The following is a 46247-nucleotide window of genomic DNA, read 5'->3' on the forward strand; positions in this document are numbered from 1 at the left end:
CTCTGGCGGCCGGTGCCGGGTCGCTTCAAGGACTTCATCGCCTCCCCGAAGAACAACCTCTACCGGTCCCTGCACACCAGCGTCTGCGGTCCGCAGAACCGGACCGTCGAGGTGCTGATCCGCACCGAGGAGATGCACCACTCCGCGGAATACGGCGTGGCCGCCCACTACCGCTTCCCCCGCGCCACGGGCCGGGCCGAGGAGCGGACGGACGAGCTTGCCTGGCTGCGCCGGGTGCTCGACTGGGAGCAGGAGACGGTCGATCCCACCCAGTTCATGGAGTCCCTGCGCTGCGACCTGGCCGAGGCGCAGATCCAGGTGGTCGCCGACGGCCGGCAGGTGGTGCTGCCGGCCGGGGCCACCCCGGTCGACCTGGCCTACGAGCTGGGCACCGAGCGGGGCGACCACTGCCTCGCCGCGCGGATCAACGGCCGGCTGGCCCCGCTCTCCTCCGAACTGGAGGAGGGCGACGTGGTGGAGATCTTCACCGAGAGCGACGCGGAGAGCGGCTTCGAGGTCGACGTGGCGCCGCGCGGGCCGCGCCGGGAGTGGCTGGGCTTCGTCAAGTCCCCGCACGCGCAGATGCAGATCAACCGCTGGTTCGCCAAGCACACCGAGCCGGGCATCTCGATCGCCGACAAGGTCCGCCTCGGCCGGGCCACCATCGGTCTGGCGCTGCGCAAGCACGACCGGGGCCTGGCCAGCGACCTCCCGCTGCTGCGGCTCTCCGAGGAACTGGGCTACCCCGACCTGGAGACCCTGCTGGTGGCGGTCTTCGACCGCACCGTGGAGCCCGACACGGTGGTCCGGCAGCTGATCGATCTGGTCGACCACCGGCAGTAGCCGAGCGCCGCTCATCCGCCGGGGTCGCCCGGCCACTAGCCTTACCGGCATGATCCCCCGCGCGCGTGCCACCGGACGGGCCCTCGGCTACCAGATCTTCTACCGGCTCCCGGTCCCGCTGCGGCGCCGGCTGGTCCGGCTCGCCGTGCCGAAGTACATCGTCGGCGCGGTCACCCTGGTCCGGGACTCCGAGGCCGGCGGGGCGGGGCGGATCCTGCTGCTGCGCCAGCCACCGGGCCACAGTTGGACCCTCCCGGCCGGGCTGCTGCAACGCGGCGAGGCGCCGGTGGTCGGCGCGGCCCGCGAGCTGCACGAGGAGTCCGGCATCCGGCTGGCCCCCGAGCGGCTGCGCCCGGCCGTGCCGAACGCCGTGGTGCACGCCAAGGGCTGGGTGGACGTCGTCTTCGAGACGGAGGTGCCGGCCTCCAGCACCGAGTTGACGGTGGACGGCGCCGAGGTCTTCGAGGCCGCCTGGCACCCGCTGGACAACCTGCCCCGGCTGAGCCGGGCCACCGCCAACCTGCTCCGGTACTACGGGATCGGCCCGCGCGCGGGCGAGGCCCCGCCGGCGGCGCCACCGGCCGCGTGACCGGCCCCGGCGTGCCCGCCGCCGGGCCCGGCTGGCGGGCCGCCGTCGACGTCTGCGCGGTCGTGCTCGCCGCGGGTGAGGGAACCCGGCTGCGCCCGCTCACCGCGCACCTGCCCAAGGCGCTCTGCCCGGTCGGCAACGTGCCGCTGCTCGACCGGGCACTGGACCGGCTGGCCGGGCTGGGCCTCACCGGGCCGGACCGGGTCGCGGTGAACGCCTGCTACCTGGGCGGGCAGGTCGTGGCCCACGTGGGCGGCCGGGCGCACCTGTCGGTCGAGCCGGGCGACCCCCTCGGCACCGCGGGCGGGCTGGGCAACCTGCGGGACTGGATCGCCGGGCGGGGGGTGCTGGTCGGCAACGCCGACGCGTACCTGGCCGACCCGGCCGACCCGCCGGGGCCGGACGTGGCGGCGCTGCTGGACGGCTGGGACGGGCGGAGCGTACGCCTGCTCGGCCAGCCGGCCGACGACCCGGCGGCCCCCGGCACCTTCGGCGGCCACCGGTTCGTGGGGTTCTCGCTGCTGCCGTGGCGGCTGGTCCGGGCGCTGCCGCCGACCTTCGGCGACCTGGTCCGGGCGGTCTGGCGGCCGGCGGAGGCGGCCGGCGCGCTCACCGTGGTCCCCTACCGGGGCACCTTCTACGACACCGGCACCCCGGCCGACTACCTGGCGGCCAACCTGCACGCGGCCGGCCCCGGCGGCCTGGTCGACCCGTCCGCGACGGTCGGCGGGCGGGTGACCCGCTCGGTGGTCGGGGCGGGCGCGGTGGTGCACGGCGTGGTGGACCGCTCGGTCGTGTGGCCCGGGGCGACGGTCGCCGCGGGGGAACACCTGAGTGTGGCGATCCGGGCGGGTGCCGACCTGACCGTCCCGGCGGCCCGGTGACCCGCCCAGCCCTTAGCATGGGCCTCGACGTCGACGAACGGAGAATTGTCCCGTGATCACCGCGATCGTGCTGATCGACTGCGCCACCGACTCCATTCCCGAGGTGGCCGAGACGCTGGCCAACCTGCCCGGCGTCAGCGAGGTCTACTCGGTGGCCGGGCACGTCGACCTGATCGCCATGGTCCGGGTCCGCGAGTTCGAGCAGATCGCCCAGGTCATCGCCGGCCGCATCTCCAAGGTGCCGGGCGTGCTCAACACCGAGTCCCACATCGCGTTCCGCGCCTACTCCCAGCACGACCTGGAGGAGGCGTTCGCGATCGGGCTGGCCAACGCCGACTGACCCGCGCGCCGGTGGCCGGCCCGCCCCCGTGGGGCGGACCGGCCACCGTGGGTCGGACGCGTCAGCTCTGGCCGGGCGCCGGGGTCTCCGTGGTGCCCGGAGCGGGCTCCTCGGTGCCGGTGCCGCCCGGAGCCGGCGACTCGGTGCCGCCCGGAGCCGGCGACGTGGTGCCGCCCGGGCTGGGCGTGCCGCTGGCGCTGGTCTGCGGGACCGGGACGCCCAGGGTCTGGGCGAGGGCCACCAGTTCGTCGTAGTGCGCCTGGAGGATCGGCAGGGCGTCCTGGGCGAGCTGGACCACCGACTGCTCGGAACCCTGCGAGATCTCGGTCTGGGTGGCCTGGATGGCCTGGACGTGGCCGGCCAACTGGGCGGTCACCCACGCCTTGTCGAACTCGGCGCCGTTGAGGTTGTTCAGCCGGTCGAGGACCTTCTGCTGGTCGGCGGTCGGGTCGGCCGGCAGCTGGACGTTGAGCTGCTGGGCGGTGGACTGCACCGTCTGGTCCAGCTGGGTGTGGTCCGTCACGAACATCTTGCCCAGGTCCTTGACCTGCTGGTTCTGGCCCTTCTGCTGCGCCAGGTTACCCGCGGTGATCTCGAACAGGTTCACCTGGTGCACCGCCTGCAGGTACTGCGTGTCCTGCGTCGACGGTTGCGCCGCGGCCTGGGCCGCGGCGGCCGGTGCCAGTCCCACGAGCACCAGCGCGGCCAGCAGGCCCAGGCGTTTGATTCCCAACATGCTTTCCCCCCCTTGAGACGTTGGACCGCACGGATACCCGGCTGACCGGGGTTATTCCTGCGATTCCACCCGTCCGTGTCGGGGGGTGGCGGGACACCGGGACGGGGCCGACCGGCGTCCCGCGGCGGGAAGGGGACGGCGGGGCCGGAAACGGCCGTGGCGCCCGCCGGTGATCCGGCGGGCGCCACGGTCAGTCGTACCCGGGTGGGTCAGCGGCGGCTCTCGCCGCTGCCGATCTCCTCCCGCTCCGGTCGGGCCTCGACCGGCGGGTGTCCCGGCGAGACCGGCGCCTCGGCCGGCTTCTCGATCGGGTAGAAGAAGCCCCGGATGGCCGGGCCGAGGGCGCCGAGCCGGTTCATCTTCTTCGGGACCACCCAGCCGACGTAGTCCAGCGCCGGGCCGTGCCCGTCGTGCCCGTCGGTCGGCGTGAGCGGCTGGTGGACCTCCATGAACCGGCCGTCGGGCAGCCGCCTGATGATGCCGGTCTCCACGCCGTGGGCCAGCACCTCCCGGTCGTGCTGCTGGAGACCCAGGCAGAGCCGGTAGGTGAGGTAGTAGGCGAGCGGAGGAACCACCAGCAGGCCGATCCGGCCGGCCCAGGTCATCGCGTTCAAGCTGATGTGGAACTTGTCGGCGATGACGTCGTTGGCGCCGGACAGCGTCAGGACCAGGAAGAAGCCCACCGCCATGGCGCCGGCCGCGGTCCGGGCCGGAGTGTCCCGGGGCCGCTGGAGCAGGTTGTGGTGCTTGCGGTCCTTGAGGTGCCGGGCCTCCAGGAACGGATAGAACAGCGAGATCATCACGAGGATGCCCGGCAGCACCACCGTCGGCCAGAACAGCGGCGGGATGACGTAGCCCTCACCGATGGGGATGCTGATCGCCCACGCCGGCATGAGACGGGTCGAGCCGTCGAGGAACATGACGTACCAGTCGGGCTGGCTGGCGGCCGAGACCACCCACGCCTCGTACGGGCCGAAGTACCAGATCGGGTTGATCTGGAAGAGGCCACCCATCAGCGCGATCACGCCGAAGACGACCATGAAGAAGCCGCCCTGCTTGAGCGCGTAGCGCGGGAACATCCGCTCGCCGACCACGTTCTCGTTGGTCCGGCCGGGGCCGGGCCACTGGGTGTGCTTCTGCTTGAAGACCAGGCCCAGGTGGACGCTGATCAGCGCCACCAGCAGGCCCGGGATGAGCAGCACGTGGGCGATGAAGAAGCGGCTGATGATGATGGTGCCCGGGAACTCCCCGCCGAAGACCGACGAGGTGACCCAGGAGCCGATCACCGGGATCGACAGCATGATCGCGGAGGCGATCCGCAGGCCGGTGCCGGAGAGGCCGTCGTCCGGCAGCGAGTAGCCGGTGAAGCCGGCCAGGAAGCCGACCCAGAACAGCAGCGAACCGATGATCCAGTTCGTCTCACGCGGCTTGCGGAACGCGCCGGTGAAGAAGACCCGGAGCATGTGCACCACGATCGCGGCCATGAACAGCAGCGCCGCCCAGTGGTGCATCTGCCGCATGATCAGGCCGCCCCGGACCTCGAACGACAGGTCCAGGCTGGAGGCGTACGCGGCCGACATGGGGGTGCCCCGCAGCGGGGCGTAGCTGCCGTCGTAGACCACCTCGGTCATCGCCGGCTCGTAGAAGAAGGTCAGGAAGACACCGGTCAGCAGCAGGACGACGAACGAGAACAGCGCGATCTCGCCCAGCAGGAAGGACCAGTGGTCGGGGAAGACCTTGTTCAGCAGCTTGCGGAGCGGGGTGGCCACCTGGAAGCGGTCGTCCACCGCCCCGGCGGTCTTGGCCGGCAGAGCGGCCGGATCGAACTTTCGGCGCTTCATGGCCGCTCCCAGAAGTCGGGACCGATAGCTTCGGTGTAGTCGGACTTCGCCACGAAGAAGCCTTCCTCGTCCACCTCGATCGGCAGCTGCGGCAGCCGCCGGTTCGCCGGGCCGAAGATCGGCGTGGCGTTGTCGGTGATGAGGAACTGCGACTGGTGGCAGGGGCAGAGCAGCCGGTTGGTCTGCTGCTCGTAGAGGCTGGCCGGGCAACCGGCGTGGGTGCAGACCTTGGAGAACGCGACGTAGTTGCCCCACATGTAGTCGCGGTGGCCGATCCGCTCGTTGGCCGTGCGCGACCGCTGCGCGTCGTCCTCACGCAGGTGGATCAGCAGGGTCGGCGAGTCGGCGTGCTTGTTGCTCACGCCCCCCTCGATGCCCGGGAAGACGGTCAGCTGACCGCCGACGCTGACGTCCGACGGGCGGATCGGCCGGCCGTCCTCGCGGATCAGGCGGATCCGCTCGCCACTGCTGGCCGCCGCGAACCCGGTGGTGAACATCTGGCGGTTTTTGTGCGGGTTGGAGATCAGGCCGCCGACCAGCGGCGCCGCGACGACCGCGCCGACCGGCAGCAGGCCGGCGAGCAGCGAGACGCCGAGCAGCGGCCGGCGCTTCACCCCCAGCTCGTCGGCCATGTAGAGCATGGTCTCGCCGGTGATCTTGCGATCCTCCGGGGAGCCCGGCTGGTCGTGCCGGTCCTGGATCGAGACCTCCTTCGGCAGCAGCTTCTTGCCCCAGGTGAGGATGCCGAAGCCGATGCCGAGGAGGGCGATGCCCAGGGTCACGCCGAGCAGCGGGGTGTAGTACTTGTCGCCGCCGCGACCGGCCTCCCACTTCCAGGGCCACCAGATGTAGATGACCAGGAACGCGGTGGCGGCCAGGCCGGTCAGCAGGAACATCGAGGCGACCGTGCGGGTCACTCGGCGCTCCGCCTTGCTGCCCGGGACGACCTGGGGCTCGTAGTGGACGATCTCGATGTCGTCCCGCCGCGCGCCCTCCTCGACGATCTCGAACCGGGAGAGCCGGGGGTCGTTCACGTCGAGCGGCTCCGGGCCCCGCTGGGCCTGGTGCTCGGTGTGGGTGCTCATGCCGTCACCTCGCTACGGGTGGCGCCGGGGGCCGGCGTCACAGCACTGAAACGAATCATCCGCCCGATCACGACTTGCCCGCAATCCACAGGCTCGCGAAGACCAGCGCGACGATGCCGACCAGGAAGATCGCGAGACCCTCGGTCGACGGGCCGTAGCGGCCCAGGTTGAAGCCGCCCTGGTCCTGGTCGTGCTTCAGGGTCTCCTGGATGTAGGCGATGATGTCCGCCTTCTGCTCCGGAGTGATCTGGTTGTCACCGAACACCGGCATGTTCTGCGGGCCGCTCAGCATGGCGGCGTAGATCTGCCGGTCGCTGGCCGGGCGCAGGCTCGGCGCGTACTTGCCCGAGGAGAGGGCGCCGCCGCCGCCACCGAACGCGTGGCACTGCGAGCAGTTGATCCGGAACAGCTCGCCACCGGCGGCCATGTCGGCGTTCTCGTGCAGGTTGTTGCCCTGCGGCACCTGCGGGCCGCCGCCGAGCTCCTGGATGTACTGGCCGAGCTGGCGCACCTGCTCGTCGGTGAACTGCGGGGGCTTGCGCAGGGCCTGCGCCTCCTGCCGGGCCATCGGCATCCGACCGCTGCTGACCTGGAACTCGACCGAGGCCGACCCGACGCCGATCAGGCTCGGACCACGTCCCTCGACGCCCTGCGCGTTGCGACCGTGACAGGTCACACAGCTCACGTCGAACAGCGCCTTGCCCTCGTTGGCGGCGGCGGTCAGGGGCGGGTTGTCCTGCGCCTGCACACCGGGGGCGAAGACGGTGTAGGCGCCGCCGGCCAGCATCAGCGCGGCGGCCAGCCGGACCGCGGCACCCAGCCGGCGGCGGCCCCTGCTGCGCGCTACGGGCCGCCCGCGCAGGCGCGCGAGCAGACCGCGTCGGCGGTCGTTGTCAGAAGTCATGACCTGTGTCCTTAACCGGTTGGACCTTGTCTCAGGGGACGAAGCAGCGGCGCGATACGTGACGCGCCAAGATCACTGGAGCCAGTAGATCATGGCGTAGAGCCCGATCCACACGACGTCGACGAAGTGCCAGTAGTAGGACACGACGATCGCCGAGGTCGCCTGCGCCGGAGTGAACCGGCCCATGGTGGTGCGGATCATGAAGATGATGAACGCGACGAGACCGCCGGTCACGTGCAGGCCGTGGAAGCCGGTCGTCAGGTAGAACATCGACCCGTAACCGTCTTCGTTGATCTTTACGCCCTCGTGCACCAGGTTGCGGTACTCGTTCGCCTGGCCGAGCACGAAGATCAGGCCCATCACGAAGGTGATCGTGAACCACCGGCGGAGGGCGTGGACGTCACCCTTCTCGGCCGCGAAGACACCGAGCTGGCAGGTCACCGAGGACAACACCAGGATCACCGTGAAGGTGGTCGCGTAGGGGATGTTGAGGATCTCGGTGTGCTTCTCCCACTGCTCCGGCGCCGCTGCGCGGATCGAGAAGTACATCGCGAACAGCGCCGCGAAGAACATGAGTTCGCTGGAGAGCCACACGATCGTCCCGACGCTGACCATGTTGGGCCGCGTCAGGGAGTGGATCCGGCTCTTGTCAATGGCTGGGGCCGCAGTCACGCGGTCATTATTGCCCTTGACCGGGACCGACGATCAGCGGGGTGGCAAACCTGTGCCATCAGTGGCCCGATAGGGGTGGTCCGCTTCGCCTGACCTACCCTGAAAAGCGTGCTGCACGTCGATCCGATCTTCGCCGCCACCTCGGTGGCCCCGGCGACACTCGCGGCGGGGGGCGAGGCCGTCCCGCCGCCGTTCACCGTGGCCCGGGTCCTGACCGAGACCCGGCTGGACAGCTGGCTCACCCTCGGCCTCGTGCTCGCCGCCGGTCTCTACCTCTACGGGGTGTACCGGCTGCGGCTGCGCGGCGACCGCTGGCCGGTGGTGCGTACCGTCAGTTTCCTCTTCCCGGGCCTCGGCGGCATCGCCGCGGTCACGGTCAGCGGGCTGGGCGCCTACGACACCGCGCTGCTGTCGGTGCACATGATCCAGCACATGGTGCTGTCCATGATCGCGCCGATCTTCCTGGCGCTCGGCGCCCCGGTGACGCTCGCCCTGCGCACCCTGCCGGTGCGCCCGCGCAAGCGCCTCCTGGCGATCGTGCACAGCCGGATCGCCCGGGTCTACAGCTTCCCGCTGGTGGCGTTCGCCATCTTCGTGGTGAACCCGTTCGCCCTCTACTTCACGGGCCTCTACGAGATCACCCTCCGGCACGAGTGGGCGCACGAACTCGTGCACGCGCACTTCATCATGACCGGCTGCGTGTTCTTCTGGCCGCTGCTCGGCCTGGACCCGCTGCCCGGACGCTGGCCGTACCCGGCGCGGGCGCTGCTCATGCTGCTCTCCGTGCCGTTCCACACCGTGCTCGGCCTCACCATCATGCAGAGCACCATCCTGCTCGGCGGCGACTGGTACCCGTCGCTGCACCTGAGCTGGTCCGACCCGTGGAACGACCAGGTGGTCGCCGGCGGCGTGCTGTGGGCCGGCGGCGAGTTCGTCAGCGTCACCATGCTGGCCGTGCTGGTCGTCCAGTGGGTCAAGCAGTCCGAGCGGGAGGCCCGCCGGCTGGACCGCGAGCTGGACCGCCAGGAGGCGCGCGAACGCGCCGCGCAGGCGAGCGCCTGACCACGCACTGGTACGCCAGGGCGGGGCGATCGCCCGGATGTGACGCCCGCTACGATCAGCGGGCAGCTACGAGGTGGGAGTCACGTCACGATGAGCGATCGTCTTTGCACCGTCCTGCTCTACAGCGACGACCCGAAGGTCCGGGACCGGATGCGACTCGCCGTCGGCACCCGGCCCGCCCCCGGGCTTGAGATCGAGTTCGTCGAGGCCGCCGACTACGCCGGTTGCGTGCGGCTGGTCGACGACTACGAGATCGACCTGCTGCTGCTCGACGGCGAGGCGAGCCCCGGCGGCGGCCTCGGCATCGCCCGCCAGATCAAGGACGACCGGGACGACGCCCCGCCGACCTGCGTGGTGCTGGCCCGCGCCGCCGACCGCTGGCTGGCCGCGTACGCCCAGGTCGACGCGACGCTGACCCACCCGCTCGACCCGGTGACCGCCGGCACCACCGTCGCCGAGCTGCTGCGGCGCACCCCCGCCGCGGCCTGAGCCACCCTGCGACGGCTCCAGCCCGGCGCGCGCCGGGACCCGGAGCCGTCATCCCGGCGCCACGGCGACCGGACGCCACACCCGCTCTCACGCCCGCTCGGGAGGCCCGCCATGGGCGAACGGACCTGGCCGCTTCTGCTCAACGCGCTGCTGCGCGGCGAGGAGCTCTCCACCGCCGACACCGCCTGGGCGATGGGCGAGATCATGGCCGGCTCGGCCACGCCGGCCCAGATCGCCGGCTTCGCCGTGGCCCTGCGCACCAAGGGTGAGACGCCCGCCGAGCTGGGCGGCCTCGTCGAGGCGATGCTGACCCGGGCGGTCCCGGTCGCGCTGCCCGAGGAGGTCCGGGCCGGCGCGCTGGACGTGGTGGGCACCGGCGGCGACCTGGCCCACACGGTGAACATCTCCACGATGGCCGCGCTGGTGGTCGCCGGGGCCGGTGTCCGCGTGGTCAAGCACGGCAACCGGGCCGCCTCCTCCTCGTGCGGCACCGCTGACGTGCTGGAGTACCTGGGCGTCCCGCTCGACCTCGACCCGGAGCAGGTGGCGCGCTGCGTGACCGAGGCCGGCATCGGCTTCTGCTTCGCCGCCCGGTTCCACCCCGGGATGCGCCACACCGGCCCGGTCCGCCGGGAGATCGGCGTGCCCACCGCGTTCAACTTCCTCGGCCCGCTGACCAACCCGGCCCGCCCCCGGGCCGGGGCCGTGGGCTGCTTCGACCCGCGCATGGCGCCGGTGATGGCGGCCGTCTTCGCCGCCCGGGGCGACTCGGTGGTCGTGATGCGCGGCGAGGACGGGCTGGACGAGTTCAGCACCGGCGCGCCGACCCGCGTCTGGGTGGCCCAGCAGGGCGCCGTCAGGGAGGCGCTGCTGGACGCGACGGAGCTCGGGGTACCCCGGGCCACCCTGGCCGACCTGAGGGGCGGTGACGCGGCGTACAACGCCGGCGTCGTCCGGCGCCTGCTGGCCGGCGAGACCGGCCCGGTCCGCGACGCGGTGCTGGTGAACGCCGCGGTCGCGCTGGCCACTCAGGGCCCGCTCGACGGCGACCTGCACGAGGCGCTGCGCGCCAGCCTGGTCCGGGCGACCGAGTCGGTCGACTCGGGCGCGGCCGCCGGCGCCCTGGAGCGCTGGCTCGAGGTCGCCGGCACGCTCTGAGCCCCGGCGCCGTCCGGGTTCTGTCGGACCGGCGTGCCAAACTACACGGGAGTAATTTTCCGTTTTCCGCCGATGGCGCCGCCGCCCGGCGGGCACCGGACCGAGAGGAGACGCCCGTGTCGGACCGCGAACTCCACTGCGACAGCTGCGAGGGCGTCGTGCTGTTCGAGGCGCCACCCTGCGTCGACGGGCACGGCGCCGACTGCCCCGAGCTGATCTGCACGGGCTGCGGAGCGGCCGTGCTCATCGCCAGGTTCGCCTTCCGCGCCCCGCGCGTGGGCAACCGCCGCGGCACCACCCGCCGGCCGCACCGCCGCGCCGCCTGACCCGGCCCCGCACCTGGGCGCCCGCCGCCTCGCCGCACGGCGGGACAGCGAAGGGCGGAAAGCGGAAGGCCCGCGGCCCCCGAGGGGGCGCGGGCCTTCCGCTGACGGTTCGGTCAGTGCTCGGCGGTGCGGCGGGTGCCGGAGTAGTACTCGAAGAGCAGGCCGCAGGCGCCGAAGACGACCGCCACCATGCCCACCCCGATCAGCCAGAACTGCCAGAAGACCAGGCCGAGACCGGCGATCGCGGCGGCCAGGGCCAGGCCGAACGGCCAGTAGCTGCCCGGGCTGAAGAAGCCGATCTCGCCCGCGCCGTCGGCGATCTCGCCGTCCGCCCGGTCCTCCGGACGCAGGTCGATGCGGCGCGAGACGAACCAGAAGAAGCCGCCGCACATCGAGCAGAGCAGGAAGGACAGCAGCAGCGCCACGGTGCCGACCCACTCGACCCGGCCGCCGTCGCCGTACGTCCAGGCGCCATAGAGGATCGTCGCGCCGAAGAGGAACGTCGCGATGACGAGGAAGATCTTCCACTCGGTCTTCATGCCGGACCCCTCAGCTTCCCGCGCCGGCCGTCGCATCGGACGGGTTGAAGTTGGCCGTGTTGCGCCGCGTCTTGAACGGCTGGGTTTCGGTGGCGTACGGGTCTTCGCCGATCGCCTGGAGCGCTTCCTGGGTCGACTTGCCGGCCTTCTTGGCCGCCAGGAACTGCTCGTACTTCTCCGGCGAGACGACCCGCAGCTCGAAGTTCATGAAGGCGTGGTAGCTGCCGCACAGCTCGGCGCAGCGGCCGACGAAGTGGCCCTCCTCGAGGCTGGAAACCTCGAAGGTGTTGCGGATGTTGCCCGGCATGACGTCGCGCTTGAACAGCAGCTCCGGCACCCAGAAGGAGTGGACGACGTCGCGGCTCTGCTCCTCGAACCGGATCGACTTGCCGCTCGGCAGGACCAGCACCGGGATGACCTCGCTGGTGCCGAGCACCGAGGCGACCGTGTTGGCGTCGCGGCCCTGGCCGTCGCGGTAGTTGAACTGCCAGTTCCACTTGAAGGCGACGACCTCGACCGTGACGTCGGGGTTCCTCGACTCCTTCACCACGTCGGTCTGCACCACCGCGGTGTAGTAGAAGAGCACGGAGACCACGAGGATCGGCGCGATGGTGTAGAGGAACTCCATCGGCAGGTTGTAGCGGGTCTGCACCGGCAGCGCGTTGCCGCGCTTCCGGTAGCGGATCACGCACCAGAAGATCAGGCCCCAGACGAACACGCCGACCGCGAGGGCCGCGATGCAGGACGCGATCCACAGGTCGTACATGCGGTGCGACTCGGGCGTGATGCCGCCCTGCGGCCAGCCGAAGCCGCCGAACGTCCTGCCGACGTCACAGCCGGTGAGCAGAACCAGCAGCGCGGCTCCACCGAGACCGAGCCCGGCGAGTCGACCAGCACCACGCCGCCGGCTCCCGCCGGGCCCCGAGGAAGCGCTGTGCCGTACGGCCGACGGCCGTACCTCCGAACTCCTTGCGACCACCTGGTCCTGCCTCCCTAGCGCGCCGCGGTGATTGTTTCGCTCGACACCGACGGCAAAGGCGTCACCGACGGTCGCAGATTACTCGACCATGACGGGCCTGACCGTCTTGGGGTCACTGTCCGCCCCCATCGGGGAGATCTTGGGCGTACCGGGGCGATAGCGTGGACGTTCGTGAGCGCAATCCCGGTCTACCTGGACGCGGCCACCGCCGCCCCGCTGCACCCGGTCGCGCGGCAGGCGCTGCTGGCCGCGCTGGACGACGGCTGGGCCGACCCGGCCCGGCTCTACGGCCAGGCCCGCCGGGCCCGCCAGCTCCTCGACGCCGCCCGCGAGGCCGCCGCGCAGACCCTCGGCGTCCGCGCCGACGAACTCTCCTTCACCCCCAGCGGTACGGCGGCCGCGCACGCCGCCGTGCTCGGCGGCCTGTCCGGGCGGCGCCGGGCCGGGGCGGTGCTGGTGCACTCGGCGATCGAGCACTCGGCGGTGCTGCACGCCGCGGAGCGGCACGTGGCCGGTGGGGGCGACGCCGTGGGCGTACCCGTGGACCGGCTCGGCCGGGTCGACCTGGACGCCTGGGCGGCGGCGGTGGCCGCCCCCGGCGTGGCCCTGGCCGCCCTGATCGGGGCGAGTCACGAGGTGGGCACGGTGCAGCCGGTGCCCGCCGCGGCGGAGCTCTGCGCCGAGGCGGGGGTGCCGCTGTACGTGGACGCGGCGCAACTGGCCGGCCGGGCGCCGCTGCCGGCCGGCTGGTCGGTGCTGAGCGCCAGCGCGCACAAGTGGGGCGGGCCGCCCGGCGTGGGGCTGCTCGTGGTGCGCAAGGGCACCCGCTGGGAGTCGCCGTTCCCGGCCGACGAGCGGGAGTCGGGGCGTACCCCGGGGGTGGTGAACCTGCCCGCGGTGGTGGCCGCGGCGGCGAGCCTGCGCGCGGCGGCGGCCGACGCGGCGACCGAGGCGGCCCGGCTCGGTCCGCTGGTCGACCGGATCCGGGCCCGGGTGGCGGCCGAGGTGCCGGACGTGGAGGTGGTCGGCGACCCGGTGGACCGACTCCCCCACCTGGTCACCTTCTCCTGCCTGTACGTGGATGGCGAGGCGCTGCTGCACGCGCTGGACCGGCGGGGCTTCGCGGTCTCCTCCGGCTCCTCGTGCACCTCCTCGACCCTGCGGCCGTCGCACGTGCTGGAGGCGATGGGGGTGCTGTCGCACGGCAACGTCCGGGTGTCGCTGCACCGGGAGACCACCGAGGCGGACGTCGACCGGTTCCTGGCCGAGCTGCCCGGGATCGTGGCCGACCTGCGCGCCGAGGCGGGGGTGACCGGCCTGTGAGCGGGAACAGCGAGCCGGACGAGGTGCTCGACTGCCGGGGCCAGCGCTGCCCCCTGCCTGTGATCAATCTCGCCCGGCGGCTGCCCGAGCTGCCGGTCGGCGCGGTGATCCGGGTGCTCGCCGACGACCCCGCCGCGGCCGTGGACATCCCGGCCTGGTGCCGGATGCGCGGCCAGGAGTTCGTGGCCGCGCACCCCGACGGAGGCCCGGGCTACGACGTGCGCCGCAGCCACTGACCCCGCGGCTCAGCGGAGGGCGGTCACTGCAGGTGCGGCCGGACGTCCTCGGCGGCCGCGTCGCCGTACGACTCGGCGAGCCGCTTGACGAACAGGTCCCGGCGGACCTCGTACTCCTGGCCGCCGAAGTTCTCCAGCACCAGCGTGGCGAGCAGGCAGCCGACCTGGGCGGCGCGCTCCAGGCCGACCCCCCAGTTGAGGGCGGCGAAGAAGCCGGCCCGGAAGCCGTCGCCGACGCCGGTCGGGTCGATTGCCTGGATCTCCCGGGCGATCGGCACGTGGATGGTGCCGACCTCCCGGCCGGCGATCTCCACGCCCTGCTTGCCCAGCGTGGTGACCCGCACCTTCACCCGGTCCAGCAGCTGGGCGTCGGTCAGCCCGGCCTTGCTCTGCAGCAGCGACTTCTCGTACTCGTTGGTCATGAGGTAGTCGGCGCCGTCGACCAGGCCGAGCACGTCCGCGCCGTCCATCCGGGCCAGCTGCTGCGACGGGTCGGCCACGAAGGCGTAGCCGCGCTCCCGGCACTCCGCGGAGTGCCGGATCATGGCGGCCGGGTCGTTGGCGCTGACCAGCACCAGGTCGAGGCCGCCGAGCCGCTGCGCCACCGGCGCCAGCTCGATGTTGCGGGCCTCGCTCATGGCGCCCGCGTAGAACGAGGCGATCTGGCACATGTCGGTGTCGGTGGTGCAGACGAAGCGGGCCGTGTGGGCGATCTCGCTCACGTGCACCGAGTCGCAGTCGACGCCGTGCCGCTCCAGCCAGGACCGGTAGTCGGCGAAGTCGGCGCCGACCGCGCCGAGCAGCACCGGGCGCAGGCCGAGCTGGGCCATGCCGAAGGCGATGTTCGCGGCGGTGCCGCCGCGCCGGAGGACCAGCTCGTCGACGAGGAAGGACAGCGAGACCTTGTCCAGCTGGTCGGCGATGAGCTGGTCGGCGAAGCGGCCGGGGAAGCTCATCAGGTGGTCGGTCGCGATCGAGCCGGTCACGGCGATCTTCATGTCAACCCTCGCGGTCGGGAGCACGGCGCGGGTCAGCCTACCGGTCGCCCCGACCCGCCGGACGGGGGTCGGTCCACAACCGGTCGTGCCCCGCACATCCGGACGTCACCGTCCGGACACCCGCCGGAGGCGACAAAACGGCGGGACCATCCCGTGAGGGATGGCCCCGCCGTCAGGCAGGTGTCGTCGGCCCGTCGACTCAGCTGAACGAGTCGCCGCAGGCGCAGGAGCTGCCGGCGTTCGGGTTGTCGATGGTGAAGCCCTGGGCGTCGATCCGGTCGGCGAAGTCGATGGTGGCGCCGGCCAGGTAGGGGGCGCTCATCCGGTCGACGACGACCTCGACACCGCCGAAGTCGGTGACGACGTCACCGTCGAGCGACCGCTCGTCGAAGAACAGCTGGTACCGCAGGCCGGAGCAGCCGCCCGGCTGCACGGCGACCCGGAGCCGCAGGTCGTCACGGCCTTCCTGCTCGATCAGGGCCTTGACCTTCTGCGCCGCGACGTCGGTGAGGACGACGGTGCTGGGGGCCTTGGCCTCGGTCGACTCGGTCTGCGCTGGCGTGGTCACGTGGAAGTCTCCCTGCGCGGTATGGGGTCCGGACGCACTGGCCAACGCCGCACGTCCGCCAATGATTCCCGGTGTGGTCCAGGTCCGATCGTACGCCGCCCCGACCGGCGGCACCTCCGGTGGCACGAGCCGCGTCGCGTGAGCGGCGCCGCAGGCCACGGCGGGCTCAGCGGCTCCACTGGCGGGCCAGGCGGGCGCCGAGCGCGCGCAGGCCCTCGGCCGGGCGGCTCATGGCCGCCTCCACTCCCCCGCGCTCCTCACCGCCGAAGTGCTCCACCAGGCTGTGCGCCTCGGTGACGCCGGCGGCGGCGGCCTCCCGCCGTCCGGTGCTCACCCGGCCGGCCAGCACCACGCAGGGCACGCCCCGGTCCCGGGCGGCCCCGGCCACCCCGGCGACCACCTTGCCGCGCAGCGACTGGTGGTCGAACGACCCCTCGCCGGTGATCACCAGGTCGGCGGCGTCCAGCGCGGCGTCCAGGCCGATGGCCCGGGTGACCAGGCCGATGCCGGACTCGCACCGGCCGCCGAGCGCGAGGACCGCCGCGCCGAGCCCGCCGGCCGCGCCGCCGCCGGGCAGCGCGCCGAGCCCGGACGGGCAGCCCGGCAGGTCCTTCTCCAGCACCGCCGCCCAGCGCTCCAGCGCGGCGTCGAGCAGCAGCACGTCCGCGCGGGTGGCGCCCTTCTGCGGGCCGTACACGTTGCTGGCGCCGTGCAGCCCGAGCAGCGGGTTGTCGACGTCGGTGGCGGCGACCAGCGCCCCGCCGCGCAGCCGGGGCGCGCCGTCCAGCGCGGCCACGGCGGCGAGGGCCGCGCCGCCGTACGGCAGGGCCCGGCCGGCCTCGTCCAGCGCGGTCACCCCGAGCGGGGTGAGCATCCCGGCGCCGCCGTCGTTGGTGGCCGACCCGCCCAGGCCGACCACCACGGTCGTCGCCCCGGCCTCCACGGCGGCGGCGACCAGCAGGCCGAGCCCGTAGGAGGTGGTCGCCTTCGGGTCCCGCTCGGCGGCGGAGAGCAGGTCCAGGCCGCACGCCTGCGCGCTCTCCAGGTAGGCCACGCCGTCGTCGGTGAGCAGGATCTCACCGGCGGTCGGCCGGCCGAGCGGGTCGACGGTGGGCACCGGCAGCCGCCGCCCGCCGAGCGCGTCGGCGAGCACGGCCACGAACCCGGGGCCACCGTCGGCCAGCGGCCGGATCAGCAGCTCGTCGTCGGGGGCGACCTCCCGCCAGCCCTCGGCCACCGCGGCGGCCACCTCGGGGGCCGGCAGCGTGCCGGCGAACTTGTCCGGGCAGAGCAGCACGCGCATGCCGAGCAGTGTGGCAGGCCACATCCGTGGCGGCCGCACGGCGGCCCCGCTGTGGGACCATGGGGGCGTGACTTCGACCTGGGTTGAGCCCTCCAACACCGCCACTGCGCTGCTGCTCCTCGGCCGCGGCAGCGACCCCGCCACCGAGCGTGGCGTGGAGTGTCCGGGTGACCTCCCCGCGCCGAGCGATCCGGACCTGGTGGCCCGGGCGGCCGCCGCGAAGGCGGCGCTCGGCACGAAGGTCTTCGTGCTCGGCCACCACTACCAGCGCGACGAGGTGATCCAGTTCGCCGACGTGACCGGCGACTCGTTCAAGCTGGCACGGGAGGCGGCGGCCCGCCCCGACGCGGAGTACATCGTCTTCTGCGGCGTGCACTTCATGGCCGAGAGCGCCGACATCCTCACCTCGGACCGCCAGAAGGTGATCCTGCCCGACCTGGCCGCCGGCTGCTCGATGGCCGACATGGCGGTGCTGTCGCAGGTCGAGACCGCCTGGGACGTGCTGACCGAGCTGGGCATCGCGGCGGACACCGTCCCGGTGACCTACATGAACTCCTCGGCGGACATCAAGGGCTTCGTCGGCCGGAACGGGGGCGTGGTCTGCACCTCGTCCAACGCGAAGCGGGCGCTGGACTGGGCGTTCGCGCAGGGGCAGAAGGTGCTCTTCCTCCCCGACCAGCACCTGGGCCGCAACACCGCCGTCCTGGAGATGGGCTTCTCGCTGGACGACTGCGTGCTCTACGACCCGCACAAGCCGAACGGCGGGCTGACCCCGGAGCAGCTGCGCGACGCGAAGATGATCCTGTGGCGCGGGCACTGCTCGGTGCACGGCCGCTTCACCCTCGACAGCGTCAACGACGTGCGCGAACGGGTGCCGGGGGTCAACGTGCTGGTCCACCCGGAGTGCCGGCACGAGGTCGTCAACGCCGCCGACCAGGTGGGCTCCACCGAATACATCATCAAGACCATCGAGGCGGCCCCGGCCGGCTCGGCGTGGGCCGTCGGCACCGAGCTGAACCTGGTCCGCCGGCTGGCACTGGCCCACCCGGACAAGCAGATCATGTTCCTCGACCGGGCGGTCTGCTACTGCTCGACGATGAACCGGATCGACCTGCCGCACCTGGTCTGGGCGCTGGAGGAGCTGGCGGCCGGCCGGATGGTCAACCAGATCACCGTGGACCGGGACACCGCCGGGCACGCCCGGGCCGCGCTGGACCAGATGCTCGCGCTCCCGGGGGCCTGATCACCGTCGGTCACCTCACTGGTACGGAAACGCACCGGAATCCCCGGTTCGTGCCCTCGCTGGTGATGTGACCGATTCCATTCCCGTCACGGAGGGCTATGCTGCCGGGGCGACGACTCACGCGGCCGGTTTTGACCGGGCCGCCATCCGGGTAGCGATGCAGATCGTGCACCTGACTCATCTACACGGCAGCACCAACGCGCTGGAGGTTGCGTTGACCGACGACGTCCTGGTCGTACACGGAGGCACTCCGCTCGAAGGGCGGATCCGCGTGCGCGGCGCGAAGAACCTCGTGTCCAAGGCGATGGTCGCCGCCCTGCTGGGCGACACGCCCAGCCGACTGTTCGACGTGCCCCGGATCCGGGACGTGGAGGTCGTCCGCGGGCTGCTCGGCCTGCACGGCGTCAAGGTCAGCGACGGCGAGGAGGACGGTGAGCTGGTCTTCGACCCGTCCAACGTCGAGAGCGCCAGCACCGACCAGATCAACGTGCACGCCGGTTCCAGCCGGATCCCGATCCTGTTCTGCGGCCCGCTGCTGCACCGGCTCGGCCACGCCTTCATCCCCGACCTGGGCGGCTGCCACATCGGCCCGCGCCCGATCGACTTCCACCTCCAGGCGCTGCGCGAGTTCGGCGCGACCGTGGAGAAGACCCCGGAGGGGCTGCACCTGTCGGCGCCGAACGGGCTGCACGGCACCAAGTTCGCCCTGCCCTACCCGAGCGTCGGCGCCACCGAGCAGGTGCTGCTCACCGCGGTGATGGCCGAGGGCGTCACCGAGCTGCGCAACGCCGCGGTGGAGCCCGAGATCATCGACCTCATCTGCGTGCTGCAGAAGATGGGCGCGATCATCAAGGTGCACACCGACCGGGTCATCGAGATCCAGGGTGTGAAGCGGCTCAGCGGCTACAACCACCGGCCCATCCCGGACCGGATCGAGGCGGCGAGCTGGGCGGCGGCCGCGCTGGCCACCCGCGGGCACGTCGAGGTGCTCGGCGCCCAGCAGGCCGACATGATGACCTTCCTGAACATCTTCCGCTCGGTCGGCGGCGAGTACGAGGTCACCGACCTCCGCCCGCCGCGCGGCGGCCGGCCGGGCCAGGAGGGCGGCATCCGGTTCTGGCACCCGGGCGGCGAGTTGAACGCCGTGGCGCTGGAGACCGACGTGCACCCCGGTTTCATGACCGACTGGCAGCAGCCCCTCGTCGTGGCGCTCACCCAGGCCCGGGGCCTGTCGATCGTCCACGAGACGGTCTACGAGCAGCGGCTCGGCTACACCGAGGCGCTGAACTCGATGGGCGCCAACATCCAGGTCTACCGGGACTGCCTGGGCGGCACCCCGTGCCGCTTCGGCCGGCGCAACTTCAAGCACTCCGCGGTGATCGCCGGCCCGAGCAAGCTGCACGCGGCCGACCTGGTGATCCCCGACCTGCGGGCCGGTTTCAGCCACCTGATCGCGGCCCTGGCCGCCGAGGGCACCTCCCGGGTCTACGGCGTCGACCTGATCAACCGGGGCTACGAGGACTTCGAGGCCAAGCTCGCCGACCTGGGCGCGCACGTCGAGCGTCCCTGACGGCGTCTTTTACCGCGCCGCGACCTGGAGCCGCCGCCCGGTGCACCCGCGATGTGCACCGGGCGCGGCTGGTTGGCTACCCTTGCCGGCGTGCCGTCGCTGTTTCGCCGTAAGCCCGCCGACCTCGTCGAGGAGTCCGTCACCCCGGTGACGACCGACGAGGCGCCCGCCGCCGCCCAGTCCCGGGGTCACACCCCGAGCAAGAAGGAACTCGGGCTGACCACCCCGAAGCGGCCCGCCGCGGGTCGTCGCCCGGCCGCCCCGGCCCGCCCCCTGACCAAGGAGGAGGCCCGGGAGCAGCGCCGCACGGCGCGCGCCGAGTCCGCGGCCGAGTTCCGGCGGGAGGGCGGCCCGCGCGACCGGGGCCCGGAGCGGCTGCTGGCCCGCAACGTGGTCGACTCCCGGCGTACGGTCGGCACCTGGTTCTTCGGCGGCGCGCTGATCGTGCTGCTCGGCTCCAACCAGGCCATGCCGCCGATCGTCCGGCTGCTGTCGAACGTGCTGTGGGGCGCGCTGGCGCTCGGCGTGGTGATCGACTCGGTGCTGATCGCCCGGAAGATCAAGAAGCTGGTCCGCGAGCGCTTCCCCAAGAGCACCGAGCGGCTCGGCTCGCTCTACTTCTACGCGATCATGCGGTCGATCACGTTCCGCAAGATGCGCGCCCCGGCGCCCCGGGTGAACGTCGGCGACAAGATCTGACCGGACCCGCCCGGAGTTGGCCCCTTCCCGCCTCGGCGGGGAGGGGCCGATGTCGTCGTCAGGCCACTCCGAGCAGGCGCAGCAGCGCGGTGGTGCCCGCCGCCGCGACCACGATCAGCACGAAGGGCGCCCGGCGCCAGGCGAGCAGCAGGCCGACCAGCACGCCCGCGGGCCGGGCGTAGCCGGCGAAGCCGCCGGCCTCGGTCAGCGTCGCGGTGGCGGCGAGCGCGGCCAGCAGCGCGGCGGCGCCGACCGGCAGCAGGTGGCGGGACCATTCGGGCAGGTCCAGCCGGTCGCGCAGCAGCACACCGGCGACGCGGAAGCCGTAGGTGCCGGCAGCCAGGGCGAGGATCACGGCGATCAGCACCGGACCTCCCCGGCCCGCACGACCCGTCCGGCCCCGTCGCCGTCCGCCGATCCGCCGCCGGGGTCGTCCGGTGCGGCGCCCGGGTCGCCCGGCCCGCCGGTCGACCGGCGGCGGCTCAGCAGGGGCAGGACCAGCGCGGCGAGTGCGAGCAGCACCGGCAGCCCGGCCGGCAGCAGCGGGGTGGCCAGCACGGCCAGCCCGGCGCCGGTGAGCGCCACCCCGCGGGTCTCCCGGTCGCGCAGGCTGGGCAGCAGCAGGGCGGCCAGCCCGGCCGGGAAGGCGGCGTCGAGCCCCAGGGCGGCCGGGTCGCCGACCGCGCCGCCGGCCAGCACGCCGAGGCCGGTGCCGGCGTTCCAGGCCAGGAAGAGCAGCACCCCGGCGAGCCAGAACGCCCGCCGCCGCCCCGGCCCGGCCGGGCGGGCCAGCGCGAACGCGGTCGCCTCGTCGGTCATCAGGTGGCTGCCGAGCAACCGCTGCCGGCGCCGGGAGCCCATTGCGCCGCCGAGGGCCAGGCCGAACGGCAGGTGCCGGGCGTTGAGCAGCAGGCCGGCGAGGACCGCCGCGAGCGGGCTGCCGGCCGCGATCAGGCCCACGGCCATGAACTGGGCGCCGCCGGCGTAGACCAGCACCGACATGGCGAGGGTGGCCCAGGCGGGCAGGCCGGCGGCCACGGCCACGGCACCGAAGGAAGCGCCCACGGCGAGCATCGCCGCGCCGATGGCGGCGACGTCACGGAGCACCCGGGCATCGCCCGTTCGATATGCCGTACGCATGGTCCATTATCCTGAACGCAAGGACCCGCGTTCGTCAAACCGAACAAACGTACCGTTGGAGCGAACACATGGCGATCGACCCCGCTCCCCCGCTCGCCACGATCGCGGCCGCCCTGCGCCGCGAGCGCGACCGGGCGGGCCTGTCGCTGACCGAGTTGGCCCGCCGCGCCGGCATCGCCAAGTCCACCCTGTCGCAGCTGGAGTCCGGGGCCGGCAATCCCAGCGTGGAGACGCTCTGGGCCCTCGGCGTGGCGCTGGGCGTGCCGTTCAGCCGCCTTGTCGAACCGCCCACCGCCGCCGTCCGGGTGATGCGGGCCGGCGAGGGGCCCCGGATCCGCTCCGAGCACGCCGACTTCTCGGCCACCCTGCTCGCCGCCGGCGCGCCGCACACCCGGCGGGACGTCTACGTGATGGACCTGGAACCCGGGGCGGTACGGCTCGCCGAGGCGCACACCCCCCGCAGCGTCGAGCACGTCGTGGTCGCCGCCGGGCGGATGCGCGTCGGCCCCGAGACCGACCTGGTCGAGCTGGGGCCGGGCGACTACGCCACCTTCCCCGGCGACACCCCGCACCGGTACGAGGCACTGGCCCCCGGCACCTTCGCCGTGCTCGTCATGGAACACCCGTGAGCGCGGGCGCTCAGCCCACCTCGGCCGGCGCGCGGTAGAGCCGCGCCACGACCTCCTCGATGTCCGGCTCCACGATCGAGATGTCCCGCAGCGAGGCCAGGCCCGCCAGCCCCGCCACCACCTCGGCGACGCTCGCCGACTCCAGCGCGAAGACCAGCCGGCGGCCGTCCGCCTCCACCCGCTGCACCGGCGCGCCCGGCAGCACCGGCGGTGCGGGCAGCGCGGCGTCCAGCTCGGCCACCACCATGCGGCGGGAGCCGTACCGCCTGTGCAGGGCGGCGATCGAGCCGTCGTGCACCACCCGCCCGTGGTCGATCACCACGAGGCGGCGGCAGAGCCGCTCGATGTCCGCCAGGTCGTGGGTGGTGAGCACCAGGGTGGTGTCGCCGGCCCGCCCCAGCTCCGCCAGGAAGCCGCGGACCGCCTGCTTGCTGACCACGTCCAGCCCGATGGTCGGCTCGTCCAGGAAGAGCACCTCGGGGCCGTGCAGCAGGGCGGCGGTCAGCTCGCCGCGCATCCGCTGGCCCAGGGAGAGCTGCCGGACCGGGGTGTCCAGGAACTCGTCGAGGTCCAGCAGGCTCCGGCAGCGGGCCAGCCGGGCCGCGTGCTCGGCGGGCGGCACCCGGTAGACGTGCCGCAGCAGGGCGAACGAATCCCGCAGCGGCAGGTCCCACCAGAGCTGCGAGCGCTGCCCGAAGACCACGCCGATGCGCAGCGCCAGCCGGGTCCGGTCGGCCACCGGTCGCAGCCCGCAGACCCGCGCCCGGCCCGCCGAGGGCATCAGCACCCCGGTGAGCATCTTGAGCGTCGTGGACTTGCCGGCGCCGTTCGGCCCGATGTAGCCGAGCATCTCGCCCCGCTCCACCCGCAGGTCCACCCCGTCGACCGCGGTGACCGTCCGCTTCTCCCGGCGCAGCCGCCCGGTCCTCACCCGGACCGTGAACTCCTTGCGCAGCCCGTCCATCTCGATGACGTTCATGACCCCGTGCTCCGGTAGTGGCGGATCCCGACGCGCCAGGCCAGGGCGGCGACCGCCGCGGCGACCAGCGCCACGCCGGGCGAGGCCCAGCCGACCCAGGCCGGCAGGCCCAGCGGATCGGGCCGGCCCAGCAGCGCCAGCGCCGGGTGGTAGCTGACAAAGGCGAAACCCATCCCGTACGCGAAGAGCGCCCGGAACCAGCCGCCGTAGACGGTGACCGGGTACGAGGTGAAGTCGCGCCCGCCGTAGGTGACCGAGTTGGCCAGCTCCCCCGAGTCGATCCAGTAGAACGACACCGTGGCGGTCGTGACGAAGACCGCGGCGAAGAAGACCACGGCGGCCGGCGGGGCGACCAGCGCGAGCGCGACCCGGCCCGGCGTCCAGTCGATGCCGGCCGAGGCGAGCGCGAACACCAGCACGGCCAGCCCGAAGACCGCCCGGGAGACCTTGCGCAGCGGCAGGTCCATCAGCAGCAGCTGGGGCAGCGCGGCGAGCGGCCGGACCAGCACCGCGTCGAAGAGGCCGGTGCGCACGTACCGGGGCAGCCGCTCGATGTTGCCGACCAGCAGGTCGGCCGTGGCGAACGCGAACGACGACAGGCCGACGACGACCAGGGTCTCGCGGAGCGTGAACCCGCCCAGCTCCCGGGTGACCCCGAAGAGCACCAGCACGGTCATCACGTCGAAGACGGTGGCGCCCATGTTGCCGACGAGGTCGACGACGAACGAGGTCCGGTACGCCGCCTGCGACCGGGCCTGCGCCCCGAGCAGCGCCCGGTACGCCCGCAGCGTCCCCGGCTCAGCCACCCTGCACCACCAGCCGGTGCTCGGCCCGGCGCTGCACGAGCCGGCAGAGCGCCAGCAGCAGCACCGCCCAGGCGACCTGGAGCCCGACCAGGCCCAGCTCGGTCGGCATCGGCTCCCGCTCGACCAGCACGTCCAGCGGGACCTGCAACAGGCTGGGGAACGGGGTGGCGTACCGCAGCGCGGCCTCCAACCAGCCCGGGAGGAAGCCGAGCGGAAAGTAGAGGCCGGCGAGCACACCGGAGCCCAGCGTCCAGAGGATCATCGGCCCCCGGACGTCCTCCAACCAGTACGCGGTGGCGTTGACCAGGTAGCGGCAGGCGAAGCAGACCACCACGGCGAGCAGCACGGAGAGCCCGAACAGCGGCAGGGTGGCCCACTGCCGGGGCAGGTAGACGTCGAAGAAGAACGGGCCGATCACCACCGGCGGCAGCAGCCGGGCCAGCGAGGCGAACCCGGCCCGGCCCAGGTCGGTGGCGAGGTAGCTGGTCACCGGGTGCACCGGGCGGAGCAGGTCGGCGGCGATCTCCCCGGTCCGGATCCGGTCGGCCAGCTCGGTCCAGCCCCAGATGGCGATCACCGCGAGCAGCCCCTGCCCCGCCCAGACGAAGGTGCCGAGCTGGGCGCGGTCGTAGCCGGCCACCGTGCCGGCCGCGCCGGCCACCGCCAGGAAGATGTAGCAGCGCAGGAAACCGAAGACGGTGTTGGTGACGACCCCCGCCACGGCGGCCTGCCGGTAGGTGGCGTGACGCCGAAAACCGGAGGCGGCTATCGCGCCGAATGTCCGAAACCATCGGGTAACGTTTGGATCCGTGGGCGGTGCCACAGTGGCGGTGACAGAGCCCACGCCGCTACCCTCCTTCCGCAGCCACGACGTGCTGGACCGGGCGACTCTACCGGCACCAAGGGCGCCCAGCGCGACAATTTCCAACGAGGTGACATCGCCGTGAGCGAGCGACGCGAGCCGGCCCCGGGGCCGCGCCGCGCGGGCGGCGACAGGGTCCCCCGATGAGCGGCTGGGACCGCTGGCGCCAGCTGGCCGAGTCCTCCTGGGCGGCCGAACCCACCCACGAGTGGCGCCCGCAGTTCCCCGGGCAGCGCTATCCCGGCGACATCGGACTCGAATACCTGACCCCGCCCGCGCCCCGTGGCCGGGCCTCGGCGGTCGGCCGGGCCGAGGTGCACCCGGTCAGCCCGGCGCCGTGGGGCGAGGACCCGTACCCGGTCAGCCCCGCCGGACCCGACGACCCCGACCGGCGACGCGGCACGTACCCCGTCAGCCCCGCCGGACCCGACGACCCCGACCGGCGACGCGGCACGTACCCCGTCAGCCCCGCCGGACCCGACGACCTCGACGGTCGGCGCGGCGGGCGGCCGGGCGGGGACGGGCGGCGGCCCGAGGACGGTGCCCGGCGTGGCGGGCCGGGCGACCGGTTCGACCAGCGGTGGGTGCGGCCGGAGCCGGTGCGTGGGGCGGCGCCGCTCCGGCCGGTCTCCCCCGCCGCCGAGCCCGGCTGGGTGCCGGAGCCGGAGGAGTACCCGCACGCGCCGCGATCGGGCCGACCGGAGCAGCGCCGCGCGCCGGCGGACGGCCGGACCAACCCGCCGCCGGGCGGCCCGGTGGACCGGCGCGAGCCGGCGTTCGACGGCCGGCGGGACCGGGCGTTCGAGGGCCGGCGCGACCCGGGATCCGACGACCGGCGTGATCCGCGGTTCGAGGAGCGCCGGGAGGCGGCGTTCGACGGCCGGCGGGATCCGGCGGCGTTCGACGGGCGGGCGGGTCGGCGGGACGCCGAGCCCGGGCGTCCGGAGCGGCGCGACCAGGACGTGCCCGGTCGGCGGGACCAGGGGTTCCCCGACCGCCGCGACACCGGGGTGGCCCGCCCGGACCGGCGGAACCCGGACCTCCGCCAGCCCGGCGATCCACGTTTCGACGGGCCGCCGCGTGGCGAGCCGGGTCGGGGCCACGACGGGCCGCCGCGTGGCGAGCCGGGTCGCGGTTTCGACGGACCGCACCGGGAGCCGGACCGGGGTTACGACGGCCCGCCGCGCCGGGAGGCGGCCGCGCGGGCCGAGACGTACCGGGAGGCGCCCGAGGGTGGGCGCCCGCCGGTGGACCCGTACCGCGCCGAGCCGGGCCGGTACGGCGAATCGCGCCCCGCCGCGTTCCGGCCGGAGGAGCGCCGGGAGGGTCAGCGCCCGCCGGGCGACCGCACGCGCCCGCACCACGGGGAGTGGCCGGTCGTCGAGCGGCGACCGCGCACCGAACCGGCCGCGTACCGCCCCGACGAGCGGCACCGCCCGACGGTGGACCGGCCCGGCCCGGACGGCCGCCCCGGCCGCCCGGTGGACGAGGCGGCTCGCTACGACGGCCGCCGCCCCGAGTCGGGCAGCGCGCGGGCGGACGTCGCCGGCCCACCACCGGAGTCGGCTCGTCGCCGCCCGGAACCCGTGGACGGCCGGCCCGAGCCGACCCGTCCCCGGCCCGAGTTCACCGGTCCGCGCCCCGACCCGGTGGGGCCACGGCCGGAGCCGGTCGGGCCGCGAGCGGAGTCGACCCGTCCGCGTCCTGACTCGGTCGGGCCGCGTCCTGACTCGGTCGGGCCCCGGCCTGAATCGGTCGGACCCCCGCCTGAATCGGTCGGACCCCGGCCTGAATCGGTCGGACCCCGGCCGGAGTTCCGGCCGCGGCCGGACGGGCCGCGGCCGGACGGGTGGCAGGGGCGGCCGGGCGAGTCCGGGCCGGCCCGTCCGGGCGACGGCTGGCGACCGCCGGTCGCGCCGGCCGCGCGTGCCCGCCCGGATGACCCGCGGGACCGGCCGGTGCGCCCCGACGAGGCCAGGCCGCAGCCCCAGCCCGGGACACGACCGGACCAGCGACGGGAGGCGGCCATGCCGGCCGCCCCGGCTCGACCCGGGGAGCGGCCGGACCGGCCCATGGCGCCGCCTCCGCCGCGCACCGACGATGCCCGCCAGCGGCCCGTGCCGCCGGCGCGGCCGGACGAGCGGCGTCAGCCCGCCATGCCGGCCCCGCCGACCCGGCCCGACGACGTCCGGCGGCCACCGGTGGAACCGGCGACCCGACCGGACCCACGCCGGGCGGAGCCCGTCTCGGGCGCGCCGCTGCCGGCCACGCCCGTGTCGAACGCGCCGCTGCCGGTCAGGCCCGTGTCGGACGCGCCGCTGCCGGTCAACCCGGTGCCGACCGCACCGCTGCCGGCCACGCCCGTGTCGGGCCCGCCACTGTCGGCCACGCCGGTGTCGGATGCGCCGCCGCCGGCCACGGCCATGCCGGGCGCACCCGTTTCGGGCGCACCGCTGCCGGCCACGCCGGTGTCGGGCGCCCCGGTCGCCGACGCTCCCGTTTCCGGTACGCGCACGCCGGGGGCACCCGTCTCCGCACCGCCGGTCTTCGAGGCGCCGGTGTCCGGCCCACCCGTCTCCGGCCCACCCGTCTCCGGCCCACCCGACTCCGGTGCAGCGGTCCCGGCGCCTCCCCCGTCCGGCGGGCCTGCCTCGGGTGCGCTCACCTCCGGTCCGGCCGTTCCGGGTCGGCCCACCGGCCCGGGCGATCGACCGGTGCCGAGCGATCGGTTCGACCGGCCGGCGGGACCGGCTGCGGCCCCGGCCGCACATCCCGTGAAGCAGCCGGCGGCGGACGGCCCCCGGAACACCACGCCACCGCAGGCCCGGCCCCTCGACGTGCCGGCGCCGGCCGCAGCGACCCGACCCGCACCACCCGCCTACCCCGGGCCCGGAGCTGCCCGGCCCGAGCGCACCGCCAGCCCGACCGTGCCCACCGAGGGCACCCGGGCGGGCAGCACCGCCGGTCCGGCGACGCCCGCCGAGGCCACCCGGCCGGCGGACGACGGCCGGACGACCACCCCGGCCGGAACGGGCTCGCCGCGCGCGGGCGACCCGGCGTCCACGCCGATCGCCGGCGACGGGAACGGCGGGTTCAGCGAGGTCGCCGACCGGCCGGAGGACCCGGCGGCGACCCGGCCGGCCGAACCGGCGGACGGTGACGCGGAGGCCTGGTTCCGGGCGGACGAGCCGGTGTCGCCGGCCGCTCCGACCGAGGCGTCCGATCCCGCGCACGCCGATGGGCCGCTGTCGTCGCCGGCAGCCGGTCCGGCCGATCCACCGGCCGTACGGCCGGTCGACGTGCCGCTGGCCGGTCCGGCCGACGATCACAGCCACGCCGGTCCGGTGGCCGGGCAGCCCGTCGGCACGACGCCGGCCACACCCTCGGTCGACCACACCCCCGCCGATCAGGACCGGCCGGTCGACGTGCGCGACGGGGCAGTTTCGTCGGCCGCGCCGATGCGGGAAGCGCCGGCCCTCGGATCGCGGGAGGAGGATGCGGGACGCGAGGCGGCCGCGACCCGGCCGACGCCGGAGCTGTCCGACCCGCCGCCCCAGCCCGGGGCGGCGCTGCGCCCGGACACGTCCACACCCGACCAGGAGCGGCCGGCCCCGGCCGTCGACGTCCGGGCCGGGTCGGATCCGGCCGCCGCGCGGTCGCCGGAACCCGCGCCCGCCCCGGTCGGCTCGGGCACCGCCAGCCCTGCACCCGACGCCCGGCCCGTCTCCGGCCCGCCCGAGCCGGCGGCCGACGTCCCGGCGCGATCGGAACCCGCTCCCGCCGGGCCGCGGTCCGACGCGCCCGGAGCCACGGCCCCGGCCACGACGCCGTCCACGGCCACCGACCCGGCCACGACGCCGTCCACGGCCACCGCCCCGGCCACGGCCCCGTCGACGGCCACCGACCGGCCCGCTCCGGCGCCATGGACGCCGCCGGTTGCCGACCCGTCCGGCGACGCCGCACCGCTCCCCGCCGGATCCGCGCCCACCCCGGCAGTTCCGCCGGGGCAGCGCCGGGACGCCGATGCTCCCGCACCCAGGGACACCGGGGGCACGCCGGCGGTCCCCACGCCGCATCCGCCGACCGAGGCCGCCGTACCGGCCGAGGCCACCCAGGACGCCGCACCCTCCCGCGTCGCCCCGGCCCCGGCGCCGCGCGCACCCGAGCGGGCCGGGATGGCGTCGGCACCCGCCCCGGACCGGGCCGGGATTCCGGCACCGGCGGAACCGGCCCAGGGCGATGCCGCACCGGCAGCCACCTCGCCGCAGGCCGCCGCGACACCGCGGGAGCCGAGCCCCGCCGCCGACCAGCCACGTCCCGCCCCGGGTCCGCCGGACGCGCGGATACCCACGCAGGCCACCCCGGCCGGGCCCTCCGCCGATCCCATCCCGGTCCGGGACGCCCCACCCACGCCACCGGCCGGACCGAGCAGCCAGGCCGCAGCCGACCACGAAGCCGCCGACGGGGAAGCGGCCGACCACCCAGCCGCCGACCACGAAGTCGAGGACCACGAGGCCGCCGACCGGGAAGCCACGGGCCACGAGGCCGCCGACCGCGAAGCCACGGGCCACGAGGCCGCCGACCGGGAAGCCGCCGACCACGAAGCGTCCGACGAGGACACCGCCGAAGAGGACGCACCCGACGAGGAAGCGGCCGCCGACGTCGAACGGCGGGAGGTCCGCCCGGCGGACCCGGAGCAGGCGCTGGCCGCCGTCCGCTGGCGGCTGCACCCGGAGACCCTCCGCGAGGAGGCCCCCGACTCCGCGGCGCTGCGGGAGATCCGCGACGGTCTGACCACCAAGCTCGGCAGCGCGCTGGACAATCGCAGCCGCGCCCGGCTGCTCAGCCTGCGCTCGGTGGCCTCCCGCGTCCTCGGCGAGTTGGACGACGCCGTGGCCGACGCGCGGCTCGCCCTCACGTACGCGGATTCCACCGGTGAGTTGCGGCGGACCGCGCTGGCCCGCGCCCGGCTGGCCGAGGTGCTGCGCTGGCGGGGCGAGTACGCGGAGGCGGACCGGCTCTTCGCGGAGGCCAACTCGCCGGAGCTGCCGGACCGGCTGCGCGCGGTGCTGCACGAGCACGCGGGCCGCTCCTGCTACGACCAGGGCCGGCTGACCGAGGCGTGCCTGCACTTCGAGCGGGCGCTGGACCTGCGCCAGGGTGAGGACGGGGAGCTGAACGCGCGGACCACGCTGGCGCTGGACGCGGTCGCCGAGCGGGCCGCGGCCGGCGGGTTCGGGCCGAAGCCGCGCAGCCGGGAGACGCTCCTGGGCGGCGAGCGGCAGCCGGTGCCGACGTTCGACGAGGAGCAGGCGCTCTGGGGGTACGCGGACGCGGAGGGCGAGCTGGTGATCGGCCACCGGTACGCCGAGGTGCAGCCGTTCCGCGAGGGCCTGGCGTGGGTACGCCGCCCGGAGGCGTCCCGCTGGGCGCTGATCGACACGGCCGGGGCGGCGCTGATCGAGGCGAACAACGGCTACCGGGCGGTGGGCTCGTTCTCGGAGGGGCTGGCCTGGGTGTCGATGGACGGCAAGGGCCGGTGGATGGCGGTCGACCGCACCAACATCGTGAAGATCCCGCCGGGCTACGAGGACGTCCGGCCGTTCCGGGGCGGCCTGGCGGCGGTGCGGCAGAACGGCGGCTGGGGCGCGGTGGACCGGACCGGGCAGGTGGTGGTGCCGACCCGGTACCACGGTCTCACCACGGCGCTGGCCGACGGCCGGCACGTGGACGGCTTCACCGAGGACGGCCTGGCCGTGGTGGAGCTGGCCGGTCGCCGGGGTGTGGTGGACCGGACCGGACGGGTGCTGGTCGCGCCGGCGTACCCGTCGCTGGTGGTGCATCCGGTGGCGTTCCTGGTGGGCGACGAGTCGGGCCGGTGGGGTGCGCTGGACCGGCGGGGTGACCTGCTGATCGACCTGGTGCACCCGGGCCGGGCCGCCGTGGTCGCGGAGATCGACCGGCTGCTCGCCGACACCAGCCCGGTGCTCTGACGCGCCGGACCCGGGCGGCGGCGTGCCCGGGCGCGGCGGGGAGCGTCACACGCCGACCATGATCGGGCAGGGCTAGGGTCGAGGCATGGAATTCCGACACCTAGGCCGCTCGGGCCTGCTGGTCAGCGAGATCTCGTACGGCAACTGGATCACCCACGGGTCGCAGGTCGAGGAGGAGGCGGCGACCGCCTGCGTGCGGGCCGCCCTGGACGACGGCATCACCACCTTCGACACCGCCGACGTCTACGCCGGCACCAAGGCCGAGGAGGTGCTCGGCCGCGCGCTCAAGGGCGAGCGGCGCGAGGGGCTGGAGATCTTCACCAAGGTGTTCTGGCCGACCGGGCCGGGCCGCAACGACCGGGGCCTGTCCCGCAAGCACATCATGGAGTCGATCAACGGCTCGCTGCGCCGCCTGCAGACCGACTACGTCGACCTCTACCAGGCCCACCGCTACGACTACAGCACGCCGCTGGAGGAGACGATGGAGGCGTTCGCCGACGTCGTGCACTCCGGCAAGGCGCACTACATCGGCGTCTCCGAGTGGAAGGCGTCGCAGATCCGGGAGGCGCACGGCCTCGCCCGCGAGCTGCGCATCCCGCTGGTCTCCAACCAGCCGCAGTACTCGATGCTGTGGCGGGTCATCGAGGCCGAGGTCATCCCCACGAGCGAGGAGCTGGGCGTCGGCCAGATCGTCTGGTCGCCGATGGCCCAGGGCGTGCTCTCCGGCAAGTACCTGCCGGGCCAGCCGCCGCCGGCCGGTTCCCGCGCCACCGACGAGAAGTCCGGCGCGGGCTTCATCGCCCGGTTCATGACCGACGAGGTGCTCACCCGGGTGCAGCGGCTCAAGCCCCTGGCGGAGCAGGCCGGCCTGACCATGCCGCAGCTCGCCGTCGCGTGGGTGCTCCAGAACCCGAACGTCTCCTCGGCGATCGTCGGGGCGTCCCGGCCGGACCAGGTGCACGACAACGTGAAGGCGGCGGGCGTGAAGCTCGACGCCGACCTGCTCAAGGCCATCGACGAGATCGTCGAGCCGGTCACCGAGCGGGACCCCGCGAAGACCGAGAGCCCGGCGCAGCGTCCGTGACGCTCCCCCCGGGCCGGCGCGGCCTCCGCGCCGGCCCGGGACCCCTCGGGGGTACGCGCGGCCCGGAGCACCCCGCCGCTGCGCGGCGGCTCCCGGTTCCGGAGGGTCAGCCCTCCCAGAACCGGATGAGGTGCCAGCCGAGACCGTAGAGCTGGGGCGGCAGGCCGAGCAGGTCCCCGACGGAGAAGACGGCGCCGAAGAACCAGCCGTTGATCCGCGGGCTCCACAGCAGCGCGAACAGCAGGATGAAGCCGTACGGGGCGAACAGCTCGTACATCCGCCGGTACGCCGGGGACAGCCACGGCTCGATCATGTTGCCGCCGTCCAGGCCCGGCACCGGCAGCAGGTTGAGCACGCTGGCGGTGAGCTGGAGGAACGCCAGCAGCCCCACGCCGGCCCAGAACTCCAGCGGGCCGCCGACCTCCCGGCCGACCTGCACGGCCAGCACCAGCAGCAGGGTGAACAGCACGTTGGTGGCCGGCCCGGCCAGGCTGACCAGGGTGTGCCGCAGGCGGCCCGGGATGGCGTGCCGGTCGACCCAGACCGCGCCACCGGGCAGGCCGATGCCGCCGAGCAGCACCACGACCACCGGCAGCACGATGGACAGCAGCGGATGCGTGTACTTCAGCGGGTTCAACGTCAGGTAGCCCCGGTGGGCGATGTCCCGGTCCCCGGCCCGGTACGCGACCACGGCGTGCGCGTACTCGTGCAGGCAGAGTGAGACCAGCCAGCCGGAGACCACGAAGAGGAAGACGTCGAAGCGGACGCTGCCGACCCCGTTCCAGGTCATCACCCCGCTGGCCACGAAGACCGCGACGAGGGCGAGGAAGATCGCGCTGGGCCGGAACGCCGCCCGGGGCACCCCGAGCACCAGCGGGTCGCGGGGGCGGTCGTAGCCCGTCATTCGGCCGGGGGCAGCAGGCTCATCCGGTATTCCACCCGGTCGTCCTCCACGAGCGCGACGGAGGTGACGCCGGACGCCGCGAGCTCCCGCCAGGCCTGGCCGATCCACGACTCGGCGTCCGCCTGGCTGGGGAACGACTCACCCGGCCCGTCGACCGAAGTGCCGTTCGTGCCCTCGTACCGCCAGCTCCACGCCATGCCGCGTCTCCCCTCGCCGCCGTCGCCCTGGGACGGAAACCCCCGCAAGCCTAGTCGGCCCGACGCGGGACGGCCCGGCCGCCACGTGGATCATGCCGGCACCCCGGACCGGTACGGTGACCCGGTGCTGACTCAAGGAGTGGTGCTCAGCGATCGCTACCGGCTGGGCGAACGCATCGCGACGGGCGGCATGGGCGCCGTCTGGAAGTGCACCGACACCCTGCTGGGCCGCGAGGTCGCGGTGAAGGTGCTGCTGCCCTCGCTGGTCGCCGATCCCGAGTTCACCACCCGCTTCCACGCCGAGGCCCGGATGCTGGCCGCACTGCGGCACCCCGGCATCGTGCAGGTCCACGACTTCGGCTCCGCGACCCTCGCCGACGGCAGCCAGGTCAGCTACCTCGTGATGGAGTACGTCGACGGCGAGCCCCTGGTCACCTGGATCCGGCGCGCCGGCCGGCTCGACCCGGCGTCCACCATGTCGGTGGTGGGGCAGGCCGCGCACGCGCTGCACGCCGCCCACCTCGCCGGGATCGTCCACCGGGATGTGAAGCCCGGGAATCTGCTGGTCAAGCGGGACGGCACGGTGGTGCTGGTCGACTTCGGCATCGCCCGGGCCAGCACCATGGCGGGCATCACGGCCGCGCACATGGTGCTCGGCACCGCCTCGTACATGTCGCCGGAGCAGGCCGCCGGCCAGCCGGTGTCGCCGGTCACCGACGTCTACGCGCTCGGCGCCGTCGCCTACTACTGCCTGGCCGGGCGGCCGCCCTTCGAGGGCGACAACCCGCTCCAGGTGGCCATGCGGCACGTCCAGGACGAGCCCCCGCCCCTGGTGGGCACGCCGCCGGCGGTGGTCGAGGTGGTCGGCCGCGCGCTGGCGAAGCGTCCGGCCGACCGGTTCCCGAGCGCGCTCGCCCTGGCCGAGGCCGCCCAGGATGCCCGGGACGCCACCCTGGCCCAGCTCCCCGCCCCGCCCCGCCCGCCGTGGGCGGTCGCGGGCCCCGCCATGCCGGGTCCGGCCGTCCTGCCGGGGCCCGCGCCGACCCCGGACCCGTCCACAGGTCACGCGCCGCCCTCCCAGCCACCTTCCCGCCAGTCGCCCACCGGGCAGCCCCCTGCCGGCCAGCCCCACTCCGGCCAGTGGCCGGACGGTCAGTCGCCGGCGGCGTTCCCGGCCGCACCGCTGTCCGCCCCCGGCCCGGTCCAGGACGCCCGCACCGGGCCGCCCGGTCCGGTCTTCGCTCCCGGGCACGCCTCCGCCGTTCCCGGTTCCGTCTCCGCCGGCCCGGGTCCCGCCTCCGGGGCTTCCGGTCCCGTTCCCGGGGCTGCCGGACAGGGCCCGGCGCCGGGGCCGGCCTGGTCGGTCGGCGCCGCGCAGCCGGGCGGGGAGCCCGGCCACGGGTCGGTGCGGGACCGGCACGCCGGTTCGGGCGTGCCGCCGACGCGGGAGGAGCCGGCGGAGCGCCGGGGCCGCGGCCGGGCACTGGCGCTGGCCGGGGCGGCCGGCGTGGTGCTGGTCGCCGTCCTGACCGCGGTGGTCGTGACCGTGCTGCACTCCCCCGGCGACACGGACCCGGGGCAGCGCCCGGCCGCGCTGACCGGGGAGTCCGCGGTCGCCGACCCCGGGCAGCCGGAGGCGTCCACCGGCGCCGGCAGGGAACCGACGCCGAGCCGTACCGGGCGGCCCAGCCGGTCGCCGTCGGCCACGCCGAGCCGCCCGGCCACGGGCGGGGGCAGCCCGTCGGCCGGTGACCCGGCGCCGACCACCGGCGCGCCCGCGCCGACCGGCAGCACGGCCGCCCCGCAGAAGCCCAACCCGTACACGGCGGCGCAGGCGTGCGGCAGCGGCTACCAGGTGATCGACTCGGCGACCCTGACCGCCGGCGGGGTGCGCAAGGGGCGTGTCTACCTGCTCTACAGCACCGCGAGCAGCGCCAACTGCGTGGTCACCCTCAAGGACACCGATGTCGGGCGGGCCACCACGGTGACCGCCTACCTGGAGGTGAAGGGCAAGGCGCGGCACACCGAGAGCGGGGCCTACCAGTACTACGCCGGGCCGGTGCGGGCCACCGCCGCCGGGGTCTGCGTGAAGTGGGGCGGGTCGGCGGGCGGGGCCAGCTACGCCAGCCCGTTCGAGCACTGCGACTGACACCGGGGCGGCGGGCGGCGACCCGCCGGGCGGCTTTAAGGTACGGGCATGTCGGTAGACGGGTGGAACACCCTCCTGGTGCTCGGCGGTATCCGCTCGGGCAAGTCGGAGTTCGCCGAGTCGGTGGTCGCCGACGCGCCCACGGTCCGGTACGTGGCCACCGCCCCGGAGGGGGACCCGGAGGACACCGAGTGGGCGACCCGCCTCGCGGCGCACCGCGCCCGCCGGCCCGGCAGCTGGACCACCGAGGAGACCGCCGCCGACCCCGGCCGCCTGGCCGAGGTGATCGCGGCGGCCGGCCCGAACGAGACGCTGCTCGTCGACGACCTGGGCGGCTGGGTGACCGTGCTGCTCGATCCGGCGCACCAGCCGGCCGACGACACGGCCACCATCGCGGAGCTGGCCGCGGCCGTCCGGGCCAGCGCCGCCCGGCTGGTGCTTGTCAGCCCGGAGGTGGGGCTGTCCCTGGTGCCCACCACACCGCTGGGCCGGGCGTTCACCGACGCTCTGGGCGCGACCAACCGGGCCGTGGCCGAGGCCTGCGACGCGGTCGCCCTGGTGGTGGCCGGGCAGACCGCCTGGCTGAAGCCGGCGGCCGCCCCGGCCGGCGCGGCAGAGGCCCGTCAGGCACCGGCAGCCAGCGCACCAGCCGGTCCCGCACAGGCGGGCGCCGCACCGGGCGCTCCCGAACCGGCCGGCGCGCCCGACGAGGCGCTGCCCGAGGTGCTCACCCCGACCGCGCCGACCGTTCCGGCCCCGGCACCGGTCGCCGCGGCGGGCCCGGCCGACTGGGCCGCGCCGACCATGGCGCTGCCGATGGTCGCCACCGGCCTGGTCATCCAGCCCGGCATGGAACTGCCGATGCCCGACGACTACACCGGGCCGCAGGCGGTCGACCGGCTCGCCACCCTGGACATCCCCGGCGCCGGTCTCGGCGTGCTGGAACGGGTGGTCGGCTTCGCCGCCGCCACCCAGGGCACCGCGACCCCGACGCCGTGGAGTTCGGTCCGGGTGCTGCTGCTGCACGGCGACCACGAGGGCGGGGCGTCGGCCGGCGCCGCGCCCGGCGGGTCGGCCCGCCGCGCCCGGCAGGCGCGCGCCGGCAAGGGGCCGCTCGCCCGGCTGGCCGCCGAGAACGGCGCGAGCCTCCAGGTGGTGGAGACACCCGCCTCCGCCCCCATCGAGGAGGGGCCGGCGCTCACCGGCGAGGAGGTCGAGGCGGCCCTGCGCTACGGGTGGCGGCTCGCCGAGCAGGCCGCCGACGCGGGCGTACAGCTGCTGGTGCTCGCGGCGTGCGGGGCCGGCACCGAGACGGCCGCCGCGGCGGTGCTCGCGGCCACGGCCGGCGCGGAACCCCCGGCGGTGCTCGGCCGGGTGGTGACCGAGCACGGCGAGTTCGACGACGCCGCCTGGATGGTCCGCTGCGCCGCCGTCCGGGACGCGCTGCACCGCACCCGGCGCTCCGCCCGGGAGGCCAAGGACGTGCTCGCGGAGCTGGGCGGCGGCGACGTGGCGGTGGCCACCGGCGTACTGCTCGGCGCGACCGCCCGGCGCGTCCCGGTGCTGCTGGACGGGCCGGTCGGGGTGGCAGCCGGCATGGTGAGCCGCGACCTGGCCGGGCAGGCCCGGCACTGGTGCCTGCTGCCCGACCACGGCGGCCGGCCCGGCGTGCGGCTCGCCGCCGACGTGCTGGGCCTGACCCCGCTGCTGGACCTCCGGCTCGACCTGGGCGAGGGAACGACCGCGCTGGCCGCCCTGCCGCTGCTGCGCACGGCCCTGTCGCTCGCCGCCGGCCTGCCCGTGCACCCGGCGCTCGGCGGCGGGGACGACGAGGACTTCACCGAGCCCGAACCGGCCGGCCCCGGACCCACCAGCACCGGACCCGAGCCGGACTTCACCGAGCCCGAACCCGCCGGCCCCGGACCCACCAGCACCAGACCCGAGCCGGACTTCACCGAGCCCGAACCCGCCGGCCCCGGGCCCACCAGCACCGGGCCGCAGCCGGACTTCACCGAGCCGGAGCCGGCCGGTCCGGGGCCCACCACGGTCGAGCCGGACGAGCCGGTCGCCCCCGGCCGACGTGCCGACTGAGTTCCGGCTCGGCGACGGGATCCGGCTGGCGCTCACCACGTTCACCACGGCGCCGGTGCGCGCCGGCCGGGTGGACCGGGCCTCGGCCGGCGCCGCGATGGCGCTGGCTCCGGCGGTCGGTGCGCTGCTCGGCGCGCTCCTCGGTGCGGTGCTGCTGCTCGCCGCGGCGGTCGCACCCCCGCTGGTCGCCGCCGGGGTGACCGTCGCGCTGGGCGCGCTGCTCACCCGGGGACTGCACCTGGACGGGCTGGCCGACACGGTGGACGCGCTCGGCTCCTACCGGCGCGGGCCCGCGGCGCTGGAGATCATGAAGAAGCCGGACGTCGGGCCGTTCGGCGTGGTGGCGCTGGTGGTCGTACTCCTGCTCCAGGCCGCGGTGCTCGCGGAGCTGGCCGGGCGGTCCCGGCCGGCCGCGCTGGCGGCGGTGGTCGCCGCGACGGCGGCCGGCCGGATGGCTGTCGCGCTGGCCTGCCGGCGCGGGGTGCCCGCCGCCCGGCCGGAGGGCCTGGGCGCGCTGGTGGCCGGCACGGTGGGGCCGGTCGCGCTGGTGGCCGGCACGGCCGCCGTGGCGCTGCTGGCCGTGCCGGCGGTGCCCGGCCGCCCGTGGCAGGGGCCGCTCGCCGTGCTGGCCGCGCTCGCCGTCGCGGCCGGGCTGCTGCGGCACCTGGTACGCCGGCTCGGCGGCATCACCGGCGACGTGCTCGGCGCGTTCGTGGAGATCGTCACCACGCTGTCCTACCTGGGACTGGTGCTGTCCGCCTGAGCCCCACCCGTCCGGGCGGGTAGCGTTCTCAGGCGAGGTGCACCGGCACGGTCGAGGGGGACGGCATGCTCATCACGGACGACTTCCTGCCCGTTCCGGTGCCAGAGTCGCTGGACGCGACCTACCTGGTGCCGATCGTCGGCCTGCCGAAGGTGAGCCCGAAGACCGCCGTGGAGCGGCTGGCCGGCCGGCTCGCCGAGCCGGTGCACGGGCTGGCCCGGCAGATGCTGGACAGCCCGCTGATGACCGTGGACACCCGCCCGGTCAGCGAGTTCCCGGAGCTGCCGCCGGACCTGCTCACCGCGTTCGGGGCGACCGAGCCGCAACTGGCCCGGCTGGCCGCCGCCACGCACCTCGTGGTGGTGCAGGCCGAATACCGGCCGGGCTGGCCGCCGGCGCACGAGTGGGCGGCCCGGGCGGTGGCCGCGGCGGTCGCGGAAACGGTCGACGGGGACGTGGTGGACGTCTTCGGGCTCCAGTTCCTCGACCCGGCCACGGCGCTGCGGTCCCTCCCTGACGAGCAGGGCCGGATCCGGCTGGTCGACTGGGTGCTGGTGCCGTACTCGTCGGACGCTGACGGGCTCTGGTTCACCACGAAGGGGTTGCGCCGCTTCGGGCTGCTGGAGCTGCAGGCGCAGGGCGTGCCGGACCACCTCACCCGGGCCTGGGGCGCGGTGATGACCGGGGCCGCCCGCCGCCTGCTGCGGGACTGGACCGACGGGCTGTCCGGCGAGGAGGTGCCGGCGTTCGTGCAGCTTCCGGTGCTGGCCACGGTGACCGGGCACGACATCGCGGTGGCGTACGGCAATCCGGAGCAGCACGGCGCGACGGCACCGGTGCTGCTGCGGCTGGAGCTGGACCCGGCGACCGACCCGGACGCCGACTCGTTCCTCAGCCTCAACCCGCCGCCCGGGCATCCGGGCCCGCCCGGCCGCTACTTCGCCGCCGCCTGCGCGACCCTGTTCAACGGCATCCAGCCCGACGTCCGGTACGCCCGCTCCGGCGACGCGATGAGCCGGGCCGTGGCCACGGCCCGGGCCGCGCTGGACGACATCCGGGCCCGCTTCCTGGCCGGCCGGCTCCCCGCCGAGAGCCAGCTCGTGGTCAAGTACGGGCTGCCCGGCGACGACGGCCCCGAGTACGTCTGGGCCGGGGTGACCTCGTGGGAAACCCCGGAGCGGATCGTCGGCGCGAGCGCCAGCGACGCCGCCGGCGACCCCACGGTCCGGATCGGCGCCCCGGTCGTGGTGGAGGCCGCCGACGTCGTCGACTGGGCCGTGCTGGACGGCACCGGCGTCATCGAGGGCGGCTGGACCCAGGCCGTCCTCGACGCCGGCGAACCCCCCACGGACTGAAGCCGGCCTTGTCGATCAAGAGGTTTGCGTCTCCGGTGGGCCGGATCCCGACGCAAACCTCTTGATCGACGGGAACGGCGGGTCAGCGGACGGAGGGCTCCACGAAGGGCGGACGGGTCAGGCGCATCTGGGCGCGGCGGCCGCGGATGTCGACCTCCAGCACCTCGCCGTCGGGGAGCTTCGGGTCGGTGTCGACCAGGGCCAGGGCGATGCCCTGCTTCCTGGTCGGGCTGAAGGTGCCGCTGGTGACCGTGCCGACCTGCTTGTCGCCGGCGTAGACGGCCATGCCGGGGCGCGGGATGGCCCGGTCGACCGCCTCCAGGCCGCGCAGCGTGCGGGCGGGGCCGGCGGCCTTCTCGGCCCGCAGCACGTCGCGGCCCCAGAAGGCCGGCTTGTCCCAGCCGACCGCCCAGCCCGAGCGGGCCTGCACCGGCGTGATGTCCAGGGACAGGTCCTGCCCGTGCAGCGGGTACCCCATCTCGGTGCGCAGCGTGTCCCGCGCGGCCAGGCCGCAGGCGCGCAGCCCCTCCGCCTCGCCCGCGGCGAACAGCGCGTCCCAGACGGCGAGCGCGTCGCCGGCCGGCGCGACCAACTCGTAGCCGAGTTCGCCGGTGTAGCCGGTGCGGCAGACGGTCAGCTCGACGCCGTTCAGCGAGGCGGCCGAGAAGCTCATGTAGTCGTGCCCGGTGGGCAGGCCGAGCCTGCCCAGCACCTCCGCCGAGCGCGGGCCCTGGACCGCGAGCACCGCGTACGCCTCGTGCTCGTCGGTGACGATCACGCCCTCCGGCGCGGCGGCGCGCAACCGGCCGACCACCTCGGCGGTGTTCGCCGCGTTCGGCACCAGGAAGACGTGGTCCTCGGCGTACAGGTACGCGATGATGTCGTCCACCACGCCGCCGGTGGTGTCGTCGCAGCAGAGCGTGTACTGGGCCTTGCCGGGGGCGATCCGGCCGAGGTCGTTGGACAGGCAGGAGTTGACGAAGTCCGCGGCGCCCGGCCCGGTGACGCGGGCCTTGCCGAGGTGCGAGACGTCGAAGACGCCCACCCCGGTGCGCACTGCGGTGTGCTCCTTGAGCACGCCGCCCCCGGCGTACTCGAGCGGCATCTCCCATCCCCCGAAGGGGGCGAACTTGGCGCCGAGCGCGGTGTGCCGCTCGTGCAACGGGGAACGGCGCAGCCGGGTCGCGGCGGCGTCGGAGGTCACCTCGGTCATGGGTGCGAACTTACCGGCCCGTGACCGGCTGGTTAGCATCGGCGGGACCCCGCCTCTGACCCATCGGCGGGACAGCCACGCGTCCGGCGGGTAGGTTCGCCGCCGGAGACCTTCATCGCCGGTACGCGACGCAGCGGCCGGCCCGGCCCGCCCGGAGTAGCTTTCGTGACATCGCCCCGCACCACCCTCAGCCTGGTCGACACCGACCCCGCCGAACTCGCCGTCGACGCGATCGTGATCGGCGTGCACAGCCAGACCACCGAGCAGGAGGCCGGCTCACCCGCCGGCGCCCTGCTGCTGGCCAGCGGTGCGGAGAGCATCGCCGCCGCGTTCGACGGCAAGCTGACCGAGACGCTGGCCCTGCTCGGCGCGACCGGCGGCCCCGGCGAGGTGATCAAGCTGGCCACGCTGGGCACGGTCACCGCCCCGGTGGTCACCGCCGTCGGCCTCGGTCCCGAGCCGTCCGGCGCCGCCCCCGCCCCGGAGACCCTGCGCCGGGCCGCCGGCGCGGCCGTCCGGGCCCTGGCCGGCGCGTCCCGCGTCGCGCTCGCCCTGCCGCTGCCCGACGACGCCGACGCCCCGGCCGCGCTGCGCGCGGTCACCGAGGGCGCGCTGCTCGGCGGCTACCGGTTCGCCGGTTACAAGACCAAGCCGCAGCCGGCCCGGCGGGAGCCGGTGGCCGAGGTGCTGGTCGCCGTGCCGGACGCCGCCGACGCGACCGCCCAGGCCGAGGTCACCCGCGCCCAGGCGGTGGCCGGCGCGGTGCGGACCAGCCGGGACTGGGTCAACACCGCACCGAACGAGCTGCGTCCGCCGTCGTTCGCCGAGGCCGTGTCCGCCGCCGCCCGCGAGGCCGGGCTCGGCGTCGAGGTGCTCGACGAGGCGGCGCTGGCCGCCGGTGGCTACGGCGGCATCCTCGCCGTCGGCCAGGGCTCGGAGGCCCCGCCGCGGCTGGTCAAGCTGACCTACACCCCGGAGGGCGGCGGCAACGGCAAGCGGGTCGCGCTGGTCGGCAAGGGCATCACCTTCGACACCGGCGGCATCTCGATCAAGCCGGCCCAGGGTATGTGGGAGATGAAGTCCGACATGGCGGGCGCGGCGGCGGTCGGCGCGGCCATGCTGGCCGTCGCGGCGCTCAAGCCGTCGGTCGCGGTCACCGGCTACCTGCCGATGGCGGAGAACATGCCGTCGGGCACCAGCTACCGGCCGGGCGACGTGATCACCATGTACAGCGGCGAGCGGGTCGAGGTGCTCAACACCGACGCCGAGGGCCGGATGATCCTGGCCGACGCCATCGCCCGGGCCTGCGAGGACGGGGCCGACTACCTGTTCGAGACCTCGACGCTGACCGGGGGCCAGGTGATCGCGCTGGGCAAGCGGATCGCCGGCGTGATGGGCACCCCGGAGCTGTGCGAGCGGGTCCGGGCCGCGGGTGACGCGACCGGCGAGCCGGCCTGGCCGATGCCGCTGCCGGACGACGTGCGCAAGGGCATGGAATCCGAGGTCGCCGACATCTCGCAGGTCAACGCCGGCATGGACCGGGCGGGCCACATGCTCCAGGGTGGCGTCTTCCTGCGCGAGTTCGTCACCGACGACGTGGCCTGGGCGCACATCGACATCGCCGGCCCGGGCTACCACTCGGGCGAGGCCACCGGCTACTGGACCAAGGGCGGCACCGGCGTCCCGGTGCGGACCCTGCTGCACCTGGTCGACGACGTCGCCGCCAACGGCTGACGCGCCGCACCGCCACAACGGGGCGCTCCCCTCGCCGGGGGGCGCCCCGTTCGGGTGTCCGGGTCAGAACAGCTCGGGGCGGCGCTTGCGGCGCTCGTTGTAGTCGCGCATCCGCTGCGGGTAGCCCATGAGCCGGACGTCGTAGATCGGGATGGCCAGCCGGTGGGCGAACCGGCGGGCCTCCTCGGGCCCGCCGACCCGCCTCCGCGTCCACTCTCCGTCGCCGGCGATCAGCATGATCGTGGTCTCGGTGACCGTGGTCCGGGGTTCCAGGAACGCCTCGACGCCCCGCCGGGTGCGGACGAAACTCTCAAGATGGTCCAGATCGGCGCGGTCGGCGGCCCGGTCGCGACTCACCGCGCCCGCCTGCTTTCGTCGTCGGAACAGCCCCACCGAACCCACTCCTCCCCCGTCCGTCATCGAAGACGGTGCCAAGCGTACGTGTCACCGACGTGTCGTTGGGCACCTCACTACGCGCCCTGTGCCCGGTGGTGACAAGATGACCGAGGTGGGGTGTGCCTGTTACTCCCCCGTAACCCCCGAATGCAGCGACGCGACCTGGGAGTTGGACGTGAGCGAGCCGAACGACGCAACCTTCGACATCGTCATCCTCGGAGGTGGTAGCGGCGGCTACGCGGCGGCGCTGCGTGCCGCCCAACTGGACCTCTCCGTCGCCCTGATCGAGAAGGGCAAGCTCGGGGGCACCTGCCTGCACAACGGCTGCATCCCCACCAAGGCGCTGCTGCACGCCGCCGAGATCGCCGACCAGACCCGCGAGTCGGAGCAGTTCGGCGTCAAGGCCGAGCTGGTCGGCATCGACATGGCGGCGGTCAACTCGTACAAGGACGGCGTGATCTCCCGCCTCTACAAGGGCCTCCAGGGCCTGGTGGGCAGCTCCAAGAAGATCACCTTCGTGGCGGGCGCCGGCAAGCTGGTCGGGAAGAACGTCGTCGAGGTCGACGGCAAGCGCTACACCGGCCGCAACCTGATCCTGGCCTCCGGCTCGTACGCGAAGAGCCTGCCCGGCCTGGAGGTCGACGGCGAGCGGATCATCACGAGCGACCACGCGCTGACCCTGGACCGCGTCCCCTCCTCGGCGATCGTGCTGGGTGGCGGCGTGATCGGCGTCGAGTTCGCCAGCGTCTGGAAGTCCTTCGGCGTGGACGTGACCATCGTCGAGGCGCTGCCCCGGCTGGTCGCGGCCGAGGACGAGGAGTCCTCGAAGGCGCTGGAGCGGGCGTTCCGCAAGCGGAAGATCAACTTCAAGGTCGGCAAGCCGTTCGAGAAGGTCGAGAAGACCGAGAACGGCGTCAAGCTGACCATCCAGGGCGGCGACACCGTCGAGGCGGAGCTGCTGCTGGTCGCCGTCGGCCGCGGCCCGAACACCGCCAACCTCGGCTACGAGGAGCAGGGCGTCAAGATGGACCGCGGCTACGTGCTGACCGACGAGCGGCTGCGCACCAGCGTGCCGAACGTCTACGCGGTCGGCGACATCGTGCCCGGCCTCCAGCTCGCCCACCGTGGCTTCCAGCAGGGCATCTTCGTCGCCGAGGAGATCGCCGGCAAGAACCCGGCGGTCATCGACGAGGCCGGCATCCCGCGGGTCACCTACTGCGACCCGGAGCTGGCGTCGGTCGGCCTGACCGAGGCGAAGGCCAAGGAGCAGTACGGCGCCGACAAGATCAAGACCTATACCTACCCGCTGGGTGGCAACGGCAAGAGCCAGATCCTCAAGACCACCGGCCACGTGAAGCTGGTCCGGGTGGACGACGGCCCGGTGGTCGGCGTGCACATGGTCGGCGCGCGGGTCGGCGAGCTGATCGGCGAGGCGCAGCTCATCTACAACTGGGAGGCCTACCCGGCCGAGGTGGCGCAGCTCGTGCACGCCCACCCGACGCAGAACGAGGCCCTGGGCGAGGCGCACCTGGCCCTGGCCGGCAAGCCGCTGCACGCGCACAACTGACACGACAACCGCGGCGTCCGGCGACGGGCGATGATCCCACCAGGGAACGAAGGAGTCTGGAGAACATGCCGGTATCGGTCACCATGCCCCGGCTCGGTGAGAGCGTCACCGAGGGCACCGTCACGCGCTGGCTCAAGCAGGAGGGCGACACCGTCGAGGCCGACGAGCCGCTGCTCGAGGTGTCCACGGACAAGGTGGACACCGAGATCCCGTCGCCCGCGGCGGGCGTGCTGAGCCGGATCGTGGTCGGCGAGGACGAGACCGCCGAGGTCGGCAGCGAGCTGGCGGTCATCGCCGGTCCGGGCGAGGAGGCCGGCGCGGCCGCCCCGCAGCAGCAGGAGGCCCCGGCGGAGCAGGCCGAGCAGGCCGCCGCCCAGCCGCAGGCCGAGGCGGAGCAGCCGGCCGTCGAGGAGCCCGCCCCGGCCGCCGCGCCGTCGGGCGAGGGCACCCCGGTGAAGATGCCGGCCCTGGGCGAGAGCGTCACCGAGGGCACCGTCACGCGCTGGCTCAAGCAGGTCGGCGAGACCGTCGAGGTGGACGAGCCGCTGCTGGAGGTCTCCACCGACAAGGTCGACACCGAGATCCCGTCGCCGGTCGCCGGCACGCTGCTGGAGATCAAGGTTCCCGAGGACGAGACCGCCGAGGTCGGCGGCGTCCTGGCGATCGTGGGCGCGGCCGGCGCCGCGCCGGCCGCCCCGAAGGCGGAGCCGAAGCCCGAGCCCAAGGCCGAGGCGAAGCCCGAGCCCAAGCCGGAGCCGAAGCCCGAGCCGAAGGTCGAGGAGCCGACCCCGGGCATGTCGTACAACGAGCCGGCCCCGGAGACGGAGCAGGCCGCGCAGCCGGCCAAGGTCGAGCAGGCCGCCCAGCCGGCCGCGCCGACCCCCACGCCGCAGCGGCCGACCGTCCCGGCCCAGGCCGGTGGCGAGGAGGGCGCCGGCTACGTGACCCCGCTGGTGCGCAAGCTGGCCGCCGAGCACGGAGTGAACCTCTCCTCGGTCAACGGCACCGGCGTCGGCGGGCGGATCCGCAAGCAGGACGTGCTGGAGGCGGCCGAGAAGGCGAAGGCCGCCCAGGCCGCGCCGGCCGCGCAGCCGGCTCCGGCCGCCGCGGCTCCGGCCCCGGCCAAGCCGGCCGCAAAGCCGCAGCCGAGCGGCAAGCGCGGCACCACCGAGAAGCTGCCCCGGATCCGGGCGACCATCGCCAAGCGGATGCAGCAGTCGCTGCACGAGACGGCCCAGCTGACCACGGTGATCGAGGTGGACGTCACCCGGGTCGCCAAGCTGCGGGCGCGGGCGAAGGACTCGTTCCAGGCCAAGCACGGCGTGAAGCTGTCCTTCCTGCCGTTCTTCGCTCTCGCCGCCATCGAGGCGCTGCAGACCTACCCGATCATCCAGGCCAGCATGGACCTGGACGGCGGCACGATCACCTACCCGGCCGCCGAGCACCTCGGCATCGCCGTGGACACCGAGCGAGGGCTGCTCGTGCCGGTCGTCCACAACGCCGGTGACCTCAACCTGGGCGGCATCGCCAAGCGGGTCGCCGACCTGGCCGAGCGCACCCGGGCCAACAAGATCACCCCGGACGAGATGGCCGGGGCGACCTTCACCCTGACCAACACGGGCAGCCGGGGCGCGCTCTTCGACACCCCGATCGTGCCGTCGCCGCAGTCGGCGATGCTCGGCACGGGCGCCGTGGTGAAGCGGCCGGTCGTGGTCAACGACCCGGAGCTGGGCGAGGTCGTGGCGATCCGGTCGATGGTCTACCTGGCCCTGTCGTACGACCACCGGCTGATCGACGGCGCGGACGCGGCCCGCTTCCTGACCGCGGTCAAGGAGCGGCTGGAGGCCGCCAACTTCGAGGCCGAGCTGGGGCTCTGACCTCCTGACGGAAGAGGGGCGGGGGGGGGGGGGGCCCCCCCCCCCCCCCCGGGGGGGGGGGGGGGGGGCGCGGGGGCGCGAGACGCACAGCACAAAAACCCGGCCGGCGCGCCAGCGACGC

General features: G+C 74.6%; 41 protein-coding genes and 1 pseudogene (1 of these 42 cut by a window edge). 23 read left to right on the forward strand and 19 right to left on the reverse strand.

Translation table 11 applies throughout. The features are described 5' to 3' along the window. The 4 genes in view from ABZS80_RS24135 to ABZS80_RS24150 are tightly spaced (at most 52 nt apart) and all read left to right on the forward strand, a layout consistent with a single transcriptional unit that may run on beyond the window. Positions 1-843: the end of a RelA/SpoT family protein gene (locus ABZS80_RS24135; protein WP_355059265.1), read on the forward strand. The gene continues 948 nt to the left of window position 1, outside the view; the window shows 843 of its 1791 coding nt (coding positions 949-1791); its start codon lies beyond the left edge, outside the window; its stop codon occupies positions 841-843. 49 nt (positions 844-892) lie between these two features. Beyond that, a complete protein-coding gene (locus tag ABZS80_RS24140; protein ID WP_355059183.1) occupies positions 893-1432 on the forward strand; it encodes an NUDIX domain-containing protein in 540 nt (179 codons plus the stop codon). Further along, entirely contained in the window at positions 1429-2316 is an 888-nt protein-coding gene (locus ABZS80_RS24145) for a sugar phosphate nucleotidyltransferase (protein ID WP_355059185.1), read from the forward strand. The genes ABZS80_RS24140 and ABZS80_RS24145 overlap by 4 nt, the downstream gene beginning before the upstream one ends. Before the next feature lie 52 nt (positions 2317-2368). Then, positions 2369-2656 carry an Lrp/AsnC ligand binding domain-containing protein gene (locus ABZS80_RS24150; protein ID WP_151463220.1) on the forward strand — a complete coding sequence of 96 codons (288 nt, stop codon included), beginning with the start codon at positions 2369-2371 and terminating at the stop codon, positions 2654-2656. Positions 2657-2717: 61 nt separating this feature from the next. Here the strand turns inward: ABZS80_RS24150 and ABZS80_RS24155 are convergent, their stop codons facing one another. The 5 genes from ABZS80_RS24155 to ABZS80_RS24175 all read right to left on the reverse strand — a co-directional run bounded on the left by ABZS80_RS24155 (position 2718) and on the right by ABZS80_RS24175 (position 7894). Further along, positions 2718-3392, reverse strand: coding sequence for a DUF4142 domain-containing protein (locus tag ABZS80_RS24155; protein ID WP_151463219.1), 675 nt, complete (start codon positions 3390-3392; stop codon positions 2718-2720). A gap of 209 nt (positions 3393-3601) precedes the next feature. Then, positions 3602-5233 carry a cytochrome b N-terminal domain-containing protein gene (locus tag ABZS80_RS24160; RefSeq protein ID WP_355059187.1) on the reverse strand — a complete coding sequence of 544 codons (1632 nt, stop codon included), beginning with the start codon at positions 5231-5233 and terminating at the stop codon, positions 3602-3604. Further along, positions 5230-6318, reverse strand: coding sequence for a Rieske 2Fe-2S domain-containing protein (locus ABZS80_RS24165; RefSeq protein WP_355059189.1), 1089 nt, complete (start codon positions 6316-6318; stop codon positions 5230-5232). Before ABZS80_RS24165 ends, ABZS80_RS24160 begins: the two co-directional genes overlap by 4 nt. Positions 6319-6385: 67 nt before the next feature. Next, the gene (locus ABZS80_RS24170; protein ID WP_355059191.1) at positions 6386-7222 is read right to left on the reverse strand and encodes a c-type cytochrome; all 837 of its coding nucleotides are present in this window, start codon (positions 7220-7222) and stop codon (positions 6386-6388) included. Between the two features lie 72 nt (positions 7223-7294). Next, entirely contained in the window at positions 7295-7894 is a 600-nt protein-coding gene (locus ABZS80_RS24175; protein ID WP_151463215.1) for a heme-copper oxidase subunit III, read from the reverse strand. Positions 7895-8002: 108 nt separating this feature from the next. On the opposite strand from ABZS80_RS24175, the gene ABZS80_RS24180 reads away from it, so the two are divergent. The 4 genes from ABZS80_RS24180 to ABZS80_RS24195 all read left to right on the forward strand — a co-directional run bounded on the left by ABZS80_RS24180 (position 8003) and on the right by ABZS80_RS24195 (position 10929). Then, entirely contained in the window at positions 8003-8956 is a 954-nt protein-coding gene (locus ABZS80_RS24180) for a cytochrome c oxidase assembly protein (RefSeq protein ID WP_355059194.1), read from the forward strand. 90 nt (positions 8957-9046) lie between these two features. Beyond that, positions 9047-9445, forward strand: a complete 399-nt coding sequence (locus ABZS80_RS24185; RefSeq protein WP_151463213.1) for a hypothetical protein — start codon at positions 9047-9049, stop codon at positions 9443-9445. Positions 9446-9556: 111 nt separating this feature from the next. Beyond that, complete coding sequence (gene trpD / locus ABZS80_RS24190; RefSeq protein ID WP_355059196.1) at positions 9557-10603, forward strand: anthranilate phosphoribosyltransferase; 1047 nt, start codon at positions 9557-9559, stop codon at positions 10601-10603. Positions 10604-10719: 116 nt separating this feature from the next. Then, positions 10720-10929, forward strand: a complete 210-nt coding sequence (locus tag ABZS80_RS24195) for a hypothetical protein (protein ID WP_355059198.1) — start codon at positions 10720-10722, stop codon at positions 10927-10929. A 113-nt stretch (positions 10930-11042) separates the two neighbouring features. Here the strand turns inward: ABZS80_RS24195 and ABZS80_RS24200 are convergent, their stop codons facing one another. Then, positions 11043-11468: a cytochrome c oxidase subunit 4 gene (locus tag ABZS80_RS24200; RefSeq protein WP_355059200.1), complete on the reverse strand. Its 426-nt coding sequence runs from the start codon at positions 11466-11468 to the stop codon at positions 11043-11045. A 10-nt stretch (positions 11469-11478) separates the two neighbouring features. Beyond that, a complete protein-coding gene (gene coxB, locus ABZS80_RS24205) occupies positions 11479-12447 on the reverse strand; it encodes a cytochrome c oxidase subunit II (protein WP_355059202.1) in 969 nt (322 codons plus the stop codon). 171 nt (positions 12448-12618) lie between these two features. On the opposite strand from coxB, the gene ABZS80_RS24210 reads away from it, so the two are divergent. Together ABZS80_RS24210 and ABZS80_RS24215 are read left to right on the forward strand one after the other, a co-directional pair. After that, a complete protein-coding gene (locus ABZS80_RS24210) occupies positions 12619-13770 on the forward strand; it encodes an aminotransferase class V-fold PLP-dependent enzyme (RefSeq protein WP_355059204.1) in 1152 nt (383 codons plus the stop codon). Next, entirely contained in the window at positions 13767-14006 is a 240-nt protein-coding gene (locus ABZS80_RS24215) for a sulfurtransferase TusA family protein (protein WP_355059206.1), read from the forward strand. Before ABZS80_RS24210 ends, ABZS80_RS24215 begins: the two co-directional genes overlap by 4 nt. A 23-nt stretch (positions 14007-14029) precedes the next feature. Here the strand turns inward: ABZS80_RS24215 and ABZS80_RS24220 are convergent, their stop codons facing one another. From ABZS80_RS24220 to ABZS80_RS24230, 3 genes are all read right to left on the reverse strand, one after another. Beyond that, entirely contained in the window at positions 14030-15004 is a 975-nt protein-coding gene (locus tag ABZS80_RS24220) for a carbohydrate kinase family protein (RefSeq protein ID WP_151463206.1), read from the reverse strand. A gap of 199 nt (positions 15005-15203) precedes the next feature. After that, positions 15204-15572: an iron-sulfur cluster insertion protein ErpA gene (erpA, locus tag ABZS80_RS24225; RefSeq protein ID WP_107079767.1), complete on the reverse strand. Its 369-nt coding sequence runs from the start codon at positions 15570-15572 to the stop codon at positions 15204-15206. Between the two features lie 166 nt (positions 15573-15738). After that, complete coding sequence (locus tag ABZS80_RS24230) at positions 15739-16899, reverse strand: glycerate kinase (protein ID WP_355059209.1); 1161 nt, start codon at positions 16897-16899, stop codon at positions 15739-15741. A gap of 43 nt (positions 16900-16942) precedes the next feature. Between ABZS80_RS24230 and nadA the strand changes: the two genes are divergently transcribed. The 3 genes from nadA to ABZS80_RS24245 all read left to right on the forward strand — a co-directional run bounded on the left by nadA (position 16943) and on the right by ABZS80_RS24245 (position 20387). Continuing rightward, complete coding sequence (gene nadA / locus ABZS80_RS24235; protein WP_355059211.1) at positions 16943-18118, forward strand: quinolinate synthase NadA; 1176 nt, start codon at positions 16943-16945, stop codon at positions 18116-18118. A gap of 157 nt (positions 18119-18275) precedes the next feature. After that, positions 18276-19688, forward strand: a complete 1413-nt coding sequence (murA, locus tag ABZS80_RS24240; protein WP_355059213.1) for a UDP-N-acetylglucosamine 1-carboxyvinyltransferase — start codon at positions 18276-18278, stop codon at positions 19686-19688. Positions 19689-19739: 51 nt separating this feature from the next. After that, positions 19740-20387: a DUF3043 domain-containing protein gene (locus tag ABZS80_RS24245; protein WP_355059215.1), complete on the forward strand. Its 648-nt coding sequence runs from the start codon at positions 19740-19742 to the stop codon at positions 20385-20387. 58 nt (positions 20388-20445) lie between these two features. On the opposite strand, the gene ABZS80_RS24250 is transcribed toward ABZS80_RS24245, so the two are convergent. Together ABZS80_RS24250 and ABZS80_RS24255 are read right to left on the reverse strand one after the other, a co-directional pair. Then, positions 20446-20754 (reverse strand): AzlD domain-containing protein, encoded by a 309-nt coding sequence (locus ABZS80_RS24250; RefSeq protein WP_151463202.1) that lies wholly within the window; start codon positions 20752-20754, stop codon positions 20446-20448. Next, entirely contained in the window at positions 20748-21527 is a 780-nt protein-coding gene (locus tag ABZS80_RS24255) for an AzlC family ABC transporter permease (protein WP_355059217.1), read from the reverse strand. Before ABZS80_RS24255 ends, ABZS80_RS24250 begins: the two co-directional genes overlap by 7 nt. Before the next feature lie 68 nt (positions 21528-21595). Here ABZS80_RS24255 and ABZS80_RS24260 point away from each other — a divergent pair, with 68 nt between their 5' ends. Beyond that, entirely contained in the window at positions 21596-22156 is a 561-nt protein-coding gene (locus ABZS80_RS24260) for an XRE family transcriptional regulator (RefSeq protein ID WP_355059219.1), read from the forward strand. Between the two features lie 10 nt (positions 22157-22166). Here the strand turns inward: ABZS80_RS24260 and ABZS80_RS24265 are convergent, their stop codons facing one another. The 3 genes from ABZS80_RS24265 to ABZS80_RS24275 are packed head-to-tail and all read right to left on the reverse strand — an operon-like array spanning position 22167 to position 24785. Continuing rightward, positions 22167-23135: an ATP-binding cassette domain-containing protein gene (locus ABZS80_RS24265; RefSeq protein WP_355059221.1), complete on the reverse strand. Its 969-nt coding sequence runs from the start codon at positions 23133-23135 to the stop codon at positions 22167-22169. Beyond that, positions 23132-23941 carry an ABC-2 family transporter protein gene (locus ABZS80_RS24270; protein WP_355059223.1) on the reverse strand — a complete coding sequence of 270 codons (810 nt, stop codon included), beginning with the start codon at positions 23939-23941 and terminating at the stop codon, positions 23132-23134. The genes ABZS80_RS24265 and ABZS80_RS24270 overlap by 4 nt, the downstream gene beginning before the upstream one ends. Then, the gene (locus tag ABZS80_RS24275; protein ID WP_355059225.1) at positions 23934-24785 is read right to left on the reverse strand and encodes an ABC-2 family transporter protein; all 852 of its coding nucleotides are present in this window, start codon (positions 24783-24785) and stop codon (positions 23934-23936) included. The genes ABZS80_RS24270 and ABZS80_RS24275 overlap by 8 nt, the downstream gene beginning before the upstream one ends. A gap of 161 nt (positions 24786-24946) precedes the next feature. Between ABZS80_RS24275 and ABZS80_RS24280 the strand changes: the two genes are divergently transcribed. Further along, positions 24947-30796, forward strand: coding sequence for a WG repeat-containing protein (locus ABZS80_RS24280; protein WP_355059227.1), 5850 nt, complete (start codon positions 24947-24949; stop codon positions 30794-30796). An 85-nt stretch (positions 30797-30881) separates the two neighbouring features. Continuing rightward, on the forward strand, positions 30882-31880 hold the full coding sequence (locus ABZS80_RS24285) for an aldo/keto reductase family protein (RefSeq protein WP_355059229.1): 999 nt from the start codon (positions 30882-30884) through the stop codon (positions 31878-31880). Positions 31881-31986: 106 nt separating this feature from the next. On the opposite strand, the gene ABZS80_RS24290 is transcribed toward ABZS80_RS24285, so the two are convergent. Then, a complete protein-coding gene (locus ABZS80_RS24290) occupies positions 31987-32784 on the reverse strand; it encodes a site-2 protease family protein (protein ID WP_355059231.1) in 798 nt (265 codons plus the stop codon). Continuing rightward, the gene (locus ABZS80_RS24295) at positions 32781-32981 is read right to left on the reverse strand and encodes a hypothetical protein (RefSeq protein WP_151465692.1); all 201 of its coding nucleotides are present in this window, start codon (positions 32979-32981) and stop codon (positions 32781-32783) included. The genes ABZS80_RS24290 and ABZS80_RS24295 overlap by 4 nt, the downstream gene beginning before the upstream one ends. 124 nt (positions 32982-33105) lie before the next feature. Between ABZS80_RS24295 and ABZS80_RS24300 the strand changes: the two are divergent. From ABZS80_RS24300 to ABZS80_RS24315, 4 genes and pseudogenes are all read left to right on the forward strand, one after another. Beyond that, positions 33106-33915: pseudogene (locus ABZS80_RS24300) on the forward strand (serine/threonine-protein kinase); the annotation flags it as partial. A 1263-nt stretch (positions 33916-35178) separates the two neighbouring features. Next, positions 35179-37221 (forward strand): bifunctional adenosylcobinamide kinase/adenosylcobinamide-phosphate guanylyltransferase, encoded by a 2043-nt coding sequence (locus ABZS80_RS24305; protein ID WP_355059233.1) that lies wholly within the window; start codon positions 35179-35181, stop codon positions 37219-37221. Further along, a complete protein-coding gene (locus tag ABZS80_RS24310) occupies positions 37211-37984 on the forward strand; it encodes an adenosylcobinamide-GDP ribazoletransferase (RefSeq protein WP_355059235.1) in 774 nt (257 codons plus the stop codon). The genes ABZS80_RS24305 and ABZS80_RS24310 overlap by 11 nt, the downstream gene beginning before the upstream one ends. 65 nt (positions 37985-38049) lie before the next feature. Further along, on the forward strand, positions 38050-39339 hold the full coding sequence (locus ABZS80_RS24315; protein ID WP_355059237.1) for a DUF2314 domain-containing protein: 1290 nt from the start codon (positions 38050-38052) through the stop codon (positions 39337-39339). A gap of 82 nt (positions 39340-39421) precedes the next feature. Here the strand turns inward: ABZS80_RS24315 and gcvT are convergent, their stop codons facing one another. Continuing rightward, entirely contained in the window at positions 39422-40552 is a 1131-nt protein-coding gene (gene gcvT / locus ABZS80_RS24320) for a glycine cleavage system aminomethyltransferase GcvT (RefSeq protein ID WP_355059239.1), read from the reverse strand. A gap of 165 nt (positions 40553-40717) precedes the next feature. Here gcvT and ABZS80_RS24325 point away from each other — a divergent pair, with 165 nt between their 5' ends. Then, a complete protein-coding gene (locus ABZS80_RS24325; protein ID WP_355059241.1) occupies positions 40718-42286 on the forward strand; it encodes a leucyl aminopeptidase in 1569 nt (522 codons plus the stop codon). A gap of 63 nt (positions 42287-42349) precedes the next feature. Here the strand turns inward: ABZS80_RS24325 and ABZS80_RS24330 are convergent, their stop codons facing one another. Beyond that, positions 42350-42679: a hypothetical protein gene (locus tag ABZS80_RS24330; RefSeq protein ID WP_355059243.1), complete on the reverse strand. Its 330-nt coding sequence runs from the start codon at positions 42677-42679 to the stop codon at positions 42350-42352. Between the two features lie 178 nt (positions 42680-42857). Between ABZS80_RS24330 and lpdA the strand changes: the two genes are divergently transcribed. Both lpdA and sucB read left to right on the forward strand, forming a co-directional pair. Next, positions 42858-44249, forward strand: a complete 1392-nt coding sequence (lpdA, locus tag ABZS80_RS24335; RefSeq protein WP_355059245.1) for a dihydrolipoyl dehydrogenase — start codon at positions 42858-42860, stop codon at positions 44247-44249. A gap of 65 nt (positions 44250-44314) precedes the next feature. Continuing rightward, positions 44315-46126, forward strand: coding sequence for a 2-oxoglutarate dehydrogenase, E2 component, dihydrolipoamide succinyltransferase (gene sucB, locus ABZS80_RS24340; protein ID WP_355059247.1), 1812 nt, complete (start codon positions 44315-44317; stop codon positions 46124-46126). Positions 46127-46247: the final 121 nt, after the last annotated feature.

The organism is Micromonospora sp. NPDC005305 (assembly GCF_040607315.1).
GTDB lineage: Bacteria > Actinomycetota > Actinomycetes > Mycobacteriales > Micromonosporaceae > Micromonospora.

Coding starts and splice junctions, on each gene's coding strand:
- ABZS80_RS24140 (WP_355059183.1), top strand. CDS start 893: ATGATCCCCCGCGCGCGTGCCACCGGACGGGCCCTCGGCTACCAGATC.
- ABZS80_RS24155 (WP_151463219.1), bottom strand. CDS start 3,392: ATGTTGGGAATCAAACGCCTGGGCCTGCTGGCCGCGCTGGTGCTCGTG.
- ABZS80_RS24160 (WP_355059187.1), bottom strand. CDS start 5,233: ATGAAGCGCCGAAAGTTCGATCCGGCCGCTCTGCCGGCCAAGACCGCC.
- ABZS80_RS24165 (WP_355059189.1), bottom strand. CDS start 6,318: ATGAGCACCCACACCGAGCACCAGGCCCAGCGGGGCCCGGAGCCGCTC.
- ABZS80_RS24170 (WP_355059191.1), bottom strand. CDS start 7,222: ATGACTTCTGACAACGACCGCCGACGCGGTCTGCTCGCGCGCCTGCGC.
- ABZS80_RS24185 (WP_151463213.1), top strand. CDS start 9,047: ATGAGCGATCGTCTTTGCACCGTCCTGCTCTACAGCGACGACCCGAAG.
- trpD (WP_355059196.1), top strand. CDS start 9,557: ATGGGCGAACGGACCTGGCCGCTTCTGCTCAACGCGCTGCTGCGCGGC.
- ABZS80_RS24200 (WP_355059200.1), bottom strand. CDS start 11,468: ATGAAGACCGAGTGGAAGATCTTCCTCGTCATCGCGACGTTCCTCTTC.
- ABZS80_RS24220 (WP_151463206.1), bottom strand. CDS start 15,004: ATGAAGATCGCCGTGACCGGCTCGATCGCGACCGACCACCTGATGAGC.
- ABZS80_RS24230 (WP_355059209.1), bottom strand. CDS start 16,899: ATGTGGCCTGCCACACTGCTCGGCATGCGCGTGCTGCTCTGCCCGGAC.
- murA (WP_355059213.1), top strand. CDS start 18,276: ATGCAGATCGTGCACCTGACTCATCTACACGGCAGCACCAACGCGCTG.
- ABZS80_RS24245 (WP_355059215.1), top strand. CDS start 19,740: ATGTGCACCGGGCGCGGCTGGTTGGCTACCCTTGCCGGCGTGCCGTCG.
- ABZS80_RS24255 (WP_355059217.1), bottom strand. CDS start 21,527: ATGCGTACGGCATATCGAACGGGCGATGCCCGGGTGCTCCGTGACGTC.
- ABZS80_RS24260 (WP_355059219.1), top strand. CDS start 21,596: ATGGCGATCGACCCCGCTCCCCCGCTCGCCACGATCGCGGCCGCCCTG.
- ABZS80_RS24265 (WP_355059221.1), bottom strand. CDS start 23,135: ATGAACGTCATCGAGATGGACGGGCTGCGCAAGGAGTTCACGGTCCGG.
- ABZS80_RS24280 (WP_355059227.1), top strand. CDS start 24,947: ATGAGCGGCTGGGACCGCTGGCGCCAGCTGGCCGAGTCCTCCTGGGCG.
- ABZS80_RS24285 (WP_355059229.1), top strand. CDS start 30,882: ATGGAATTCCGACACCTAGGCCGCTCGGGCCTGCTGGTCAGCGAGATC.
- ABZS80_RS24290 (WP_355059231.1), bottom strand. CDS start 32,784: ATGACGGGCTACGACCGCCCCCGCGACCCGCTGGTGCTCGGGGTGCCC.
- ABZS80_RS24295 (WP_151465692.1), bottom strand. CDS start 32,981: ATGGCGTGGAGCTGGCGGTACGAGGGCACGAACGGCACTTCGGTCGAC.
- ABZS80_RS24305 (WP_355059233.1), top strand. CDS start 35,179: ATGTCGGTAGACGGGTGGAACACCCTCCTGGTGCTCGGCGGTATCCGC.
- ABZS80_RS24315 (WP_355059237.1), top strand. CDS start 38,050: ATGCTCATCACGGACGACTTCCTGCCCGTTCCGGTGCCAGAGTCGCTG.
- gcvT (WP_355059239.1), bottom strand. CDS start 40,552: ATGACCGAGGTGACCTCCGACGCCGCCGCGACCCGGCTGCGCCGTTCC.
- sucB (WP_355059247.1), top strand. CDS start 44,315: ATGCCGGTATCGGTCACCATGCCCCGGCTCGGTGAGAGCGTCACCGAG.